Origin of the sequence: Brumimicrobium sp. (assembly GCF_048268645.1) — a bacterium.
Classification (GTDB): domain Bacteria; phylum Bacteroidota; class Bacteroidia; order Flavobacteriales_D; family Crocinitomicaceae; genus Brumimicrobium; species Brumimicrobium ulvae.
The window spans coordinates 57,672-115,342 of record NZ_JBLWVE010000010.1 but is presented as its reverse complement, the minus strand read 5'-3'; the positions used below and the strand labels follow the sequence as shown (position 1 = coordinate 115,342).

Annotated in this window: 56 protein-coding genes and 2 tRNA genes (1 of these 58 only partly in view); 39 read left to right on the top strand and 19 right to left on the bottom strand. The window is 36.6% G+C overall.

Annotation, left to right across the window (positions count from 1 at the left end; translation table 11 throughout):
• Nucleotides 1-53: 53 nt before the first annotated feature.
• The 3 genes from ACN0U3_RS09685 (at nucleotide 54) to ACN0U3_RS09675 (ending at nucleotide 3,940) form a co-directional block, all read left to right on the top strand.
• Nucleotides 54-1,106: a hypothetical protein gene (locus ACN0U3_RS09685; RefSeq protein ID WP_417266055.1), complete on the top strand. Its 1,053-nt coding sequence runs from the start codon at nucleotides 54-56 to the stop codon at nucleotides 1,104-1,106.
• An 87-nt stretch (nucleotides 1,107-1,193) separates the two neighbouring features.
• Nucleotides 1,194-2,138, top strand: a complete 945-nt coding sequence (locus ACN0U3_RS09680) for a glucosaminidase domain-containing protein (RefSeq protein ID WP_417266054.1) — start codon at nucleotides 1,194-1,196, stop codon at nucleotides 2,136-2,138.
• A gap of 263 nt (nucleotides 2,139-2,401) precedes the next feature.
• Nucleotides 2,402-3,940, top strand: coding sequence for a hypothetical protein (locus tag ACN0U3_RS09675; protein WP_417266053.1), 1,539 nt, complete (start codon nucleotides 2,402-2,404; stop codon nucleotides 3,938-3,940).
• Here the strand turns inward: ACN0U3_RS09675 and ACN0U3_RS09670 are convergent.
• A complete protein-coding gene (locus tag ACN0U3_RS09670) occupies nucleotides 3,930-5,408 on the bottom strand; it encodes an OmpP1/FadL family transporter (protein WP_417266052.1) in 1,479 nt (492 codons plus the stop codon). The two genes, ACN0U3_RS09675 and ACN0U3_RS09670, sit on opposite strands and share 11 nt — an antisense overlap.
• 18 nt (nucleotides 5,409-5,426) lie before the next feature.
• Nucleotides 5,427-6,515, bottom strand: coding sequence for a hypothetical protein (locus tag ACN0U3_RS09665; protein WP_417266051.1), 1,089 nt, complete (start codon nucleotides 6,513-6,515; stop codon nucleotides 5,427-5,429).
• A 144-nt stretch (nucleotides 6,516-6,659) separates the two neighbouring features.
• Here ACN0U3_RS09665 and proS point away from each other — a divergent pair, with 144 nt between their 5' ends.
• The 7 genes from proS (at nucleotide 6,660) to ACN0U3_RS09630 (ending at nucleotide 11,696) form a co-directional block, all read left to right on the top strand.
• Entirely contained in the window at nucleotides 6,660-8,129 is a 1,470-nt protein-coding gene (gene proS / locus ACN0U3_RS09660) for a proline--tRNA ligase (protein ID WP_417266050.1), read from the top strand.
• A gap of 3 nt (nucleotides 8,130-8,132) precedes the next feature.
• The gene (locus ACN0U3_RS09655) at nucleotides 8,133-8,813 is read left to right on the top strand and encodes a hypothetical protein (RefSeq protein WP_417266049.1); all 681 of its coding nucleotides are present in this window, start codon (nucleotides 8,133-8,135) and stop codon (nucleotides 8,811-8,813) included.
• Nucleotides 8,814-8,887: 74 nt separating this feature from the next.
• A tRNA-Glu gene (locus ACN0U3_RS09650) sits at nucleotides 8,888-8,959 on the top strand.
• Nucleotides 8,960-9,013: 54 nt separating this feature from the next.
• Nucleotides 9,014-9,085 (top strand) — tRNA-Glu (locus ACN0U3_RS09645).
• 28 nt (nucleotides 9,086-9,113) lie between these two features.
• The gene (gene rpsT, locus ACN0U3_RS09640) at nucleotides 9,114-9,365 is read left to right on the top strand and encodes a 30S ribosomal protein S20 (protein WP_299201262.1); all 252 of its coding nucleotides are present in this window, start codon (nucleotides 9,114-9,116) and stop codon (nucleotides 9,363-9,365) included.
• 116 nt (nucleotides 9,366-9,481) lie between these two features.
• Complete coding sequence (gene hemE, locus ACN0U3_RS09635; protein WP_417266048.1) at nucleotides 9,482-10,516, top strand: uroporphyrinogen decarboxylase; 1,035 nt, start codon at nucleotides 9,482-9,484, stop codon at nucleotides 10,514-10,516.
• Nucleotides 10,506-11,696 (top strand): OmpA family protein, encoded by a 1,191-nt coding sequence (locus ACN0U3_RS09630; protein WP_417266047.1) that lies wholly within the window; start codon nucleotides 10,506-10,508, stop codon nucleotides 11,694-11,696. The genes hemE and ACN0U3_RS09630 overlap by 11 nt, the downstream gene beginning before the upstream one ends.
• A 161-nt stretch (nucleotides 11,697-11,857) precedes the next feature.
• Here ACN0U3_RS09630 and ACN0U3_RS09625 read toward each other — a convergent pair whose 3' ends face one another.
• Nucleotides 11,858-12,520 (bottom strand): HD domain-containing protein, encoded by a 663-nt coding sequence (locus ACN0U3_RS09625; protein WP_417266064.1) that lies wholly within the window; start codon nucleotides 12,518-12,520, stop codon nucleotides 11,858-11,860.
• A gap of 71 nt (nucleotides 12,521-12,591) precedes the next feature.
• Here ACN0U3_RS09625 and acs point away from each other — a divergent pair, with 71 nt between their 5' ends.
• Both acs and ACN0U3_RS09615 read left to right on the top strand, forming a co-directional pair.
• Nucleotides 12,592-14,496, top strand: coding sequence for an acetate--CoA ligase (acs, locus tag ACN0U3_RS09620; protein ID WP_417266046.1), 1,905 nt, complete (start codon nucleotides 12,592-12,594; stop codon nucleotides 14,494-14,496).
• Nucleotide 14,497: 1 nt separating this feature from the next.
• Nucleotides 14,498-14,752, top strand: a complete 255-nt coding sequence (locus tag ACN0U3_RS09615; RefSeq protein WP_417266045.1) for a hypothetical protein — start codon at nucleotides 14,498-14,500, stop codon at nucleotides 14,750-14,752.
• Here ACN0U3_RS09615 and ACN0U3_RS09610 read toward each other — a convergent pair.
• Nucleotides 14,746-15,483, bottom strand: coding sequence for a biotin--[acetyl-CoA-carboxylase] ligase (locus tag ACN0U3_RS09610; protein WP_417266044.1), 738 nt, complete (start codon nucleotides 15,481-15,483; stop codon nucleotides 14,746-14,748). The genes ACN0U3_RS09615 and ACN0U3_RS09610 overlap by 7 nt on opposite strands.
• Before the next feature lie 65 nt (nucleotides 15,484-15,548).
• Here ACN0U3_RS09610 and rsfS point away from each other — a divergent pair, with 65 nt between their 5' ends.
• The 6 genes from rsfS (at nucleotide 15,549) to ACN0U3_RS09580 (ending at nucleotide 20,171) form a co-directional block, all read left to right on the top strand.
• Entirely contained in the window at nucleotides 15,549-15,923 is a 375-nt protein-coding gene (rsfS, locus tag ACN0U3_RS09605) for a ribosome silencing factor (protein WP_299201242.1), read from the top strand.
• A 9-nt stretch (nucleotides 15,924-15,932) separates the two neighbouring features.
• Entirely contained in the window at nucleotides 15,933-18,086 is a 2,154-nt protein-coding gene (gene ftsH, locus ACN0U3_RS09600) for an ATP-dependent zinc metalloprotease FtsH (RefSeq protein WP_417266043.1), read from the top strand.
• Nucleotides 18,040-18,297 (top strand): putative signal transducing protein, encoded by a 258-nt coding sequence (locus ACN0U3_RS09595; protein WP_367182421.1) that lies wholly within the window; start codon nucleotides 18,040-18,042, stop codon nucleotides 18,295-18,297. Before ftsH ends, ACN0U3_RS09595 begins: the two co-directional genes overlap by 47 nt.
• Nucleotides 18,290-19,105, top strand: coding sequence for a phosphatidate cytidylyltransferase (locus ACN0U3_RS09590; RefSeq protein ID WP_417266042.1), 816 nt, complete (start codon nucleotides 18,290-18,292; stop codon nucleotides 19,103-19,105). The genes ACN0U3_RS09595 and ACN0U3_RS09590 overlap by 8 nt, the downstream gene beginning before the upstream one ends.
• 105 nt (nucleotides 19,106-19,210) lie before the next feature.
• Nucleotides 19,211-19,876, top strand: a complete 666-nt coding sequence (locus tag ACN0U3_RS09585; protein WP_417266041.1) for a phosphatidylserine decarboxylase family protein — start codon at nucleotides 19,211-19,213, stop codon at nucleotides 19,874-19,876.
• A gap of 37 nt (nucleotides 19,877-19,913) precedes the next feature.
• Nucleotides 19,914-20,171, top strand: coding sequence for a hypothetical protein (locus tag ACN0U3_RS09580; RefSeq protein WP_417266040.1), 258 nt, complete (start codon nucleotides 19,914-19,916; stop codon nucleotides 20,169-20,171).
• An 83-nt stretch (nucleotides 20,172-20,254) separates the two neighbouring features.
• Here the strand turns inward: ACN0U3_RS09580 and ACN0U3_RS09575 are convergent, their stop codons facing one another.
• Nucleotides 20,255-20,809: a 1-acyl-sn-glycerol-3-phosphate acyltransferase gene (locus ACN0U3_RS09575; protein ID WP_417266039.1), complete on the bottom strand. Its 555-nt coding sequence runs from the start codon at nucleotides 20,807-20,809 to the stop codon at nucleotides 20,255-20,257.
• 136 nt (nucleotides 20,810-20,945) lie between these two features.
• On the opposite strand from ACN0U3_RS09575, the gene ACN0U3_RS09570 reads away from it, so the two are divergent.
• Nucleotides 20,946-22,271 carry a hypothetical protein gene (locus ACN0U3_RS09570; protein ID WP_417266038.1) on the top strand — a complete coding sequence of 442 codons (1,326 nt, stop codon included), beginning with the start codon at nucleotides 20,946-20,948 and terminating at the stop codon, nucleotides 22,269-22,271.
• Here the strand turns inward: ACN0U3_RS09570 and ACN0U3_RS09565 are convergent, their stop codons facing one another.
• The 7 genes from ACN0U3_RS09565 to ACN0U3_RS09535 form a co-directional block, all read right to left on the bottom strand.
• Nucleotides 22,272-22,997 carry an ABC transporter substrate-binding protein gene (locus ACN0U3_RS09565; RefSeq protein WP_417266037.1) on the bottom strand — a complete coding sequence of 242 codons (726 nt, stop codon included), beginning with the start codon at nucleotides 22,995-22,997 and terminating at the stop codon, nucleotides 22,272-22,274. It abuts the gene before it with no gap.
• A gap of 55 nt (nucleotides 22,998-23,052) precedes the next feature.
• A complete protein-coding gene (locus tag ACN0U3_RS09560; protein WP_417266036.1) occupies nucleotides 23,053-24,414 on the bottom strand; it encodes a pyridoxal-phosphate dependent enzyme in 1,362 nt (453 codons plus the stop codon).
• A 101-nt stretch (nucleotides 24,415-24,515) separates the two neighbouring features.
• Nucleotides 24,516-26,360, bottom strand: coding sequence for a T9SS type A sorting domain-containing protein (locus ACN0U3_RS09555; RefSeq protein WP_417266035.1), 1,845 nt, complete (start codon nucleotides 26,358-26,360; stop codon nucleotides 24,516-24,518).
• A gap of 318 nt (nucleotides 26,361-26,678) precedes the next feature.
• Nucleotides 26,679-28,211 carry a ribonuclease Y gene (gene rny / locus ACN0U3_RS09550; RefSeq protein WP_299201214.1) on the bottom strand — a complete coding sequence of 511 codons (1,533 nt, stop codon included), beginning with the start codon at nucleotides 28,209-28,211 and terminating at the stop codon, nucleotides 26,679-26,681.
• A gap of 90 nt (nucleotides 28,212-28,301) precedes the next feature.
• Nucleotides 28,302-28,586, bottom strand: coding sequence for a cell division protein ZapA (locus ACN0U3_RS09545; protein ID WP_417266034.1), 285 nt, complete (start codon nucleotides 28,584-28,586; stop codon nucleotides 28,302-28,304).
• An 8-nt stretch (nucleotides 28,587-28,594) separates the two neighbouring features.
• Nucleotides 28,595-28,888: a hypothetical protein gene (locus ACN0U3_RS09540; RefSeq protein WP_417266033.1), complete on the bottom strand. Its 294-nt coding sequence runs from the start codon at nucleotides 28,886-28,888 to the stop codon at nucleotides 28,595-28,597.
• 316 nt (nucleotides 28,889-29,204) lie between these two features.
• Entirely contained in the window at nucleotides 29,205-32,585 is a 3,381-nt protein-coding gene (locus ACN0U3_RS09535) for a methylmalonyl-CoA mutase family protein (RefSeq protein WP_417266032.1), read from the bottom strand.
• 318 nt (nucleotides 32,586-32,903) lie between these two features.
• Between ACN0U3_RS09535 and ACN0U3_RS09530 the strand changes: the two genes are divergently transcribed.
• Nucleotides 32,904-33,257 carry a CCC motif membrane protein gene (locus ACN0U3_RS09530; protein ID WP_417266031.1) on the top strand — a complete coding sequence of 118 codons (354 nt, stop codon included), beginning with the start codon at nucleotides 32,904-32,906 and terminating at the stop codon, nucleotides 33,255-33,257.
• A 12-nt stretch (nucleotides 33,258-33,269) separates the two neighbouring features.
• A complete protein-coding gene (locus tag ACN0U3_RS09525) occupies nucleotides 33,270-33,551 on the top strand; it encodes a DUF2752 domain-containing protein (protein ID WP_417266030.1) in 282 nt (93 codons plus the stop codon).
• On the opposite strand, the gene ACN0U3_RS09520 is transcribed toward ACN0U3_RS09525, so the two are convergent.
• From ACN0U3_RS09520 to ACN0U3_RS09510, 3 genes are all read right to left on the bottom strand, one after another.
• Nucleotides 33,552-34,631, bottom strand: coding sequence for a chorismate mutase (locus ACN0U3_RS09520; RefSeq protein ID WP_417266029.1), 1,080 nt, complete (start codon nucleotides 34,629-34,631; stop codon nucleotides 33,552-33,554).
• An 83-nt stretch (nucleotides 34,632-34,714) separates the two neighbouring features.
• Complete coding sequence (locus tag ACN0U3_RS09515; protein ID WP_299201194.1) at nucleotides 34,715-34,861, bottom strand: hypothetical protein; 147 nt, start codon at nucleotides 34,859-34,861, stop codon at nucleotides 34,715-34,717.
• A gap of 5 nt (nucleotides 34,862-34,866) precedes the next feature.
• The gene (locus ACN0U3_RS09510) at nucleotides 34,867-35,379 is read right to left on the bottom strand and encodes a hypothetical protein (protein ID WP_417266028.1); all 513 of its coding nucleotides are present in this window, start codon (nucleotides 35,377-35,379) and stop codon (nucleotides 34,867-34,869) included.
• Nucleotides 35,380-35,422: 43 nt separating this feature from the next.
• On the opposite strand from ACN0U3_RS09510, the gene ACN0U3_RS09505 reads away from it, so the two are divergent.
• The 4 genes from ACN0U3_RS09505 to ACN0U3_RS09490 all read left to right on the top strand — a co-directional run bounded on the left by ACN0U3_RS09505 (nucleotide 35,423) and on the right by ACN0U3_RS09490 (nucleotide 39,014).
• A complete protein-coding gene (locus ACN0U3_RS09505) occupies nucleotides 35,423-36,040 on the top strand; it encodes an IMPACT family protein (RefSeq protein WP_367182425.1) in 618 nt (205 codons plus the stop codon).
• Nucleotides 36,027-36,968, top strand: coding sequence for a M20/M25/M40 family metallo-hydrolase (locus ACN0U3_RS09500; protein ID WP_417266027.1), 942 nt, complete (start codon nucleotides 36,027-36,029; stop codon nucleotides 36,966-36,968). The genes ACN0U3_RS09505 and ACN0U3_RS09500 overlap by 14 nt, the downstream gene beginning before the upstream one ends.
• Before the next feature lie 103 nt (nucleotides 36,969-37,071).
• The gene (locus ACN0U3_RS09495) at nucleotides 37,072-37,956 is read left to right on the top strand and encodes a lysophospholipid acyltransferase family protein (RefSeq protein WP_299201185.1); all 885 of its coding nucleotides are present in this window, start codon (nucleotides 37,072-37,074) and stop codon (nucleotides 37,954-37,956) included.
• Between the two features lie 74 nt (nucleotides 37,957-38,030).
• Nucleotides 38,031-39,014, top strand: coding sequence for an OmpA/MotB family protein (locus ACN0U3_RS09490; RefSeq protein WP_299201182.1), 984 nt, complete (start codon nucleotides 38,031-38,033; stop codon nucleotides 39,012-39,014).
• Between the two features lie 104 nt (nucleotides 39,015-39,118).
• Here ACN0U3_RS09490 and ACN0U3_RS09485 read toward each other — a convergent pair whose 3' ends face one another.
• Nucleotides 39,119-39,577, bottom strand: coding sequence for a type I restriction enzyme HsdR N-terminal domain-containing protein (locus ACN0U3_RS09485; RefSeq protein WP_417266026.1), 459 nt, complete (start codon nucleotides 39,575-39,577; stop codon nucleotides 39,119-39,121).
• 85 nt (nucleotides 39,578-39,662) lie between these two features.
• A complete protein-coding gene (locus tag ACN0U3_RS09480) occupies nucleotides 39,663-40,550 on the bottom strand; it encodes a formylglycine-generating enzyme family protein (protein WP_417266025.1) in 888 nt (295 codons plus the stop codon).
• A gap of 300 nt (nucleotides 40,551-40,850) precedes the next feature.
• On the opposite strand from ACN0U3_RS09480, the gene clpB reads away from it, so the two are divergent.
• Entirely contained in the window at nucleotides 40,851-43,472 is a 2,622-nt protein-coding gene (clpB, locus tag ACN0U3_RS09475; protein ID WP_417266024.1) for an ATP-dependent chaperone ClpB, read from the top strand.
• A gap of 375 nt (nucleotides 43,473-43,847) precedes the next feature.
• Here clpB and ACN0U3_RS09470 read toward each other — a convergent pair whose 3' ends face one another.
• Nucleotides 43,848-44,327 carry a YkgJ family cysteine cluster protein gene (locus ACN0U3_RS09470; protein WP_299201173.1) on the bottom strand — a complete coding sequence of 160 codons (480 nt, stop codon included), beginning with the start codon at nucleotides 44,325-44,327 and terminating at the stop codon, nucleotides 43,848-43,850.
• 158 nt (nucleotides 44,328-44,485) lie between these two features.
• On the opposite strand from ACN0U3_RS09470, the gene ACN0U3_RS09465 reads away from it, so the two are divergent.
• On the top strand, nucleotides 44,486-44,950 hold the full coding sequence (locus ACN0U3_RS09465; protein ID WP_417266023.1) for a hypothetical protein: 465 nt from the start codon (nucleotides 44,486-44,488) through the stop codon (nucleotides 44,948-44,950).
• A 317-nt stretch (nucleotides 44,951-45,267) separates the two neighbouring features.
• On the opposite strand, the gene ACN0U3_RS09460 is transcribed toward ACN0U3_RS09465, so the two are convergent.
• Nucleotides 45,268-46,209, bottom strand: coding sequence for a YihY/virulence factor BrkB family protein (locus ACN0U3_RS09460; protein WP_417266022.1), 942 nt, complete (start codon nucleotides 46,207-46,209; stop codon nucleotides 45,268-45,270).
• A 173-nt stretch (nucleotides 46,210-46,382) separates the two neighbouring features.
• On the opposite strand from ACN0U3_RS09460, the gene ACN0U3_RS09455 reads away from it, so the two are divergent.
• The 12 genes from ACN0U3_RS09455 to ACN0U3_RS09400 all read left to right on the top strand — a co-directional run.
• Nucleotides 46,383-46,811, top strand: a complete 429-nt coding sequence (locus ACN0U3_RS09455; RefSeq protein WP_417266021.1) for a hypothetical protein — start codon at nucleotides 46,383-46,385, stop codon at nucleotides 46,809-46,811.
• Complete coding sequence (locus ACN0U3_RS09450) at nucleotides 46,811-47,263, top strand: MarR family winged helix-turn-helix transcriptional regulator (RefSeq protein WP_417266020.1); 453 nt, start codon at nucleotides 46,811-46,813, stop codon at nucleotides 47,261-47,263. The genes ACN0U3_RS09455 and ACN0U3_RS09450 overlap by 1 nt, the downstream gene beginning before the upstream one ends.
• Before the next feature lie 15 nt (nucleotides 47,264-47,278).
• The gene (locus tag ACN0U3_RS09445) at nucleotides 47,279-47,911 is read left to right on the top strand and encodes an NAD(P)H-dependent oxidoreductase (protein WP_417266019.1); all 633 of its coding nucleotides are present in this window, start codon (nucleotides 47,279-47,281) and stop codon (nucleotides 47,909-47,911) included.
• Nucleotides 47,912-48,078: 167 nt separating this feature from the next.
• On the top strand, nucleotides 48,079-48,942 hold the full coding sequence (locus tag ACN0U3_RS09440) for a neutral zinc metallopeptidase (RefSeq protein ID WP_417266018.1): 864 nt from the start codon (nucleotides 48,079-48,081) through the stop codon (nucleotides 48,940-48,942).
• 231 nt (nucleotides 48,943-49,173) lie between these two features.
• On the top strand, nucleotides 49,174-50,646 hold the full coding sequence (locus tag ACN0U3_RS09435) for a T9SS type A sorting domain-containing protein (RefSeq protein ID WP_417266017.1): 1,473 nt from the start codon (nucleotides 49,174-49,176) through the stop codon (nucleotides 50,644-50,646).
• A gap of 183 nt (nucleotides 50,647-50,829) precedes the next feature.
• The gene (locus ACN0U3_RS09430) at nucleotides 50,830-51,843 is read left to right on the top strand and encodes an endonuclease/exonuclease/phosphatase family protein (protein WP_417266016.1); all 1,014 of its coding nucleotides are present in this window, start codon (nucleotides 50,830-50,832) and stop codon (nucleotides 51,841-51,843) included.
• A gap of 180 nt (nucleotides 51,844-52,023) precedes the next feature.
• A complete protein-coding gene (locus ACN0U3_RS09425) occupies nucleotides 52,024-52,770 on the top strand; it encodes a sulfite exporter TauE/SafE family protein (protein ID WP_299201152.1) in 747 nt (248 codons plus the stop codon).
• Nucleotides 52,771-53,125: 355 nt separating this feature from the next.
• Nucleotides 53,126-54,349: a T9SS type A sorting domain-containing protein gene (locus ACN0U3_RS09420; RefSeq protein ID WP_417266015.1), complete on the top strand. Its 1,224-nt coding sequence runs from the start codon at nucleotides 53,126-53,128 to the stop codon at nucleotides 54,347-54,349.
• Between the two features lie 130 nt (nucleotides 54,350-54,479).
• Nucleotides 54,480-55,091 carry a hypothetical protein gene (locus ACN0U3_RS09415; protein WP_417266014.1) on the top strand — a complete coding sequence of 204 codons (612 nt, stop codon included), beginning with the start codon at nucleotides 54,480-54,482 and terminating at the stop codon, nucleotides 55,089-55,091.
• 32 nt (nucleotides 55,092-55,123) lie between these two features.
• The gene (locus ACN0U3_RS09410; RefSeq protein ID WP_417266013.1) at nucleotides 55,124-55,915 is read left to right on the top strand and encodes a tetratricopeptide repeat protein; all 792 of its coding nucleotides are present in this window, start codon (nucleotides 55,124-55,126) and stop codon (nucleotides 55,913-55,915) included.
• Between the two features lie 120 nt (nucleotides 55,916-56,035).
• On the top strand, nucleotides 56,036-56,677 hold the full coding sequence (locus tag ACN0U3_RS09405; protein ID WP_299201144.1) for an ATP-binding cassette domain-containing protein: 642 nt from the start codon (nucleotides 56,036-56,038) through the stop codon (nucleotides 56,675-56,677).
• A gap of 3 nt (nucleotides 56,678-56,680) precedes the next feature.
• A protein-coding gene (locus tag ACN0U3_RS09400) for a hypothetical protein (RefSeq protein WP_417266012.1) crosses the window boundary here: on the top strand, nucleotides 56,681-57,671 show its 5' portion. 185 nt of this gene lie beyond the right edge of the window; the window shows 991 of its 1,176 coding nt (coding positions 1-991); the start codon lies at nucleotides 56,681-56,683; the stop codon falls past the right edge of the window.

The window sequence follows — 57,671 nt, the reverse complement described above, 5'->3', positions numbered from 1 at the left end:
ATTTCGTCGGTAAGAAGGAACTATTTTAACTTATCCTATTTAAAACACTTGTAATGAACAGAATAATTTTAGTCATTTTCGTTTCCTTTAGCTTCTTTTCTTGCAGAAGTGATAAAGGAATGACCTTATCGGACTTTGCAGATCTTGAACAGTTGGAAGCGGTACAATTGGAAGATGACATCAGCAAATACTATTTGAGTAATGAGCAGATGCTAGACTTTATTGCTGACATCGGTCAATTAAGCCCTGCCCTTTCAGAGAAAATCGACACCGCTCAGGTGATTGGAAGTGTAAAGTTCAATGGTAAAAGCTACCCAATAAAGACCTCTAGTAATGGAGCGTTAATCGAAATACCTTCCGCATGGATAACGAAAAATCAAGACACATTAAATACCGCTGTATTCAAATTAGCAGGATTATTTGACGAATACGCTGCGGAAAAGAGGGTGAAAATATATGCCATTAGTGGGTTAGGTGCAGACTCACGAGTATTTAAGGAATTGGACTTAGTAGGTGAAATTATTCCTTTAGAATGGATAACGCCAAAAGAAAATGAAGCCATAGAAGAATACGCTGTGCGGTTAGCAAAAAAAATTGATACCGACGAAGAGTTTGCTATTATGGGTGTGAGCTTTGGTGGTTTAGTAGCGACTGAAATCAGTAAGTTCATCCATCCAAAATACACCATTTTACTCTCAACAGTTGAAACAAAAGATGAGATGCGTCCGTTTTTTAAGTTGGTTGGAAAACACAATTTAGACAGAAAACTTCCAGCAGAAATGTTCGACCCGCCTAAGGCCCTTGCAAATTTTATGTTTGGCGCTGAAAAGAAAGAACACTTAAATGCAATTTTAGAAGATTCTGATCCACACTTCTCCAAATGGGCCATCCATGAAATGATGAACTGGAAGAATGAAACCCATGTAGAACCTGTATTAAAGATCAGCGGTACAAAAGACATGGTTATTCCTGCACCTGACGTGCCAAACATTCACCTCATCGAAGGAACAGGTCATTTTATGGTGGTTGATCGCGCAAACGAAGTGAGCCGCATCATCAATGACTACATTTTGAAGCAGCAAAACACAGAAAAGCCTAACATTTAGAGTTTTCAACATAAAAAAAAGAAGTTTTCAACAATTTATGTAACCATTGTTAACAACTTGCGTAATACTAGTCAAAGCAAGTTCGACATGAAAAATTTATTGGCCCTTTTATTTCTTATCACATTTAGCTTTTCAGCAGCGGGTAACACTCCAAAGATTTCTCTTGAGAAATACATTGAAACATGGAAAGATGTTGCCATCAGTCAAATGCATTCGCATGGAGTTCCTGCAAGTATAACACTGGCTCAAGGTATATTAGAAAGTGGATTTGGAAATTCTGACCTTGCAGTAAAAGCCAATAATCATTTCGGTATAAAATGTCACGATTGGAAAGGCGAATCTTTCCTTAAAGATGATGACAAGCGTAACGAGTGTTTTAGAAAATACAAAAATGCAGCGCAATCTTTTGAAGACCATAGTCATTTCTTAACAGGACGTTCGCGCTATGCTTTTCTTTTTGATTTAGACGTAACAGATTACAAAGGCTGGGCTAAAGGTTTAAAACAAGCCGGTTATGCTACAAATCCTTCATACGACAAAAGGTTAATTGACTTAATTGAACGTTACGATTTAGATCAGTACGACAAATATTCTTTTGATGATTTAATTGTTAATCAAGAACCAGAACTTCAAAATAAAAAGGACACCAAAGCTCCAAAACTCAATGCGCCTAGTAAAAACACGCATACGCAAGCTGTTAAAAACAAGCGACAGGTTCACACCAATAAGAACCGAACGATGTATGTAATTGCAGGAAACCATGATACTTTCTACCAGATTTCAAAAGAATTTGGCGTGAGTCTTCGTCAATTGAACAGATGGAATGATTTTCCAGCGGATAAGGAAGTACTGAAGAAAGGCGATAAGGTTTACATCATGCGTAAAAGAAAAAGAATAGCTGCTGAATTGACGAATTTAAAAGTAACAGACTTGCAAGAGTTATGGGAAATTTCACAGGAACATGGTGTACAACTAAAGTCATTGGCTGAGCGCAACAACATTACTCCTCCAAACTTCGCTTTAAACAAATAAAACACTTATAATATTTAGGAAAAGTAATTATTCACTCTAATTTACAGGGGTTCAACTAAAACTCAACCGAAATAGAATAACTTAAAACCTAATGTTTTTTTTATAGTTTCCGCAACTTAAAAGCGGTAGTAAGTTAATTGTTGGAAAGTAAATACTGTCATTTTATGGCAGTATTTTACATTTTAGGAAAACAAGATTGCCCTTATTTTTGTTAATCTTTAAAAAGTCGTAAATTCGTAGCATAAATAAACTCATGTTTTCTCATGAAACCAAGTAATGAATTATTTCATTTAATTAAATCGCTGACCAAGTCAGAAAAACGATTTTTCAAACTCTCTTCGTCTATTCAGTCGGGAGAAAAAAATTACTTTAAATTATTTGACTTTATCGACAGTCAATCTGTTTACGACGAAGCCAAAGTAAAGGAGCACTTCAAAAAAGAACGCTTCATCAAGCACTTGCCTTCGGAGAAAAATCACTTGTACAAGCTGATCCTTAAAAGTTTAAGACAGTTTCACGGAGAACAATCTACTTCAAGTATCTTAAAGCAAGAGATTAAAAACATTGAGTTACTATATGACAAAGCCCTTCACAAAGAAGCCAAAAAGTTTTTGAAGCGCGCCAAAAAAATTGCACACGAACACGAAGAGTTTTATTTCCTCATCGAATTAATTTCATGGGAAAAGGTACTCACTGAAGAATCTTATGAATCTGGTGATTTTGATATCGATTTAAACAACATCATTGCGGAAGAAAGTTTAGTCATTGATAAGTTAAGAAATTTGGCTGCCTACCACATACTTTATTCTCGTATTAACGCGGTTTTTAGAAGTGATGGATTCGCTAAAAACGAAGAACAGAGGAGAACGGTGGATGAAATCGCCAATCATGAATTAATCAAAGGAAAAAACACTGCGCTTTCAAAAAGAGCAGCGTCAATTTGTTACTATATCCAAGGTTTATGTGCTGCTACCAGCAGAGATTTTGAATTAAGCTACACCAAATTTAACCGTGTTCGCTTGATTTTAGACCAAAATCCGAAAATCAAAGTAGACTTAGCTCAGAGGTATGTGCTTACGCTCTTCCATTTAATGCAGAGCTATACCAATGAGAAGAACTTTGAAATGGCTCACGAAATGATTCAGCAAATCAAAGGGCTCAAAGGAAAGAAAGGGTTTAAATCCTTACATCTGACATTGCGCATCAACAACATCTTATTGACAGATCAGATGCACCTTTACAACTTACAAGGACAATTCGACAAATCTTTAGCGGTATTTGAAAATGGATACCAAGAAAACAAGGAGTTGATTGAACGTTCAAGCAAAGAGCACCAAATAAAGTTCTACTTTAATGCAGCCTACACTTTGTTTGCAATGAGCGACTATAAAAATGCCCTACAGTTTATCAACCTCATCCTCAACGACAATGAACAACAATTACGTCAGGACATTTACAGTTTCTCACGTATTTTAAATTTATTATTGCATTTCGAGTTAACTAACTATGATTATTTGGAATACTCTTCAAACTCAGCGATCAGGTATTTAAACAAGACCAAAAGAGATCATCAAATCGAAAAGGTCTTCATCAGGCAAATTAAGAAGATTGCGAAAACGGCAACACAATTAGAAACGATTCCTATATATAAGGAAACGTTGAAACAAATCAACACTCTTCTAGAAGATGAAAATGAAAGGGTCATCTTAGACTACATCGATGTGAAGTCTTGGTTAGAATCTAAAATCACTGGAGAGTTATTTACCGACTTGGTTAAACAAAAGGTAGATCCTAAAACTTAAAACCTGCAGTAATTACGATATTATGCACATTCGTATTGAACTCTGCTCTGTTTTCTATTTTAGAAGGATCGAAAGCATAATAATCGCTACTTAAACTCAGCACTCGGTAACTCAAATCAACAGCGAACCTCTTGCTTTCCCACCCTATTCCACCTGAATAGGTCATATTCGGAGTATTAATATTCCCAATTTCTTTTTTGTAGGGTTGCGGCAAAATTGCAATTCCGCCACGTAAGAAAAAATCAGGGAATATCATGTATTCCATTCCAATTCGGGTGTTTAAGATAGTGCGGAACTGAGCTTCAACTTCATTGTTTTCATATTCAAAAGTATATGCACTGGCTGAAGACTGTAAATCATTCGATGGCCTAAGCATTCCTCCTGGTAGTCTCGCCATTTCCAAATCCACATTAATCGCTCCACGCAATCCCAAGATATAAGCAAAAGATGCACGTAACTTCATTGGTGTCTTCACACGGTAGTCAAATCTTCCTACCGGAACATATTCTGGAAGCACCGATTTCAAACCATCATCGTGCATTGCCGTCATATTTGCCGACCATTCTTCTTTCATCCCTACTACTGTTGGAGATTCAAAAGCCAAGCCTAATCGAATCTGCTCTGATGGTAAAAATAGCACACCTAATTTAAGATTCAGTCCTGTCCCAGTTGAATATTGTTCGTACCTATAATCGAAAGAACGCAATGTTGTCCCTACGGTGTCGAGCAGACGTTCGCTATGTGTATAGTTTTCGTCGTATTTTACTCTTCTAATTCCTATACTTCCACCATAATAGAATACATTCCCATAGTTTTCGGAATAACCAATATGAAATTCACCTATTCCTCCACCTGTATTGATTTCACGGTCGTGGTACATATCTCCCATGGTTAAACGGGAAATATAATTTCCATTCATATCATAATCCAGCGCAAAAACATCATAGGCTAATCCAGTTGTAAAAGGACGTTCATCATAAATATACTCAGGGTCTATTCCCCTTCCATCATTTGCAAAAACGTCCAGCAAAGAATAAAAGTTCTGGCCTTCATATCGAATGGAATTGCTGAAGTTCTTCAATCGTGTATAACCTAGGGTCACTTGACTATACCTTCTTCCAATATTTTTCTCTGAAAGATCAGTAGTAAAAACTACACCAGCACTACTTAAGGTAAACTTATTATGATTTGAAGCGCTTTCACGACCATTGTAAGTTGTTTGATTGCTCATCACGCTGTTATTAAAACTCACCGCTACACGTGAAGAGGAGAATCGCCCCATTCCAGCAGGGTTAATTTGCATTGCACTGATATCTGCTCCTAGCCCACCAAATGAACCTGCCATGGCTTCAAACCTGGCAGATCCAAAAACATCTGTGGTACTGTAACGCAACACATCCATTTCATTTTGGGCAAAAGAAAACTGATACAACAGGACCAAAAAGGCTGTTTTTACGACTTTTCTCATGTTCATTTTTTAGTGTTCTTATCTTCTTCTTCCTGAACTTGAATTTGTTGATCCAGAAGATCTGTTCGATGATGGTGCAACCGTCCCTCTTGTACTTCCGCTTGTTGAAAAAGAGCTACGTGACTGAGGTCTAGACTGAACTGGACTTGCACTCGTACGTTGAGAAGGTGAAGAGCTCACACCTCTATGGCTTGAAGAACTACTAACCCTAACACTTCTTTGCGTCTGAACAGCTCCAGAGCGTCTTGCAGACTCACTCGGAGAATAGCTGCGATTTGCAGTACTGCGGTGAACAGAACCTGCTCTAGATGTAGTGTTTTTAATTTGAGTTGAACTGTACGAGCTTTTATTTACACCTGTACTTCCTGCGTAAGCATTGCTACTTGCGTAACTTTTCTTTACCCCTCTTCTTGAAGTCCCTAAAGTTTGGTCATTGACATTATAACTTGTGTTCGAGGATACTTCTGTAAAACTTTTCGTCTTTGGGTAACTACTAGAACGGTTCGAAGAAGAACTTAAAGCATTACGCTTTCCAGAATATACTGGCTGACTGTTTGTTACACCACCTTGATTTTGATTTCCGTAGTATGGATGTCCACCTGCGTAGTAATAAGGATTATAACCATAGCCATGAACACCATAGCCATATCCGTATGCATAAGGATTATATCCGTAACCATACCCATAAGGACTGTATCCAAATCCATAGTGGTTATAAAAACCATCGAATATACCTTGATGTCCAACCGTATAGTTTCCGTACATTCCTATTCCATGGAAGCCAATTGGTCCATTTCTATAAGTACCATACGGAGAGAAGTACGGACTAAAGCCCATTCCAAAAGGTGTGTAGGCATTCATAATCATTAATTGATTCATTCTTACACGTTCGTTTACACGTGGGTCTCGGTACTCATCTTTATAAATCCCTTTCTCACGTGCCTTAAAAGCATTGAATGAAGTAAGATCATTTTCATCCTCCTCTAAATTAATTTCTGTTGGCGCTTGCATATAAACGTCATTCTCAGAAATATATTCATAATTTGAACAAGACGATAAAATCGCCACTGCTCCTATTAACATCGAAAATTGTCCTTTTAATTTCATAATCATTCTGCTTTAAGTTAAACTTACAACATTTTGGATGGTTTTCCAAATTGTGTTCTTATTTTTGTAAACTAGAAATGTTGGTTTGAAAATAAACGAACATTAATAATTTAAGAGAAAATTAACAAAAACTGTTCCACAATTATGGCAAAGTACACAAAAAGATCTGAAGACTATTCTAAATGGTATAATGAAGTTATCGAAAGAGCTGATTTAGCAGAGCATTCAGACGTTCGTGGTTGCATGGTCATCAAACCTTATGGTTATGCAATATGGGAAAATATGAAATCCGTTTTAGACGCTGAGTTTAAAGAAACAGGTCACTCAAATGCTTATTTCCCTTTATTTATCCCCAAGTCTTACCTCAATAAGGAAGCCCAACATGTGGAAGGTTTTGCAAAAGAATGTGCAGTTGTTACTCACTATAGATTAAAAAACACAGACGAAGGACAGTTAATTGTTGATCCAGAAGCAAAACTTGAGGAGGAATTAATTGTACGTCCAACTTCTGAAACAATTATATGGAATTCATTTAAAAACTGGATTCAATCTTACCGTGACCTTCCCTTGAAGATCAACCAATGGGCCAATGTTGTCCGTTGGGAAATGAGGACCCGTTTATTCTTGAGAACCTCTGAATTCTTATGGCAAGAAGGTCACACTGCCCACACCACAAAAGCAGAAGCCATTGAAGAGGCTGAACAAATGCTAAAGGTTTATGCGGACTTCACAGAAAACTACATGGCAATGCCAGTGGTTAAAGGATTCAAAACAGAATCGGAAAGGTTTGCAGGTGCTGATGAAACTTACTGTATTGAGGCATTGATGCAAGATGGTAAAGCGCTTCAAGCAGGGACTTCACACTTTTTAGGACAAAACTTCGCGAAAGCATTTGATGTTAAATTTGCCGACAAAGAAGGAAAGTTAGAGCATGTTTGGGCAACTTCATGGGGAGTTTCTACGCGACTAATCGGTGGATTAATCATGACTCACTCTGATGACGAAGGATTGGTTTTACCTCCAAAACTAGCCCCGATTCAAGTTGCTATTGTACCTATATATAAGACAGAAGAACAATTGGCTGCTATTTCTGAAAAAGTAAACGCATTGTCTGCAGTTCTTAAATCAAAAGGTATTTCTGTTAAATACGACGATGATGACAACCGACGTCCAGGATGGAAATTTGCTGAATACGAAGCAAAAGGAGTTCCAGTACGAGTAGCGATTGGACCGCGTGATTTAGAAAACAACAAAGCAGAAGTGGCAAGAAGAGACACGAAAGAGAAAAATGTTGTTGACTGGGACGGAATAGAGAACTACATTGCCGAGCTGCTTGAGTCAATCCAAGAAAATCTTTTCAATAGAGCAAAAGATTTCAGGACTGCGAATACAACATCAGTGGATACTTACGAAGAATTTAAAAAAGCTTTAGAAGAAAAAGGAGGATTCATATCAGCCCACTGGGATGGTACTGTAGAGACAGAAAGCAAAATCAAAGAAGAAACCAAAGCGACAATTCGTTGTATTCCTTTAGATGCAAAAGAGGAAGAAGGTAAATGTATCCTTACAGGAAAACCTTCAACAAAAAGAGTTTTGTTTGCTAAAGCCTATTAAAAAATGAAAGTTCAAAATAAAAACATTGTTGAGCTGCTTAAAAGCCGTTCAATATTAAAACAGGAAGTCTACAAGAAGACCCTGAAACAGTATTGCAAGTTCAGGAAAATCATTGAAGCAGAATTAGAAGCCTTTAAAGAGGAAATCAATGACGAAAGAGTACGTTTAAAGTACGATGACAATGGAGATTTCGAAACACATGCGTACGTAGGAAGCGACGTTCTTGTCTTTAATATGCACAGCAACGTATTTACCTTTCCTGATAATTCTAGCATTTGGAAGAACTCCTATATAGAAGAAGATAAAGAACGCGGTTATTTCGGAGTAATCAACGTTTACAATTTCCTTGCAGATTCTTTTCTCCAAAAGCGTATGAATGATGCAGGGTATTTAATAGGAAGAATCTTCATCAACAAAGATGGCCACTTTATGGTTGAAGGTAAAGGAGAATTAGGCTATCTCTTTAGAAACATTCGTTCAAATCAATTCAACGAAGAAGCAATGAAAATGATTTTTGAAATCTCGGTTAAACATGCTGCTGAGTTCGATTTACACACTCCTCCCTATCAAAACGTGAGTATCGTTAACGTAATGCAAATAAAATCTTCAACTTCCGCCCAAGAATTAAAAACAGGTAAAAGACTGGGATTCAAGTTTCAATACGAAGAAGAAAAAAATATTTAATTTTTTCTTGAAAATAGTTTTGTTTTATTAGAAATTGCACATATATTTGCACTCCGATTTTTGAAAGAAACAATGGCCCATTCGTCTAGTGGTTAGGACATCAGGTTTTCATCCTGAAAACAGGAGTTCGATTCTCCTATGGGCTACTCAAAATATTCAAGCGTGAATATTTTCTATAAACAAAAATTGATTGATTTAATGGCCCATTCGTCTAGTGGTTAGGACATCAGGTTTTCATCCTGAAAACAGGAGTTCGATTCTCCTATGGGCTACTTTTTAAATATTATAACAAAATAAATTATGGCGAATCATAAGTCAGCACTTAAAAGAGTAAGATCAGATAAAGCGAAAACTCTTCGCAACAAATATCAGCATAAAACAACACGTAATGCGATTCGTGTTTTACGTGCAACAACAGATAAAAAGGAAGCTGAAAAGCTTTTACCTTCTGTTTCAAGCATGCTTGATAAATTAGCTAAGAAAAATATCATTCACAAGAAAAAAGCAGCTAACCTTAAATCTGGTTTAGCAGCACACGTAGCGAAATTGTAATTGATATTCCACAATATTTAATGGGAGTCTATTTTTAGGCTCCCATTTTTGTTATATCTATACTTTTTATCGACCGACTGGTCTAATATCAATAACGATTCATTATCTTTGTTACTATGGATTTTAAAAATGATTTACTCTTAAGAGCGGCACGTGGAGAAAACATCGAAAGATATCCCGTTTGGTTAATGCGCCAAGCAGGTAGGATACTACCTGAGTACAGAGCCGTGAGAAATTCTTTAAGTGGTTTTAAAGAATTAGTTGAAACTCCTGCACTAGCAGCGGAGGTAACAATTCAACCCGTAGACCACCTTGGTGTGGATGCAGCAATTATTTTTTCAGACATTTTGGTAATTCCCGAAGCAATGGGATTAGAATATCAAATGGTTGAAAAAGTTGGTCCTTATTTCGAAAAGACCATAAAGAGTGAAGCTGACCTTATTCAACATGGACAAACTGACTTCAATGTTGAAGATCGCTTGGGATATGTTAAAGAAGCTCTAGAAATCACAAAGAAAGAGTTAAACGGACGTGTTCCTTTAATCGGTTTTGCTGGAGCGCCTTGGACAATCTTTTGTTATATGGTAGAAGGTGGAGGATCCAAAACCTTCTCGGAAGCTAGAAAGATGCTTTATCAAAATCCTACTTTGGCACACGAGTTGCTTAACCGTATCACTGAAGTGACGATTAGGTATTTAAAAATGCAAGTTACTGCAGGTGCAGACCTTATTCAAGTATTCGATTCATGGGCTGGAATTCTAGGACAAAAGCAATATGAAGAATTTGGATTAAAGTACATGAACAAGATCGCTGATGCAATTAAAGGTGTTCCTGTAACCCTTTTTGCAAAAGGTGCGTATGCTGCATTACCCAACTTAGCACAATCTAACTGTAATACTTTAGGGTTAGATTGGAATATGAATGCTGCAGAGGTAAGAAAACTTGTAGGTGAAAACAAAACTCTACAAGGTAACTTAGACCCTTGCGCTTTATACACTAGTCACAAAGAGATAGAACAACTAACTATTAATATGTTAGATAGTTTTGAAAGTAAAAGACATATTGTAAATTTGGGACATGGAGTTTATCCAGATATTGACCCAAACAAAGTCAAAACATTTATTAAAACCGTTAAAGACTATGAAATTTAAAAGCAGAAAATTAAACCGATTATTTTTTACCCTACCTGCATTGATGCTTACCTTTTCAATTGCAGCTCAAGAAGGTGAAAATTTAGTCAACAACCCGAGCTTTGAAGATGCACAAAGTAGAAAGCTAAGAAGACTTGGTGATATCGAACGTGCAGATGGTTGGGTTTCAGCAACTGGAAGTAGAGCAGATTTATTCTCCGCTGATGCTGGAATGCCAGACATCCAAACACCAAACAATGTTTACGGTAGAGAAGAGCCCAAAGATGGAATCAACTACGCAGGAATTATTGCGTATTCTTACCGTGAAAAAGAAAACAGAACTTATTTGACTGCACAACTAAAATCACCAATGATTAAAGGGATGCGTTATAAGGTTCAATTCTATGCTTCATTGGCTGAGCTTTCTAAATATTCAGCAAATAGACTGGGGGTTCACTTTTCAAGAAAACCTATCGGGACTGATAACAAAATACCAGCAATCATTTTGAAAAATGAAGAAATCCATGTTGAACACCCAAAGCAAGAAGCTTTTGATGGAATGTATGGTTGGGATTTAGTGTGTGGTGAATATATAGCAACTGGTAAAGAGAAATTTATTACCATTGGTAACTTTTCGTTAGATGCTGATATTAAAACCGAACGTGTTCGTAAACCAAGAGATGTTAAAGGAACTCAAATTATCGCAGCATACTATTATATCGACGATATTTCTGTTCAATCTTTAGGCGCAAACGAAAAATGTGATTGTAACTATGCAGATGAAGCGAATGTTAGAACTTCTACTGTTTACCAACGCGCTCCAGAAATCACACCCAACATGTCTGTGAAAGATAAAATCCAACAACATGGAATTTACTATGCTTTCGGAAGATATGATGTGCAGATGGATGGAAATAAAACACTTGACAAACTGGCGTCATTAATGAAAGAAAACCCAGATATTAAGGTGCAATTAACAGGACACTCTGATGCTGAAGAAGCGGAAAATCCTGCTGAAAAGATTGTTTCTTTAAGAAGAGCTGAGTATGTCCGTACTTTAATGGAAGAAAAAGGAATTAGTCCTGATCGTTTCGTTATTGAAGACGCTAAAAACTCAAAACCTTCTCCTTATCTTACAGAAACTGATGATGAAAAATTAAAGGCTGCTAAAAACAGACGTGTATCGTTTAGAGTTCTTTAGTCCTTATAAAATTTACGTAAAAACACGCTTCCTTCCAGAAGCGTGTTTTTTTTTGCTCCATTTAATCTTGTAACTTTTGGCTGAATCACTGCATGCCTATACAAAGTTTGTTCAAGGAATATTTATGTCGAAGAATTTTCAAGCATAAAGCACAGCTATTCTTACCCCCATTCTTTATAAAATTGATCTAAAAAAGCCTCCATAAATCTGGTACGTTCTTCTGCGATTGACTTTCCTTTTCGTGTATGCATCCTGTCTTTTAGCAACAGTAACTTTTCATAAAAATGATTGATGGTATGACTTCGTTCATTCACATAACTTTCCATTGATTGATTTTCCTTCGGCGAAATATTTGGGTCGTAAATCGCTTGTTCTACAGCACCTCCATAAGCAAAAGTTCTAGCTATACCAATTGCCCCAATGGCATCGATCCGATCAGCATCCTGTACTACCCTACCTTCTATCGATTTCATTTGGTCTTCAACTCCACTGCCTTTGAAAGAAACATTTTTTACAATATCAGCAACATGCTCTCTAATTTGCCCTTCAACATTGTATTTTTGCATCAGTTGATCGGCAATATTTGCCCCTAAATCAAAATCTCCACCATTAAATTTATGGTCTGAAACATCGTGTAATAATGCAGCTAGTTCAACAACGTATGGGTCCCCTCCCTCTTCTTTTTGAATCTCCAAAGCAATTCTTCTAACACGATCAATATGGTACCAATCATGACCTGTTCCTTCGTGTTCAAATTGCGATCGAATCTCTTCTACGATAGATTGAATCACCTTTTTTCTGTCTTTTTTAGATAATTTCTGCATCAAAAACTAGGGATTTGAATAAATTTCAAACAATATTAGTAAATTTAAGTCCTACTGTAAAAGATTAAACCATGAAATATATAGTCAAGAACTTACCCGAATATTTTAAATTTCAAGAAAAGGCCCTCAAAGACCCCGAACGTTTCTGGGGAGCGATTGCAGAAAGTTTTCAATGGAAGAAAAAATGGGATAAGGTGATGAATGCCGACATGCACAAAGCCGACATCAAATGGTTTGAAGGTGCGGAACTCAACATTACTGAAAACTGTATAGACAGGCACCTTGATGAGCGCGGGGATCAAACAGCGATTATTTTCGAAGCCAATTCACCAGAAGAAAAAGCCCAACACATCACTTATCGTAAACTCTATGAGGAAGTCAATAAAGTGGCGAATGTTTTAAAAGAACAAGGTATTCAAAAGGGTGACAGGGTTTGTATTTATCTGCCCATGATTCCAGAATTGGCATATACCATGTTAGCATGTGCTAGAATTGGGGCTATTCATTCTGTGATTTTCGCAGGTTATTCTTCGACTGCCATTGCTTCGCGTGTAAATGACGCAAGCTGCAAAATGATTATTTGTGCCGATGGCTCTTACCGAGGTGCGAAAGAAATTAATCTAAAAGGAATTGTAGATAAAGCACTAGAGGACTCACCTTCTGTGAAGACCGTTCTTGTTGTCAAGAGAACACATTGCAAAGTAAAAATGAAAGAAGGTCGGGATGTATACTTGGAAGATTTAACCCAAAATGTAAGTGTACATTGTCCTGCCGAAACAGTTCAAGCCGAAGATCCTTTATTTATTCTTTACACTTCAGGTTCAACAGGAAAACCTAAAGGAATGGTCCATACCACTGCAGGATACATGATTTATACTGCACATACTTTCGCCAATGTATTCCAGTATGAAAAAGATGATGTTTACTGGTGTACTGCAGATATTGGATGGATAACAGGCCACTCCTATATTTTATATGGTCCATTATTGAACGGCGCCACAACCCTTATATTCGAAGGTGTACCATCCTACCCAGATCACAATAGATTTTGGGCAGTTATCGAAAAACATAAGGTCAATCAGTTTTACACTGCCCCCACTGCAATTCGATCTTTGGCCAAGCAAGACATCAAACATGTCGAGAAACATGATTTATCATCATTAAAAGTTTTAGGTTCAGTAGGAGAACCCATCAATGTCGAAGCATGGAACTGGTATTATCACCACATTGGTAAAGAACGCTGTCCGATTGTGGATACTTGGTGGCAAACAGAAACTGGGGGAATATTGATTTCTCCCATTCCGTTTTCCACCCCAACGAAAGCAACCTTTGCTACCTTTCCTTTACTAGGAATTCAACCTGTATTAATGAGTGATGATGGAGTAGAACAAGAAGGGAACCTAACCAACGGTAAACTTTGCATCAAAACTCCATGGCCAGGAATAGCGCGAACTATTTGGAACGACCATAAGCGATATTTTGACACTTACTTCTCAGCTTACCCTGGGTATTATTTTTCAGGTGATGCCGCCTTACGTGATCCAGCAGGATACTATAGAATTACTGGTCGTGTAGATGATGTGGTTATCGTTTCAGGTCATAATTTAGGAACAGCCCCTATTGAAAACACCATAAACGAGCAAGAAATTGTTGCAGAATCGGCCATTGTTGGTTATCCTCATGACGTCAAAGGAAATGCCCTTTACGGATTTATCACATTAAAACGTGAAATCAGTGAGCAAGAAAAAGAACAATTGAAAATAGCCATCAACAACTCCATTGCCGACCAAATAGGTCCCATTGCAAAACTTTCTAAAATTCAATTTACTGTAAGTCTTCCGAAAACGAGATCAGGAAAAATTATGCGTCGAATTTTGAGAAAAATAGCTGCTAATGAAATGGAGAATCTGGGCGATACTTCAACTTTATTGAATCCAGAAGCAGTTCAGGACATTATTGACAATAAAAAAGATTAAAATGAAATCAACACAAAAAATGATCCTTATTTCAATGGCTGTTTTAATGCTATCATTGTTTTCATGGAACATTTATTTACACAATACAAACGTGAAGTTAAATGAACAAATCGACCAGGTAGAGGAGAAATTTCAATATTTAGAAAGTTTTACAGAAGTCCTTCAATATGATTTAACAACAGCACAAGACAGTGTGCGAATTTTAGAAGAAAAAATAAATGCTTTTGAAGCACAAGAAAAGCGTATCGATCAATAAATCACTTCACCGTTAGAAAAGTTTTTCACCTCTTCTTCAAAATCAATAACCAATTGTCCTTCCATGGTTGAAGAAACAATTTTCCCAGCTTTTTCTTGTTCATTGAAATGAAATAAGTGCTGCTCTTCTCGTTTCCACAAGTGCTCATTATACTGCTCAAAAAGGTAAAACTCTCCATGTTCATGATACAAGTCGATAAAGTAATTTAAGGCATCAATGGCTTCAAAAAGCAAGGCTTTTGGTTGGTGTAACTTTGAAGATTCCAAAAACAAAGACGTAGCTCTTGGCGCTTCGAAAGAGGTCTGGTTAATATTCACGCCAAAACCAATTACAGATTTCCGTTGAACTGAAGTCATTTGGGTTTCAATAAGAATTCCAGCGACTTTTCTCCCCTTGATCATGATATCGTTGGGCCATTTAATTTTTACATCAGAAGCATGTTTGCTTAAAAATTCGCGTAGCGCCAAAGCAACGATGTGATTCAAAGAAATAATATTGTTAATTTTCCATAAATTCAGGTCTGCCGCAACACTCACCAACAAGTTAGAAAATGCGTCAGATTGCCACGCTTTTTCACGTTGCCCCCTGCCATTTGTTTGTATATCTGTCAGAATTACAGTACCCGAGTCAATCGCACCTGATTTGAACACATTGGCAGTATAGTTGTTAGTACTGTCGACGCACTCAAGATGTATGATTTTTTGTCCAACATAAGCTTTATGCATAATCATTAAACTACTTAAAAGTGAGGGCTCAAAATTAAAATTTAATTAGCTTTGTGCGCAAGTAAAAAGGAATGATAAAAATAGTAAAAGAAATAAACTCGGAAAAACTTTGTGAAGTTATCGTTGAAGGAATGCAAGATAACAAGGCAGAGGATATAGTTGTAATTGATTTAAGAGAGGTAGAAAATGCGGTAACAGATTTTTTTGTTATTGGTAGTGGAACTTCTTCGACTCAAATCGATGGAATTGCGGACGCTATAGTGCGTTCTACACGTAAAACACTTAAAGAAAAGCCGTGGCACCAAGAAGGTAAGAACAATGCGCAATGGGTATTGTTAGATTATGTAAATGTTGTGGCTCACATTTTCCATGAAGATGTACGTGATTATTATGAATTAGAAGATTTATGGGCTGATGGAAAAAAACGTCAGATAGCGAATCAATAAACCTAAGAAATGGCAAAAGAAAATAAAAATAAACAAAACAAACCCGGCAAAAAGAATCCTTATTCTATTTACTGGATTTATGCAGCAATTGGTATTGCAATCATTGGAATCCAACTTTTTATGGGTTCTTCAACAAGCAAAACATTACAATCCAAACAGACCTTCTTAACCTTAATGGAAGAAGGATATGTTGAAAACACAATTCTATGGAGAAATGTAGGTCGTGTTGATTTCAGAATCACTGAATCTGGACGAACAGCAGTTACTCAAGGAGATTTTACAGGAGCGGATTTTGAAGTCATGAAACGTGCCCTCAACAACTCAGGAAAAACCATGGGATCTGCATCCCCTCAGTTTTCATTTGATATTGCTTCAACCGAGGCATTCATTAAGGAATTTGAGGCCATCAATGACCTGCGTAAAGCAGAAGGTTTTGACGTTATTTCTTATAAAGTAGATGAAGAACACAACTATGTTGGACAGATTTTCAGCTTCTTATTGCCCATTATCATCATCATTGCGATATGGATGTTCATCATGCGAAGAATGTCTGGAGGTGCTGGTGGTGGTGCCGGTGGTCAAATTTTCAACATTGGAAAGTCTAAAGCCAAAGTTTTTGAAAAAGGAAAAGGAACAGACGTTTCATTTAAAGATGTAGCAGGATTAGTAGGTGCAAAAGAAGAAGTTGAAGAAATTGTTAATTTCCTGAAAAACCCGAAGAAATACACTGAATTGGGGGCTAAAATTCCGAAAGGAGCTATTTTGGTTGGTCCTCCAGGAACAGGTAAAACATTGTTGGCGAAAGCTGTTGCTGGTGAAGCTGACGTTCCTTTCTTCTCATTGTCAGGTTCTGACTTTGTTGAGATGTTTGTTGGAGTTGGTGCATCACGTGTTAGAGATTTATTCAAACAAGCCAAAGAGAAATCTCCTTCAATTATTTTTATTGATGAGATTGATGCCATTGGACGAGCGCGTGGAAAGAACAACAATATGGGATCTAACGATGAGCGTGAAAACACATTGAATCAATTACTCACAGAGATGGATGGTTTTGGAACCAATTCAGGAGTAATTATTCTTGCTGCAACTAACCGTGCAGACGTTTTGGATAAAGCATTGATGCGTGCAGGTCGTTTTGACCGTCAGATTTATGTTGACATGCCAGACATCAATGAAAGAAAGGAAATCTTTAACGTTCATTTAAAACCCATTAAATTGGCCAAGGAGATGGATGTTGATTTCTTAGCCAAACAAACCCCAGGATTCTCAGGAGCAGATATCGCTAATCTTTGTAACGAAGCTGCATTAATTGCTGCTCGTAAAGACAAGCCTGCAGTAGAAAAACAAGATTTCTTAGATGCTGTGGACAGAATTGTTGGTGGTTTAGAAAAGAAAAACAAAATCATCACTAAAGATGAAAAACGTGCTATTGCCTTCCACGAAGCAGGTCACGCAGCTGTATCTTGGTTGGCGGAACATGCACATCCATTAGTAAAAGTGACCATTGTACCACGAGGTCAATCACTAGGTGCTGCATGGTACTTACCTGAAGAACGAAGCATTACAACAACCGAACAATTATTGGATGAAATGTGTGCCGCGCTGGGTGGACGAGCTGCTGAAGAAATTACTTTTGGTAAAATATCAACTGGAGCGTTAAGCGACCTCGAAAAGGTAACTAAGCAGGCTTATGCAATGGTTTCAATATACGGTTTAAATAAAGTTGTGGGTAATATTTCTTTCTACGACTCACAAGGTCAAAGTCAGTTTACAAAACCATACTCTGAGGAAACCAACAGAATCATTGACCAAGAGGTAAGTAAATTGATTGAAGAGCAATACGCCAGAGCCAAAGAGATTTTAACAACTAATCAAGACAAGTTAAACCTCTTAGCAGAAAAGCTATTAGAAAAAGAAGTGATCTTTAAGGAAGACTTAATAGCCATTTTTGGTGAGCGTCCATGGGACAAACTTACCCCTGCTGAGAAAATCAAGGTGGCTGACCAAGAGGCTAGAGATTCTGCTGAAGACGCGACAATTGTAGAGGTTCAAGACACAGGAGCTACATCTATAGACCAAGTCAACAAGGGAGAAGGTCAAAAGAAAGAAAACAATTATGTGGAAGAAGATAAAAAGCTGGATTCAGAAGATCCTTCCCAATAATACTGAATTTGATCAAAATAAATTAGTCTTTCGTACTTCCGAATTGTATTTGGCGCAGATCATAAAACTCAAGTTAGAAGAAGAAGGTGTCCATGTTATTTTAATTAATAAGATGGACACTTCTTATAATAATTTTGGCCAAATTGAACTCTATGTGAACCAAAATGACGTTATTCGTGCTAAGTATATTATAGATAAACCGAATGAATAACATAGTAACACGTGCTATTTGGGGCGCTCTTTTTGTATCTATCATCATTAGTTCCTTTCTTGTAGGCAGTAATGCTACTGCAATCGTCTTAGGCTTTTTTATGGCTGTTGGACTTTTTGAATTCTATCGATTCTTTGCAAAATCTACCCTTGTAACTCCTAAATCTGGAGCAGGTGTACTTGGAGGAATAATCCTTTACGTCAGTCTAGTATTAAAAGAAATGAACCTTATTGAATTTGACCTTCAACTGGTTTATATCCCATTAATTTTCTTGCCTTTTCTCGCTGTAGTTTTCAGCAAAGCAAAGAACCCCCTACTCGATTTAACCATCACATTTTTCCCTTGGATATACGTGATGATTCCATTCTATTTAATGTTTAAAATCTTCAATTTTGAAGTTATTGACCAAGCACAATGGGTATTCGTATTGGGATTATTCATCATGGTGTGGACCAATGATACTTTTGCTTATTTAACTGGCCGTTCTTTTGGGAAAACCCGATTAATTGAACGAATTTCTCCAAAAAAATCGTGGGAAGGAGCAGTTGGAGGATTTTTGTTTACCATTATCGCAGGAGGAATCTATGCTTATTTCACTACCGAGAACTACTTATTCTGGATGATTTCAGCCGCGATTGTTTCTCCAGCAGGAATTTTGGGTGACCTCATTGAATCGAGATTCAAACGTTTAGTCGATGTCAAAGACTCTGGGACAATACTTCCAGGTCATGGAGGAATACTCGACCGATTTGACGCTGTTATCTATGCTACGCCATTTTTCTATTTATTATTGATCATATTCTTTTAGTCACTCTACTAAAAAATCAACACTTTATACATTTCTCATTAGAAAAAAGTTCCTATTCTCCGAATTAGGTTAATTTTACGAACAGATTTATATAAATTTGATTCAATGAAATTACACAGAGAAGGATATCTCATCATTACGATAGGCTTAATTATCTTGATTGCAATACAAGGATTAAACTATTATTTATGGACCATTTTGGGATATTGGTGGTTATACGCGATACTTACCATAGGGGTTTTGGTTATGGCGTATTTGATTATTCAATTCTTTAGAGTACCCAACATCAAGTATATTGAAAAGGAAAATGAAATTATTTGTCCTGCAGACGGAAAAATTGTTGTCATCGAAGAAGTTGAAGAAACCGAATATTTCAAAGACAAAAGAATACAAATTTCAATATTTATGTCACCGCTCAACGTACATGCTAACTTTAATCCTATTTCAGGATTAGTGAAATATGCAAAATATCATGCGGGGTTATTTTTAGTTGCTTGGCACCCGAAAAGTTCAACAGATAATGAGCGAACTACCTTCGTAATAGAGCATAAAAACGGCAAAGAAGTTTTGTTTAGACAGATTGCAGGAGCATTAGCCAGAAGGATTTGTTATTATGTTGAACCAGGAGATCAAGCCAAAGCAGGAGAAGAATTTGGATTTATTAAATTTGGTTCGAGAATCGACTTATTATTGCCACTAGATACCCAGATTGATGTTAAGATTGGGGATGTTGTTAAAGGAAGAATAACTAAAATTGGTGAATTAAAATAATTATTCTATTTTTGATACGATTATAAAACTATATAAGATGAAAAAGACACTAATGATTTTAACAATGGGATTGTTTTTAGGAACGATCGGACTCACTTCTACTGCAATGGCTAACGGAATCCAATCGACTGAGATTGCTGATTGCGAAGACAAAAAGAATTGTAAAAAAGAAGACTGTTGCAAGAAAAAAGCAGAAGCAACTTCTAAAGAAGGTAAAGCTGAAGCGAAAAAATCATGTGGTTCGAAAGAAGCCAAAAAAGCATGTTGTAGCAAAGAGAAAAAGGCTGAAAAATAGTCACTTAATATGATATTAAAAAAGGGATTAACAAATGTTAATCCCTTTTTTAGTTCTCTACTGTTTCTCCTACAAAGGATTTTCTATTCATCTTCAACCGCACGAATACCTTGTTCTGGAAATTTACCTTTAAACTGACTCAATTCTTTTTTAATGAATGCAATGTCCTTATCGATATCTCCTGTCGGTTTGAACAACTCTAAAAACCCACCAGTTTTCGAAGGGTAGTCCATATACCCTATATAAATCGGGACTTTTGCTTTTAAAGCGATGTAATAAAATCCTTTTTTCCAGTTTGGATTATAACTTCTGGTTCCTTCAGGGGTGAAAACCATGTACATGGAATCATTCTCTTCAAAATACTTCACCGCTTGATCTGTAAAATTATTGTTCTTTTTACGGTTGACAGGAATACCACCAAGCGCTTTTAGAATCCAACCCATAGGAGGAAAAAACAATTCACTTTTAATTAAATAGCGGCCTTTCACACCATAATGCATAAAAGCCAGTTTACCGATAATAAAATCCCAATTGCTGGTATGAGGTCCCATCACAATCACCGCTTTATCAACACCTTCAGGATTATCATTGATCGTCCACCCCATTCTCCTTAATATCCATAATGCAAATTTTCCCATAATTGTATATTTTCAATTGAAAAAAGATAAAAAAGCGCGCACACATTCGAAATGTAAATCGAATTCACTACTTTTACCTTATACAGTAAAACACTAAACACAAAGTTAATTTTTTAATCACAATACTTCTACGATAGTGCACAAATATAATCGTCTTCTACGCATTACTGCTGTTATCATCTTTGTCGGATTCTTTTGGATCACGGCTGTGTTTCTTACTGTTTCTTTTCCAGTAAAGAATGAATCATTGAAGCAGTTTCTTCCTGATGAAGTTGAAGTAATTGTAAGTTTGAACACCGAACAGCTGATCAAAACATTTCTTTTTGATGCGCTATACAAAACAGAATTTAATTCAAAAGACATAAAGCAACTGGAAAAAGCTACGCAATCAAAGCGCAGTGAATCGAATGGCATTATGTATAACGGCGAGGTGGTTTTTTTCTACGATATCTGGAGAAATATTCCAATACAAGGATTGTTGTTCAACCTTTCAAACCACAAAGCTTTTCAAGATTTTTCTCCTGAAGGAAAGAACATCATTAAAGCCAGCAATGGTAAGCAGGGCATGATACTCACCCTGAAAAAAGATGCTGATGAAGAACTTATTCAATATGCACAATCTTTTGCTGATCGTTTTTCGAATAAAAAAGGGCATGGAGACTTGGTTCAATCTGAAATGATGCGCCTGAACTATAAGGGAAATAAGCACACTTATATCCAAGATTTAGAGCTCGACATTCAATTCAACAATGAAAAAGTCAGTTTAAATGGTGTGGGAAAGAAAAACCAAGGTCTCAATTTTTCTGTGGAAAAATACCACATGTTAAAAACACCAAACAGACCATTTCTAGAATTTCAATCAGGTAAACTTCCAGACAGTATTTATAAATTTTTCAAACTCATTTTCGACGAAGTCAACATCGACGTTCCTGAAGTAACTTCTCAACAAATGATGATTTACGGTTCTTCAATCCAAAATATTGATGGGTCGATTGCCTACTTGCCTAAATTGGATTGGATTTTACGTTTTGATACCATCGTCAACATCGATGACCAATTAAGCTCAATCGACTCTTCTACCTACAATATGCAGGTAATCAACAAGAAAGTCATCGAAATTGGAGGCATCCCATATTATTACAAACAGATTTCTGATCACGAAATTTTTATTGGAGTAACCGAATCTCCAGAAATTGAACTGCGCCAAACACAAATTCTGCCTTTTATGAAAGGAAATCCTTCTGTTGTATTAGAGGTAGAAGGGGAAGGAATAATTGCTCAAATTTTTAATGTTATGCCACAGGTAAAGTACACAAAGTTATTCATGGAAAACATCTCGTATTTTGACATTCACACCATCGATGGTAAGGATGATGACTTAATTATTGAAGGTAAAGTGAAACTAAAAGATGGTAAAATGATGACTGTTGAGCTGGTTAAGTTTGCCTTGATGTTTATGTAATTACATTTCCTTCATCAAGCTTCTAAAGTACGTTGGAGCATTAATCAATCGTGAACCATACCAAGTAAAGTATTCTCCATCAACAAGCATAATTTTAGCTTTAGGAAAGTAAGCTTGAAATTCTGCAAAATGTTTTTCTTTAAACGGATACGGTTCCGTACTTAAAAACACATAATCGAGGTCTTTTAAGTTTTCTAACTCTACAATGGGGTAACGTTCTTGGTCTCCCAAAATATTATTCATCCCTAAATGGTTATTCAATACATGATGAATAAAAGTATTTTGTCCAACTCCCATATAAGGATCTTTCCAAATAAAATAGGCGACCTTTGGAGCCTCCTCAAAAGGCACTAATGTGTTAAAATTACTTTGAATTTGCTGGACAATTTCTTCTCCTCGTTGAACAACCCTACATGCTTCACTAATCTGTTGAATCATCTCCAGACTGTCCGCTAGGTCATAAATATCACTCACCCAAACAGGGGCAATTTTGCGAAGAGCTTCAATGTCCTTTTTAGTGTTCTCTTCTTTATTTCCAATGATTAAATCAGGTTGTAGTTGAGTTACTTTTTCTAGGTTTACATCTTTGGTTCCTCCAATACGATTTTTAGAATAAAACCATTCTTCAGGGTGGATGCAAAACTTTGTGATTCCCACTACTCGATCGCCTAACCCAAGATCATAAAGCAATTCTGTTTGAGAAGGAACCAATGAGACAATTCTCATCGGTTCCTTTTCTAATCTAATTGTATTTCCTAATTGGTCTTTAAACATTGAAGTCTTAAGACATTGCGCTAATTACGTCATGTCTTGTTACAATATGGAACTTACCATTTTCTAACTCTACCAATACAGCTGGCACATCTTTGTTGATCAATTTAGAGAGCTCTTTGATGCTTGCATTAGGCTTCACCACAGGAAGTTTTGGTCCCATAATATTCCCTATAGCTTCGTCTTTGATTTGTTCGTTATCAACGATTTGATTAATCAAAGCTGTTTCATCAATCATTCCTACAAATTCTCCATCTTTAGTTACAGGAATTTGAGATATTTTAAAAGTTCTCATTTTCGCTACGGCATGAGAAACCAGTTCTTCAACACCTATAGTAACGAGAGGTTGGTCTTTATGATGTTCTAATAGATCTTCAGCTGACTGATGACCTTCTTCTAGAAATCCACGATCTCTCATCCAATCGTCATTGAACATTTTCCCAACATATCGACTTCCGTGGTCATGGAACAATACCACAACAACATCGTCTTTTTTAAACATGTCTTTCATTTGCAACAAGCCCTTAACAGCAGAACCTGCAGAGTTCCCCACAAAGATCCCTTCTTCTAAAGCGATTTTACGGGTATAAATAGCTGCATCTTTATCTGTTACTTTTTCAAAGTGATCAATAACATCAAAATCTACGTTTTTCGGTAGAATATCTTCTCCAATTCCTTCCGTGATGTAGGGATAAATTTCGTTTTCATCAAAGATTCCAGTCTCATGGTATTTTTTAAAAACTGAGCCATAAGTATCAATTCCTAAAATCTTGATGTCTGGATTTTTCTCCTTCAGGTATTTTCCAATTCCTGATACCGTTCCTCCAGTACCAACTCCAACAACAAAGTGAGTAATCTTCCCGTCTGTTTGTTCCCAAATTTCAGGACCAGTTTGTTCATAATGTGCTTGACGGTTTGATAAGTTATCGTATTGGTTAACATACCATGAATTTGGCGTTTCCTCTGCTAATCTTTTAGATACTGAATAATATGAACGTGGGTCTTCAGGCTCTACGTTGGTAGGACAAACGACAACTTCGGCACCTACTGCACGAAGAATATCCATCTTCTCTTTACTTTGCTTGTCACTCAACACACAAATTAATTTGTATCCTTTAATGATGGCTACTAAAGCAAGTCCCATTCCTGTGTTTCCAGATGTACCCTCAATGATTGTTCCTCCTGGCTTTAAAAGACCCGCTTTTTCTGCGTCCTCAACCATTTTTAAAGCCATTCTGTCTTTTACTGAGTTTCCTGGATTCGTAGTTTCAACTTTCGCCAATACAGTTGCTTCAACGTCTTTTGTGATTTTGTTCAATCTAACTAAAGGCGTATTCCCAATTGTTTCTAATATGTTGTTGTAAATTTTCATCTCATTAGTTTTTTGCAAAGATAAGAAGTCTTAGCTCAAGAAAAACTATTCTTAAGGAAATATAACAAAGTCAACACGATAAAGACTTTATAAAGAAGATTTTACTTGTACAACACAATTTTTTCAACGCGCATAAAATTTTCCTTTCCAATACGGACCATGTATACGCCATTTGAAAGTCCAGATTTATCAAATTTTGTTTTCAACTCGCCATTCACCACCGCTTTTTTGTGCGCTGAAATTTGCTTCCCGTTGATGTCAAATAAATCGACATAAAACTCTTTAGACGATGGAAGGTTCAATCCATTAACAATGATAGATTCATCATCTTGCATCAAAGTCAACGTTGGCTCCTTTACTTTATCTTTAGCATCAAGTGCTAATTGATTCTGAAGGTTAAATGAGAAAATTTTCGTCTTTCTTGATGAAGCATATCCAATATATTCTCCGGTATACCAAAATTCTTGACCATTTGGCGATAAAGACATGTGTGAATAATCTCCAAAACGATTGGCGGTTGTTTGATAACTCAAGCCTTTTTGCGCCCATGTTTCACTGAAGGTAAATTCTCCTAAAGGATCATCTGCGAATCTTCCCGTTGCTGCAAGTCCAGCATATTCTGTTGGACCTGAAACAGAGTAGCCCATTCCTATATGACCATTATAATCCATAGCTATACTTCCCAAGAATCGACTATTGCCATCATTGACTGAATAGGTTCCTTCTTGGTGAATTTCCCAATCCATATTGTCTGTATCTTGTCTCAATTCATACCAGCGAATTCCAGCGGTCATTTGTCCATCTAGATTAACGACTTTACACAGCAATACTGTGTTGTAACCTGGCCATTTTAAGTACTGTGCACGATAATTAAAAACAGAAGCTATCGCATCCAGTTTCTGACTCGTTCCTTTCTGTTCAATATCATCCCATGAATTGGTAAACACTGAATTGAATGGTGCAGTATTGATTTCTTGGTCCACCGTAATCGATGAATTGCTTGGCGTATCCCAATCGACTTCCATTTTTAATATCTTAATATGGTCGTTTTGTATTCCATTGCTCCAGGCATCATCTTGAAATAAGAACATACTGATTGGCGTACCATAAGGCGGTAAATCACCATCTGCATCAGCAGGTAAGACGCTTTTAAACCCATAACCAGAAAACAGGAAAGGTAAATCCAGAGAAATCATCGAAGCTGTTGGATCACCAACAAGCATTTTGTCACGTTCGAATGCAACTGCGGCTTTGCTACTCGTGTTTGAAGTCATGTAATATCCGTCTGACCAAACGGAGTACTTTGGGTAATCCGGAAAACTAGGGAAAGAAAATGCATACAAATGATATGCTCCTGTTGGATCGCTTGTTTCTGAAACAGCTAAAAGAATTTCATTTGAACCTGTTTGGAATTGCGTCACTACAAATCGTTCTGCATGTCTATCCCAAAGTACAATCGGATCTCCCGAATTAGAAGAACCAGGCCATAAATTACTCAACTGAATAATACCTGTTGCTGGGGTCCCGTCTAAATTGTATATTCGATAAGCAGTATTAACCGCCTGAACATAATAATCGTTACTTACTGCACCTGAAGGGTCTGGCGGAAAACCTCCATTCATTCCGTCAAAGTTTTGCAATAAATTTACTTCTCCATACATCTTGACAGCCATTCCTTTTCCTTTCATTAAAGGATCGTATTGAATGGGTAATGCTGTTGAATCCACATAACTTGGACGCACTCTATTCTTTCGTACTTTCGCCTCGTCATTGTAATAAATCATAGATGATTCATCGTGAATTTGAGGTAAATCACGCACTGGAGTTGATAAACCAAGGTATTTCCCTTGTGTTTTTTGAGCTTTTAAGGACTCACTTTCTTGTCCAAAAAGGAAAAGTGAACCCGATATAAACACTACTGTAATGATTGAATATAAGTTCTTCATTTTACAAATTTAGTGAAAAATAAGGTAAATTAAGTATGAGATTACTGGATGCATTGGAATGCTAAAACAAGTAAATACCGGCGACAAACTAATTATCAACACCTAGCATCTCAATCTGCTTTGCTGCATACGTTCCCCTCTATGAGAATCACCAAGAAAGTCGTCAACAATTGCATTAACTGTAAAAAACTGATTTCTCTTAAAGCACTAAAAAGTTTAAGCTATCAAAAAAGCCATCCTCAATGAGAATGGCCTTAAAAACATTTATTAACTAATTATGATTCAGTACTGATTGCATTCATCATTAATCACTGATAATTACTTCGCGTAGTTCACAGACCTTCTTTCACGGATCAAAGTAACTTTTACTTGACCAGGATAAGTCATTTCTGTTTGGATTTTTTGAGAGATTGCGAAGGAAAGTTCATCCGCTTTTAAATCTGATACTTTTTCACTTTCAACCATCACACGTAGCTCTCTACCTGCTTGAATAGCATAAGCTTTAATCACGCCATCGTAAGAAAGCGCATGATTTTCCAACTCTTTTATTCTATTGATATAAGATTCTACAACCTCACGACGTGCACCTGGACGAGCGCCAGAAATAGCATCTGCTATTTGAACAAGTGGCGCTATCATAGTATTCATTTCGATCTCGTCGTGGTGAGCACCAATAGCATTACAAACATCTGGTTTTTCACCAAACTTTTCGGCCATTTTCATTCCTAAAATTGCGTGTGGTAATTCTGGCTCATCTTCTGGTACTTTCCCAATATCATGCAACAGTCCCGCACGTTTCGCTAACTTCACATTCAATCCTAGCTCTGAAGCCATGATTGCACAAATGTTCGCTACCTCTCTACTGTGTTGTAGTAGGTTTTGTCCATATGAAGAACGATATTTCATTCGCCCTACCATCTTCAAAAGTTCAGGGTGTAATCCATGAATTCCTAAATCGATACAAGTACGGCGACCTGTTTCCGCGATTTCATCTTCTAAGGATTTTCTGGTTTTAGCAACAACCTCTTCAATACGTGCAGGGTGAATTCGTCCATCAGAAACCAATTGATGCATGGCCAATCTTGCGATTTCTCTTCTTACTGGGTCGAAACAAGATAACAAAATTGCCTCTGGCGTATCATCAACTACGATTTCAACACCTGTTGCAGATTCTAAAGCGCGAATATTACGTCCTTCACGTCCAATGATTCTACCCTTCACTTCATCTGAGTCGATATTGAACACAGAGACTGCATTCTCAACTGTTTGCTCGTGAGCGACACGTTGAATAGACTGAATAATGATTTTCTTAGCTTCTCTGTTGGCATTTAACTTGGCTTCATCAACAATGTCTTTAATGTGTGCCATAGCATCCGTACGTGCTTCATCCTTTAAAGCCTCCATCAATTGTTTCTTAGCTTCATCGACATCCATTCCAGATATACGAGACAACTCTAAAACACGCTTATCTTGCATTTTTTCTAACTCTTCTTGTTTGGTTAGATTCAATTGAATTTTTTCTTCTAAGGTTTTTTGTTTGGCATCGATTGCCTTTTCCTTGCGGTTTAAATCTTCAATTTTCTTAGATAAGCTCTTTTCTTTTGCTTTCGTTCTATCTTCTGCAGATTGGAGCTTACGTTCACGATCCTTAATCGTTTTCTCGTGGTTTTCTTTCAGGTTTAGGAACTTTTCCTTCGCCTGAATGATTTTGTCTTTTTTTATCGCTTCACCTTCATTTTCGGCTTCTTTGAGCATTTGCTCTTTTCTTTTTTTCAGTAGTACATTCAGTACAAAAACAGTAAGCAGAGCGCCAACGACCAACCCTATACCTACTCCTATTATTATTTCCATAGTTCTTAAAAATTAAAAATCCCACTACCTTGAGTGACGAAAGTGCCGCTCAAAATGTGGGAAACGTTTATGTAAAACAAGTTTATTAAACTATTCTTCAATACTGTGTGACAGCAACTGTAGTGCTGAAAGTACTTCACTCTTTAGTGCTTCTTCTTTATTTTCTGAAGAAGTTGTGTTTGAACGCGTTGCCAACTGTAATGAAGTCATCGCTAATAAATCTTGCATATCTTTTACGGCATAGCTCTCTTGAAGTTTCTGAACATTGGTATTGATTTCAGCAACAGCTTTGCGCACAACTTCCTCTTCACCCTCATTGATGGTGAGCGGATAATTACGACCTGCAATCACTATTTTAATTGACAATTTACCCATGTTTATACTTATGCTTTCAAGCGACCTATACAGTCATCTATTTCCCTTACTAGTGCATCTATTTGAGCTCCGTTGTCCTTTTGGCTGTTCACAACCAATTGACTTTGCTCTTGTTGATGCTTCAAAATGTCATATTTTTTCTGAAAATCTTGTACTTCTTGTTCGCGTTGACTTAATTTCTCATGCAACTGTCGAACTTCTGTCTTCAAAGAATCATTTTCAGTCCTAACATGCATCAATGCAGTACGCATTTTCGCGACTTTCATTTCAATTTCTGCTATGACTTTTTGAATCTCTTTCATTTTCTTATGACTATTTACAAATATAACACGAGAGAAGTTATAAAACAATTATTTGCTTCAATTCGTTTTTAAAAATCTTTTGTACTACTAATTTCAATACAAATAGTAGAGATATGATGACAATTCACGACAAGAGCTTAATGTTTTGGTATTTAACAGCTTGGAGTTTTAGCAGAATTATTGTCAAACGATTAATCTTACTAGAAGCGATTTGCAGCACATCGACTTTCCTTTTTAATCAAATAAAATTTAACGCAAATAAAAAAGGCAGTAGAAATCATCCTACTGCCTGATCTATTATTTTTTTTAAAAAAATCTACATGTTTCGGCGATATTGTCCACCAACATTAAACAATGCATTTGTAATCTGACCAAGAGAACAATACTTGCTCGCTTCCATCAATTTTTCAAACATATTTTCGTTGTTAATTGCTGCTTCTTGAAGAATAGCCAACCATTTTTCAGATTCTTTTGCGTGTAAGTTTTGGAGTTTCGCTAACATATCAATTTGATATTGTTTTTCCTCCTCAGTTGCACGAATTACTTCCTTAGGAACAATCGTTGGCGATCCTTTCGAACTCTTGAAAGTATTCACTCCAATGATAGGGAATTCACCAGTATGTTTCAATGTTTCATAGTGCAGTGATTCTTCTTGAATCTTAGAACGCTGATACATTGTTTCCATTGCTCCTAGCACCCCACCTCTTTCTGTAATTCTATCGAATTCTGTTAAAACAGCTTCTTCCACTAAGTCTGTTAATTCTTCAATAATGAAAGACCCTTGAATTGGATTTTCGTTTTTCGCCAATCCAAGTTCTTTATTAATAATCAACTGAATAGCCATTGCTCTACGCACAGAATCTTCTGTTGGTGTAGTAATCGCTTCGTCATAGGCATTCGTATGCAATGAATTACAATTGTCATAGATCGCATATAAAGCCTGAAGCGTTGTACGTATATCATTAAAATCAATTTCTTGAGCATGCAACGAACGTCCAGACGTTTGAATGTGGTATTTCAACATTTGAGCACGTTTATTCGCTCCATATTTTTCGCGCATTGCTTTGGCCCAAATTCTTCTGGCAACTCTTCCTATAACTGCATATTCTGGATCAATTCCGTTCGAGAAAAAGAAAGAGAGGTTAGGACCAAACTCATTAATGTCCATTCCTCGACTTAAATAATACTCAACGTATGTAAATCCATTTGAAAGCGTTAAGGCCAATTGTGTAATTGGATTGGCTCCCGCTTCAGAAATATGGTACCCTGAAATTGATACAGAATAGAAGTTACGCACTTTGTTTTCAATGAAATACTCTTGAACATCTCCCATTAAACGCAATGCAAACTCTGTCGAGAAAATACATGTGTTTTGTGCTTGGTCTTCCTTTAGAATATCTGCCTGAACAGTACCACGCACTACTGCTAATGTTTCTTTTTTGATTTTAGCATACACCTCTGCAGGTAAAACTTGATCTCCTGTTAACCCGAGTAGCATCAATCCTAATCCATCATTACCTTCTGGAAGTTCACCTTGATATTCAGGTTGCTTGGTTCCTTTAGCTTCAAAGATGGATTTGATCATTTGACGTACTTCATCCTCTAATCCGTTGGCTTTGATGTATTTTTCACATGCTTGATCAATTGCAGCATTCATAAAATACCCCAACAACATTGGCGCAGGACCATTAATGGTCATAGAAACCGATGTTTTTGGATCACTTAAGTCAAATCCAGAATACAGTTTTTTGGCATCATCTAAACAACAGATCGAAACCCCTGAGTTACCAATTTTACCATAAATATCTGGACGTGGAGCAGGGTCGTTTCCATACAAAGTTACCGAGTCAAAAGCAGTCGAAAGACGTTTTGCTGGCATTCCCAAACTTACATAGTGAAAACGTTTGTTTGTACGCTCTGGACCTCCTTCTCCAGCAAACATTCTTGTTGGATCTTCTCCTTCACGTTTGAACGGGAATAGTCCTGCTGTGTATGGAAATTCTCCAGGCACATTTTCTTGCAGCAACCACCTTAAAATATCTCCCCATGAAGAATATTTAGGCAAGGCTATTTTTGGAATTTGCAAATGTGAAAGCGACTCCGAATGGGTCTGTATCTTTAATTCTTTATCTCTTACTTTAAAAGTAAAAACAGGGTCTTTATACTTTTGTTTTTTCTCCTTCCAAGATTCAATCGCAATCCAATTGTGAGGATTCAAGTCCATTTTTATCTTTTCGAAAGATTCGGTCAGTTTTTTCACCAATCGATCTTTGTCGTCTAGCTCACTTTCTGAAATCGTTTCAATGGTTTTTTGAATTCCATAAAGTTGATCCGCAACTTTAACTTGTGCATCCACCCAGCGGTCATAATTACGGTTACTTTCCGAAATCTCAGACAAATAGCGTGTTCTTTCTGGTGGAATAACAAAAATCTTCTCAGACATTTCGTCTGTTATTTCAAAGGTCGATTCTAATTCCGTATCCGTTTTTTCCTTCAATGTTTCCAAAAGCACTTTGTACAATTGATTCATTCCTGGATCGTTAAATTGTGAAGCAATCGTTCCGAAAACAGGCATTGAGTCTACGGGTTCGTCAAAAAGAACATGATTTCTTTGGTATTGCTTACGCACATCTCTTAAGGCATCTAAGGCTCCTCTTTTATCGAATTTGTTGAGTGCTATTACATCAGCAAAATCGAGCATATCAATCTTCTCTAACTGAGTTGCAGCACCATATTCTGGTGTCATTACATATAAACTCACATCAGAATGGTCCATAATTTCAGTGTCAGACTGCCCAATCCCAGAGGTTTCCAAAATAATCAAATCATATTCTGCCGCTTTGAGCACTAAAAGTGCTTCTGAAACATACTTAGAAAGCGCTAAATTAGATTGTCTTGTGGCCAAAGAACGCATATAAACCCTATCGTTTGAGATAGAATTCATACGAATACGGTCTCCCAACAATGCTCCTCCGGTTTTTCTTTTAGAAGGGTCTACAGAAACTACCGCAATGTGTTTGTCTTCAAAATCAATCAAGAAACGACGCACCAATTCATCAACTAAGGATGATTTACCTGCACCACCTGTCCCTGTTATTCCTAAAACAGGAACATTTGATTTTTCTGCTAAAACATGCATTTCATCCAAAAGGGCTTTAGACTCTTCTGGATAATTTTCTGCAGCTGAAATCACCTTAGCGATATCTGCATTGTTTTTGTCCTTCAAGGTTTTTGGGTCAATTTTGACATCTTTCCCTACAGGAAAGTCGGATTTCTCAATTAAATCATTAATCATTCCTTGCAAGCCTAATTCACGACCATCATCTGGGTGATAAATTCGTGTAATTCCGTACTCTTGCAACTCTTTGATTTCTTCAGGTAGGATAGTTCCACCTCCTCCAGCAAATATTTTTATCTGTGGCGCCCCTCTTTCTTGGAGCAAATCGTACATATATTTCAAATATTCTGTATGCCCTCCTTGGTAGGAAGTCATTGCGATGGCTTGTACATCCTCTTGAATGGCACAATTCACTACCTCATCAACACTTCTATCGTGTCCAAGGTGAATCACTTCACAACCGGAAGCTTGAATGATTCTACGCATTACGTTAATCGCTGCATCATGGCCATCAAAAAGCGAAGCTGCAGTAACGATTCTAACTTTATTCTTTGTCTTATAAGGTATTATCTTCTCCATAATTTCAAAATGATGAATACCCGCAAATATAATGAGTTTAAGTTGAAATATAGCTGAATTTAACGGGTAATTTCATTCGTTTAGATAGGGCAAGCCCTTTCCATGAAAAGGCCGCTTAACTTAAAGTAAAAGAATTGAAAACATTTCTTGGTCCCTCAACCACACCCCCTGTATCAAACCTCATTCAAAATCAGCTTTTCTCGACTATTAAGGAAGCCACTGCTAACGATTAGAAATCATTAAACCAGCACCTTTAGAAATAAAATAATTAGATTTCAATATTAGTTGTATTTTTACCGATTATAAACAAATCACTACATGGAAGAAATCGATCAAGAGATTGACAATATTGAAGTTTTAGGAACAGAAAGAGTGCCCAACAATGTTGGTGTACTGGTTTTAGGAATACTTTCTATTATTCCGGGTTGCACATGCTATGGTTTGTTGGGGATAATATTAGCGACAATCTCTTTAGCGCTTGCCTCTGGAGCCAATAAATTAATTCGAGAAAATCCAGGGAAATACACAGAAAGCTCTATTCAATTGGTTAAAGCCGGAAAGATTTGTGCAATCATTGGACTTTCACTTTCTATCCTTTTCCTTCTGGTTATTATCGGATATATCGTTGTAGTTGGCACCCTTCTCTTTTCGATTCCTGGATTCCACGTTTAATCTAAATATAATATGGCTGTTGATGACCACTTAATGAGTTGTTCTTACAAATCCACCCTTGGAATTGAGTGTTTTGGTTGCGGAACGCAAAGGGCATTTTTAGCTTTGACCAGAGGGGATATCCTTGGCTCATTTATGTTTAATCCTGGAGTGATTTTGTTTTTACTCACCCTAATTGCATTTTTCATCGTTTATTTCCGCAAACCCAAATGGATTACACCTGTAATTACAATTGGCGCGTTGGCCACAGCATTTGGAATGATCGGAAATTTTGTATTTAAACTAATGACTTAACTACCTCATTCCAGGATTCATCACCTTGGTCTGGTGGCGAATTGATTCTTGATGAATAGCATCTAAGACAGAACGTAAAAAATCAATACTCAACTCTAACTCTTCAGCTTTAGCAAGTCTTTGTTCAATCACCTTTTTCCAATGTTCTGTTTGCAAAATAGTAATGTTTTTTTCACGTTTATAATCTCCTACTTCACGTGCAATTTGCATTCTTTGCTTCATCAATTCAAATAATTGATCATCAATTTCGGCTATTTTTTTTCTTTGTAATTCAATAAAATCGATGCCTTCTTCCTGAATTGAAGCTTTGCGGAGAATCAATTGATTCATCAATAATTTCAGTTGCTCAGGGGTTATTTGTTGTTGTGCATCCGACCAAGCCTTGTCAGGATTATTATGCGTTTCAATCATTAACCCTGCGAAATTCAAATCCATTGCTTTTTGGGCTACATTTAACAATCCATCTCTTCGACCTGAAATATGACTTGGATCGCAAATCAATGGAATTTCCGGCATTTCCTCCATTAATGCAATCGGAATCTCCCAATTGGGTACATTTCTATATTTAGGATGTTTATACACTGAAAAACCCCTATGAATAGCCACCAAATCGTTGATTCCCGCCTTTTGAAAACGTTCAAAAGCACCTACCCACAACATCAAATCTGGATTGATCGGGTTTTTAACCATTACCGTTATCTCAGTTCCCTGAATGGCATCAGCAATTTCTTGAACAGCAAAAGGATTTACTGTTGTTCTTGCGCCCAACCACAAAACATCAACTCCTGCAGACAAGGCCGCCTCAACATGTTTTGCATTGGCCACTTCAGTGGTTACAGGAATACCCACTTCTTTTCCTGCGTTGACCAACCATGGCAAACCTATAGCTCCCACCCCTTCAAAAGAATCAGGTCTTGTACGCGGTTTCCAAATTCCACCCCTCAGCAAAGCTGGTTGATGCTGTTCTGAAATAGATTTCGCTACCGCCATCACTTGGTCTTCGCTTTCAACACTGCATGGACCCGCAATTAAGAAGGGACGTCTATATTTCTTTAAGTTATTTTGTAAATCTAATTTCATATATTTCTTTCAACGCTTCCCCTTACAACAATTGCACGAAGAAAAAAGTTTACTGTTTTATTAATCCTTTGTGAACTGCTGTATCAACTTTTGCTAATTCCAGAGTAAATAGCAAGTGAAGCGATTCCTAAAAAGATGCCGTGCTTGTAATCGAACCCGGTCAGAACTACATCATAAATGGTAATACCAATCAAGCCTAGCGCGATGATAATTTGAAGTTTAGGATTCATACGGACTACCATTGAACATTTTGAAATTCACCATCTGACAACCTGAGCGTATCTGAAGTGTTGTTGTCTGAAACAAATTTAGCGTTAAAGAATCCTGACAATTCGTTCTTCACGTGGTCTACTTTTGCAAATACAGAATAACCATCCGCCAAAACAGAATGATTTTCAGCATTGTAAGTAGCTGAAGAATAAAGAACGTTCATTGGCCTACCCCCTAAAGAATCGCCTTGTCCCAGATTTACCTGAATATTGATTGAATCATTTTCAAAGCTAAGGATCCAATCGGGAGATTTAACCAAAGTAAAAGTAGCGAATGAAACAGGTTCTCCATTGACCTTCGTCGACAAAAATGAATTGACTACAGTGGGCTCAAAGTTACAAGGAGGGCAAACACCACCACAATCCATTTCTTCTTCTTTATCTGGACTAAATATTCCATCCGAACAAGATTGCTCTTCTTTTTTACAAGAAAACATCAAAAAACCAACAAAGATCAATAAGGTTAATTTTCCATTCATTATTTTCAGCGATTACTTTATTATATTTGCGTAAAACTCAAAAATACTGAAAATACCAACAACATACAAAACATTAAAAGGCACTTCCGAAGGTCAATACAAGGAAAAGGGTTCCAAATTTATAGGAATTGCAATAAACTGTGAAGACGAAGAAGAAGCGAAGCAACTTTTGGCAAAATGGAAAAATGAACACCATCAAGCCAGGCATTTATGCTGGGCCTATCGTTTCGGAATAAAAAAAGACCTTTTCCGCGCGAATGATGATGGAGAACCTAGCAACAGTGCTGGGGCACCCATTCTTGGACAAATTCAATCTTTTGACCTAACGAATGTTCTGATTGGTGTGGTGCGTTATTATGGTGGAACAAAACTCGGTGTTGGTGGATTAATCAACGCCTACAGAACCGCGGCCAAAGAAGCCATTGAAAATGGAAAAATCATTCAAGAAGTGGTGAAAGACCGTTTTGAATTGTTCTTTGATTATGCAGATATGGCTTTGATTATGGATGCCGTAAAAGAAAGTGACGCCAGTATAACAAAGCAGATTTTTGAAAACGACTGTTACTTAAAAATTGCAATAAAGATAGAATCTACAGAAGCTTTACTGGCTAAATTAGAAACCTTTGACTCATTAAAAATTAATAAAATTGGCACATTTTAATCCCGAATTATTAAAACAACTTATCGAAGTACGCGGTACTTCTGGAGATGAAGAAAATATAAAAAACTTCATTCTTGATTATATAGAAAAGAATAAGGCCAAGTGGAAAAGCGAGGTAGAAATCTATACAGGTGAGGGATTTCAAGATGCCATTGTTTTGGTCTTTGGACAGCCTAAAACTGCTGTTTTCGCCCATATCGACACAATAGGTTTTACCAGCGCTTACGAAAGTAATCTGATCAAAATAGGAGGACCTAAAACCATCGACGGAATGAAACTCGTTGGGAAAGACAGTCAAGGAGAGATAGAAACCGAATTGATGATTATCGAGGATGAAGAAGGAAACAAACAATTAAAATATGTTTTTGACAGAGACATAGACAGGGGAACAAACCTTTCATTTAAACCCAACTTTATCCTAACCGATCAATTCGTTCAAAGTCCATATTTAGACAACCGTCTCGGAGTTTTGAATGCCTTGACGATTGCAGAGGATCTCGAGAACGGAGCCATTGTATTCTCGACCTATGAAGAACATGGTGGTGGATCAGTAGGCTTCTTAGGACGTTTTTTATATGATAAATACAATTTACGTCAAGCTTTAATTTCTGACATCACTTGGGTAACCAATGGAGTGCAACATGATGGTGGCGTTGCCATCTCAATGAGGGACAAAGCCATTCCAAGAAGAAGTTACCTGAATCGCATCATTTCTATTGCCGAAAAACACAAGGTCAAATATCAATTAGAAGTTGAATCTGCAGGAGGAAGCGACGGTTCAATGTTACAAAACACAGACCTTCCATTCGATTGGTGCTTCATCGGAGCTCCTGAAGACAATGTACATTCTCCAAAAGAAAGGGTCTTTCTAAATGACATTGAGGAAATGATCAAACTCTACAAAGTTCTAATGAAGGAAATGAATTGATTATCAGCAAATCGGATTGATTTTAAAATCATTTAAAAAAACTAAGCATAGAGTTTTATCATATTTAGTATATAAAAACTATTTTTGAGAATTATTTCTGAAAATGTCGAAGATTTTTAGTCCCCTTATTTATTATGTTATTGTGATTCCAATATCGCACTTGCCTTTTGGGGTACTATACTTTATCTCTGACATTGTCTACTTTTTGCTTTATTACATTGTTGGTTACCGTAAAAAAGTCGTTCGAGAAAACCTTCAAAATTCATTTCCTGAACTTACAAGAGAAGAACGAGCAGCCATAGAAAAAAAGTTCTACAAGCACTTTGCTGACTTTTTGGTAGAAAGCACAAAATCATTAAGCATTTCAAACAAAGCCATTCAAGAAAGGTGCGCCTTAATTAACCCTGAAGAGGTTCATAAATATTATGACCAAGGAAAAGATGTCATTGTGCTTTGCGGTCATTATAACAATTGGGAATATTATGCTGTGGGTATTGCACAGCAGATGAAACACAAGACCATCGCTGCTTATCGTCCACTGAAGAATAAGTTTTTCGATCGAAAGATACTTAATTCTCGACAACGCTATGGCATGAAAATGTTGAGCATGCGCGAAATCCCTAGGTTTTTTGCTCAAAATGAAAAAACAACACCTATTTTAAGTGTTATGGTCAACGACCAATCTCCAGGCGATCCTAAATCGGCTTACTGGAACACTTTCTTAAATCAAGATACTGGCTGGATGAAAGGCGCTGAAAAGTTGGCCAAGAAATACGATCAAGTCATCTTATTTGGGGCCATCCGCAAAAAGAAAAGAGGTTTTTACGAAGTAAGCTTCTCTCCTATCAGCGAAGACATCAAAAAAGAAAGGGACGGTTTTGTATTGGATAAACACGCAGAGTATCTTGAAATGGTCATTCGCGAACATCCTCAATACTGGCTTTGGTCACACCGAAGATGGAAGCATAAAAAGCCAGACTTCTCATAAAATATTTGATATTTTATTCATACCCACTCAATTTCAGTTATATTTGAAGTTGAGACTAAAACTAAATGACTAAAATGAAAAACAAAAGTATAGCTTTCATAGCGATTGGAGCCCTTTTTTCTCTCTACTCATGTGCACCCGTATATAAATGTGGTGAAGAAAAACCTGCAGGAGGAATTCAAGGGAGTAACCGTTTATTAGACGTGGTTAACGAACGAGATGAACTTTGCGAAATCGTTGAGGTGAAAGACAAAGAAAATGCATACTTAATCAAAAACAATCAGCAACTAGGAATCACAAACGATAGTTTAGCAACAAGAAATCGTGAGCTAGTAGGCGAATACAACGAATTAGAAGGCAATTTCAATAAACTTCAAGACAAACACCAGACACTCCAAAAAGATCATTTGGAGTTAAGTGAGCGCTTCTCTGGCGCAATCACCAACAACTTAAATCAAGGTCACCTTTATGATGAACGCATAAAAGAAAAGGAACGTCGTTTAACTGAAAAAGAAAACGCCTTATTGGAACGCGAAAAAAGAATCAACGAGCTTGAAGCTGAAATAGCTAGACAAGACTCTATCGCTAAACGCTTAAATCAATTGCTAAAGGAAGCGTTGCTTGGATTTGATTCAAATGAACTTTCTATTGAAATAAAAAATGGTAAAGTTTACGTTTCAATGTCAGATAAACTCATGTTCCAATCAGGAAAAGCTGATGTACAATCTAAAGGAAAAGAAGCGCTAAAAGTATTGGCGGATGTACTAAAGAAAAATCCAGAGTTTCAAATTTTAGTAGAAGGACACACAGACAATGTGCCTATTAAAACTGCAACCTACAAAGACAACTGGGATTTAAGTGTTGCTCGTGCTACTTCCATGGTAAGGTTACTTCAAGAAACACATGATATAAGTGCGGAACGACTAACTGCATCTGGACGCGGAGAATACGAGCCAAAAGCAAGTAACTCTACAGCAACCGGAAGAGCAAAAAACAGAAGAACTGAAATTATATTATCGCCAGATTTAAGTGAAGTTATGAATTATTTAGGGAAGTAGGCTTCGTGAGCCTCAACCTGCTTTGAATTGTTATTCAAATAATATTTAAAGTAAATTTCACAAAAAATAGAGTAGTGAGAGAGCAGCAGAAATGTTGCTCTTTTTTATTTGACCATTTCTTGATAAGGGGGTATTTCTTCAAAATAGGAAATATCTCCTGTAGCTTGATCTACGAACGCAACAACTGTTTGTAAACCATTGGTCAAAATCAACCAATTTACACGGAGTTTGAAGTTATATTGAGCAATTTGGTGCAAGACAGTTTCTGTGAGTTTGATTTTAGGTGCTTTGCATTCAATTATTGCTACAGCCTTTCCTGTTCGATCGAAAACAACACCATCACACCTGCGCGTCATTTTGTTTACCTCAATGGCATATTCTGCAGCAATTAAAGGCTCAGGAACTGCTTTGTGCTGAATCAAAAAATGCAATACATGTTGTCGTACCCACTCTTCTGGAGTAAGCATCAACTTCTTCTTTCTAAAAATATCCCATACATAGATTTCCTCACCTTTTCTCGAAAGTTTTAATGGTGTCTTGGGGAAGTTTAGCGGCGTTAACATAAAACAAAAATACTACTAAAAATGAATTTTCAGTAGTATTTTGGAGTATTGCGTATGAGCAAACAAGTGGTCGGGATAAAACTTTCTAGTTGACTAAAGTTGCCACGACCCTAAACCCTACCATTGGAGATGCGCCTTTATATTCTTTTGTGCTTCTATTTCGAATATCATAGCCTCCGTCATACCACGACCCTCCAATTACCTCATTTTTATCTGCTAACATTTCAGCAACATTCCCATTCAAATTATACAATCCAAATTCGTTTGGCCAATAAGAATGTGCTGGTGCTAAAACATCTGTGTTAGTGGCGTTATTTGGAAATTGAGTTACGTCTTTTACAATCATTAATTCTCCTTGATCATTTCTTGAAGTTAAAGATTCAGGCACCCTTGAAAAATTCGCTAAAAACTCACCTTGGTCATTTCTTAAAAAAGGACCATCCCACGTATAGTTCTTTTGCGCATTCGTTCCTTCCGCTGCTCTTAACCATTCAGCTTTCATTGGAATTCTAAATTTTAAATGATTTTCTTTTGGAAGAGCTGCATTTGTTTTTTCTGTTAACCACTCACAATACAGTTGTGCTCCTTCCTTTGAAACGTTAACTACTGGGTAGTCTTTATACGCTGGATGATTAAAATAATCCTTGACAAAACTTTGCATATTTGCATTGGGGAGGTTTTTCCAACCCATAGAATCAACTTTAGCCAATTCATATTTATCAAGTGCGCCACTTACTTTAAGATCATCCAAGAACGCCTTATACTCTCTATTTGTCACCGTTGTTTTAGCCATGTAAAAAGCTTGTACAGAAAGGTTTTGATCTTCTAAAACCACATTCCCAGAAGGAACAAATCCAAATTCATTTTTAAGTTTCTTTAGGACCGCTTTCTTTGAAGGAGGAGCTTGCTCTGTTAAGGAACTGGTAAAAGCCAGGAAAGTAATTGCGAGAAATGTCGATAGTAGATTTTTCATAATTTATAGTTTTCATTCATTATTTATAACTCAAAAATAAATAACAAGTTACATTTTTTATTTAAAATATTTACATAACAGCCTTCTTATGGTATTATAAAAGTTGGCTCAATATGAATTATATTCTCATCTATTCCCCCTTCAGAATTGGCAGAAAAATCAATTTAATGTAACTTGCAAGTCCTTAAACAAGACAATTCGTCAGCGAAAAAAGACGCTACACGCCATATTGACACTAATCTATAGCGGTTTTTGTATTGGTGAGGAGTTTGATAACACAAGAGCAAAACAGAAAATAATATGGATACTAATAAATGGACAACAAAAACGCAACTGGCAGTGCACGAAGGGCAGAAAATTGCTCAGGAAAACGGTCAGCAAGCGATAGAAACTGGGCATGTCTTGCGCGGCATGATTCAGGTCGATGACAGTGTTCTTCCTTTTATATTTAAAGAATTAAATAGTGATTTAGCAATATTCACCAGCGCTTTGGATAGCATTATTAAATCTTATCCCAAAGTTCAAGGAGGTGGACAACCCTATTTAAGCAACACCCTACAACGTGTATTGAATTATGGAATGAACGAAATGCGCAACTTTAAGGACGAGTTTCTTTCCCTAGAAATCTTACTTTACGCTTTTATGGACGGAAATGACCAGGTAGCAAGTTTGATGAAAGACAATAAGTTCAAAAAATCAACTTTAAAAGATGCAATTATGAAATTAAGAGATGGAGAATCTGTAGATTCTCAAGGAAAAGACGGAACATATAAGTCTTTAGATAAGTTTGCCAACAACCTCAATGAAATGGCAAAAAACGGAAAACTAGACCCGATTATTGGTCGTGATGAAGAGATTCGTCGTGTGCTACAGATTTTAACACGCCGTACCAAGAACAACCCCATCATGATCGGTGAACCTGGTGTAGGTAAAACTGCAATTGCAGAAGGAATTGCACAACGAATTGTTTCGGAAGACGTCCCAGAAAACCTAAAATCTAAAATCGTTTATGCTTTAGACATGGGGGCTTTGGTTGCAGGTGCAAAATACAAAGGAGAATTCGAAGAACGACTCAAAGCAGTGGTCAACGAAGTGATTAAATCGGATGGAGAGATTATTCTTTTCATTGATGAGATCCATACACTTGTTGGGGCTGGAGCTGGCGAAGGAGCAATGGACGCTGCAAACATTCTAAAACCTGCTTTGGCACGTGGAGAATTGAGAGCTGTGGGTGCAACAACCTTAGACGAATACCAAAAACACTTTGAAAAAGACAAAGCTTTGGTGCGTCGTTTCCAAACCGTGTTGATTGATGAACCTTCTTCGGAAGATGCGATTTCAATTTTGCGTGGAATTAAAGAAAAGTATGAGAATCACCACAAGGTTTTGATCAAAGACGATGCGATTATTCAAGCTGTAGAGCTTTCGCAACGTTATATTACAGACAGACAATTGCCGGATAAAGCCATTGACTTAATCGATGAAGCGGCTTCAAAATTAAGAATGGAAATCAACTCAAAACCTGAAGAGCTGGATGAGATTGAAAGAAAAATAATGCAATTAGAGATTGAACGTGAGGCAATTAAACGCGAAAACGATCAACAAAAGTTAGCCAGTTTAAAAGCAGAATTAGCCAACCTTTCAGAACAACGTGATGAGTTTATGGCGAAATGGAAGGCTGAAAAAGATGTAATTGACACTGTTCAAAATGCAAAAGAAGAAATTGAACAAGTGAAACTACAAGCTGAACAAGCTGAACGTGCTGGTGACTATGGAAAAGTAGCAGAATTGCGTTACGGAAAAATCAAAGAGCTTGAAGAAGCTGTTGAGAAAGGAAAAGAAAAACTTGCCGAACTACAGTCTGAAAGCAAAATGATTAAAGAAGAAGTGGATGCAGAAGAAGTCGCAGATGTGGTTTCTAAATGGACGGGAATCCCTGTAAATAAAATGTTGGAAAGCGAACGTGCAAAACTCTTGAGATTAGAAGATGAACTAAGACTTCGTGTAGTAGGTCAAGAAGAAGCGATTGAAGCTGTTTCAGATGCTGTTCGAAGAAACAAAGCAGGATTACAAAACCCTGATCGTCCTATCGGTTCTTTCCTTTTCATGGGAACAACTGGAGTAGGAAAAACAGAGTTGGCCAAAACACTAGCTTCATATCTATTCAACGATGAAAACGCAATGACGCGAATCGATATGAGTGAATACCAAGAGAAACACAGTGTGAGCCGATTGGTTGGAGCACCTCCAGGGTATGTTGGTTACGATGAAGGTGGACAATTGACCGAAGCCGTGAGAAGACGCCCTTACTCAATCGTTCTTTTGGATGAGATTGAAAAAGCGCATCCAGATGTGTTTAACATCCTGCTCCAAGTACTCGATGATGGTCGATTGACAGACAACAAAGGTCGATTGGTGAACTTTAAAAACACCATTATCATCATGACAACGAACATGGGGTCAAGTATTATTCAAGACAACTTTGACGGTATAACAAAAGCTGAAATTCCAGCAGTTACGGCCCGAACAAAGATGGAAATGAGTGAACACTTAAAACAGCACATTCGTCCTGAGTTTCTGAATAGAATTGATGAACAAATTTTGTTCACTCCATTGACCAAAGAGAACACACGTCAGATTGTTGAAATTCAATTGAACAACTTAAAGCAACAATTGGAGAAAAACGACATCCGACTTGTGGTGAAAGAAGACGCTTTAAACTGGATTGCCGAAACAGGTTACGATCCACATTTCGGAGCGAGACCAGTGAAAAGAGTAATTCAAAAGAGCATTCTGAATGAGTTGTCGAAAGACCTCCTCGCACAAAAGATCGACAAATCACAAAACGTGGTCGTTGATTTATTCGATGGAAAAATCGTCTTCAGAAAACCCATCTCAAAAGAGGAAGAAGAAATTGTGTAACAATTTCTAGGGAGAGGAGCGCTAAAGCGCAGAGAGAGATGCCGATAAATCGGTAGGGAGAGAGGTGAAATCTTCGCTTTGATTTTAGAGTAAGAGGATAAAAGAGCAAGATTATATGCCCAACTGAGTTAAACTTGGTTGGGCTTTTTTATACGCTATCGGAAATCCCCTAAAAACTGTGTAAATTATTTTTTCTGGATATTTTGGATAGACTCATTGGGTGTAATCTAACCCACTCTCAAAAAGAGTTTAAAGTTGATTCAAAACAACACCTAACAACCTCTGCATAAATCAAATAAATTGAAGCAACAAATAGGATCGCTCTCACCTCTCTACTCAGTACTCTTGCTCAATACTGATCTATAAATCGAAGATTTATAGATTTCTCATCGCTTCCACTATTCTGCTTGCTGCCGGACAAATCTCTGTATTCTTTAAGGTCAATGGAATAATTTGAAACATCTTTTTGCGGTCGGTATGCGGATATTCTTTACATGCTAAAGGTCGGTCTTCATAAACACTACAAGTATTGTCATCAAATAGAAAAGGACATGGAGAAGATTTTAAAACATAATCGTCGTCTTCATCCACCCTTAGATACTCTTCAATAAACTGAATAGGTTTCATTCTGAAGCGTTTGGCCAATCGTTTTACATCAACATCCCTAAAGATAGGACTAGTTGTTTTACAACAATTTGCACATTCTAAACAATCGATTTCTTGAAAAACTTTTTCATGGTGATTGTGAAACAGCTCATCCAGTTTTCTTTCTGGTGTGCGCCTCATTTGTTTTCCTAGCCTTTTATTGTCAGCTTTATTTTCTTTGGCAATATCTAAATCCTCTTGGTACTTCATTGGTGCAAAATTACGAGAATATTTTTTAGTCAATAGAAAAAAACATCCTTTAATAATTAAATTTCGCCTTATTCACCGCACGATTAATGTTAAAGAAATAATCCTTAATTTAGAGATTCTCTTTGGCTTCAAACTTGTATAAAAACAAAAAAACAATTATGAAAAACTTACTTTTACTCATTGCATTGACCTTTCTGACTTTCAACATCAACGCCCAAACCAAAATATACAAAGAAAGGTCAAGCAGTTTTACAGATGTGCTCTACACCATTAAAGAAGACAAAGTTTACCGCGGAAACTCAACAAGTTTTACCGATGTTCAATATACCTTCACCGGAAACAAAGTATACAAGGATAGATCTACAAGCTTTACAGATGTTCTCTATACCATTAAAGACAACAAAGTCTACCGTGGGAATTCAACTAGCTTTACTAATGTACTTTACACCATTAGTAATGGAAAAGTGTACAAAGGTGATTCTAGAAGTTTTACAGATTGTCTACTCACCATTCAAGACAATAAAGTGTATCATGGTGATTCAACAAGTTTCACCAATGTATTGGCCTCTTTCGATCACGATGTAGACATTGCCCTATTGGCGATTTTATTTGGGCCTTACTAATCTTCAATTAATCAATGGTTTTACTTTTCCATTGCCCAACACATGATTGTTGAAACTTGAGGATTAGTGATGTAAATTCCTTACTTTTGAACAAGTAGTATTTAAAATAAATGAAACTAAAAAAACCAACTTCGCTTTTAATTTCAGGACTGTTCTTAACAATCTTCAGCTTGAGCGATTTAGAGAATTTTAATTACTTTTTGCATGGCTTCTTTCTCGTCATTGGTGTTCTTGCTATTGTTATGTCTTTTATAGCCTATCGTAAGTCCAAGGACAACGATTGAAGAACTATTATAGTAGAGTTCGAAAAGAAGTAATTATGAATTCAGGTTCGACTTATAAGTTTCATAATCCACTTGTTGAATAGCAACCTTTGTCGCATGTTCCGAAGGACGAATAGGATTTCCTCTGTAAATCATTATTGCACGCATTATTTCAGCTCCAACCAGAATAACCACCGTTGAATAATACACCCATATTAATAAAATCACGATAGAACCAGCTGCCTGATAGGTTTCTGCAAAATTGCTTGTCGACAAATAATACTGTATTCCATATTTACCCAGGATAAAAAGACCAGAAGTAATTAAAGCCGCTAAACTAACATCTCTCCAACGTAGAATAACATCAGGCAAAAACTTAAAGATCATTCCGATGATAATAAACACAATCATGAAAGAAACAACACTACTTGTTAAATTCAACAACATGCTAGGCTCCTCCCCTATTATGCTTTGAATTTTTCCAAAAAACAACTCCAGGAGAGTATCACTGATTAAAGAAACGATCAAAATAAACCCCATTCCTACAATCATACCTAAAGACAACACCCTGTTGACTAAAAATTTGACAATTCCTCTTTTTGGAGTCGCTTTCACATCCCATATCTTATTCAGGCCTTCTTGCAAGCTCATAAAAATTGTTGTGGCAGAAAAAACCAATGTTCCTACACCAAATATCGTTTGAAGCGTACTTTCACCAGATAAATCGACTTGAACAATAATGTCTGAAATTGATTTAGCGATATCTGGACCAATAAATTCACTTAGCTGAACTGTTAATTCACCCGTTGCTGCTTCACGCCCCAAAAAAACTCCTGCTACAACAACAATGGTAATAATTAAACCTGGGAGTGAAAATATTGTATAGAATGCAATTGCCGCCGCAAAGGTCATTAAACTATGGTCACCGATACCATTTATTATTGTTTTAACTAATTCAATTATAGGATTGAAAAACCTGATTACTTTTTTGAACATTGCGTTTCTTTTATTAGCTATATGGTCATTACGTCTTGAAAATAAAACATCTCCAGTTCTTTCCTTGGTAAAATATTAGAAAAAATTTAAAATATCTGAAGAAACTATAGTTAAATAGAAAATAATAAAGTAATTTTGTGTCGCGCACGATATAAACTTAAGCGATATAAAATATGAGGAATTACATTAAAACATCAACAACACAAAACATATTTAGAATACTCCTGGCCTTATTTATGGTTTTTGCAGGATTCAGTCACCTAACTTTTAACAGAGTTGAATTTCAAGCGCAAGTTCCGGAATGGTTACCAATGAGCAAAGACTTGGTGGTTATTTTATCGGGAATTGTTGAAATGATTTTGGGACTTGGATTACTTTTTTGGAAAAATCAAAGGGTTAATTTTGGTTGGGCGCTGGCTATTTTCTATGTTCTAATATTCCCTGGAAACATTTCACAATATGTTGAAGGAAAAGACTTTGCATCATTGGATTCCGACACTGCTCGTTTAATACGTTTATTTTTCCAACCTGTTCTTATTGCATGGGCACTGTGGTCTTCAGGTGCATGGAAGGCTTGGAGGATCAGAAAAACGAATACATAATGGAAGAAGATCAATTATTACTCGAAAATCAAGTTTGTTTCCCGATTTACTCAGTATCTCGACTCATTACAAAAGCTTACCAACCACATTTAGACAAAATGGGCATAACTTACCCCCAATATTTAGTCTTAATGGTGTTGTGGGAAAAGGACAAACTACCCGTCAATTCAATATCAGAGCAACTTATGCTTAAAACCAACACCCTATCTCCGCTGCTAAAACGCATGGAAAAAATGGAGTTATTGGAACGTCACAGATCTCCACAAGACGAAAGAAGCGTTATCGTGGAGCTAACAAAAAAAGGTTTGGAGTTAAAAAATATGGCCAAACCTATTCCGGGTGAATTAGTCAACATTTTGTTGAAAGAAAACATCCAACTTTCGGAGGTGGTACAGCTCAAAAATATGCTCAACGAATGGATAGAAATCCTTTCTAAAAACAATAAAGATTAGATTAAAATATAAACAATGGAATTAATAGATAAATTAAACTGGAGGTATGCCGCTAAAGCAATGAATGGCAAGAAAGTTCCTCAAGAAAAAATAGACACTATAATAGAAGCAATTTCGCTTTCTCCGACCTCTAGTGGATTACAACCTTTTGAAATTATTGTAATCACCAACCAAGAAATGAAAGAAATGATTCGACCAGCAGCATGGAACCAATCCGTAATTACAGACTGTTCTCATTTATTCATTTTTGCTGCTTGGGATACTTACACACCAGAGCGCATTAATAAAATGTTTGATCTTACTAATGAAATTAGGGGTTTCAAAAATGAAGGTTGGGAGAATTATAGACAGATGCTGTTGGATAATTACCCACAAAGAGATGCAGAAGTCAACTTTAATCATGCCGCAAAACAAGCCTACATCGCTTTTTCTCAAGCCATATCAGCAGCTGCTTTTCAAGGGTTAGACAGCACGCCACTAGAAGGATTCGATCCTGAGGCTATTGATAAAATATTAGGTTTAAAAGAAAGAGGATTAAGAAGCTGTGTTATGCTTCCTGTTGGTTACAGAAACGAATCGGAAGATTGGTTAGTAAACCTTCCTAAGGTCCGAAAAAGCAAAGATGACTTAGTCACCTTAATTGATTAGTCATCAAACAACAAATATAAAGTAGCGGCTTGGGTAACTCACCTAAGCCGTTCTTGTTTTTATTTATCATCATTGACTTAAAAGCTTAATCCCACAAAAAAATGCTTACAATCAAGAATTAAACCACCACATTCCATATTTTTGCATAAAACATTATACCTGAAAGCATGAAATGGAAAGGACGTAGAAAAAGTTCTAACGTAGAGGACAGAAGAGGAATGAGCATGGGAAAAAAAGCCGCTGGAGGAGGTGGAATCATTGCCATTATTATTCTTTTAATTAGCATTTTCGGTGGAGAGACAGGAAAACAAATCGCGCCTATTCTGGATCAATTCACACAGTCTTCCTCTTTAACTACCGAAACTTCTTCAGCACGTGAGTTAACCGCCAAAGAAAAAGAACTCGGTGATTTTGTTGCAACAGTTTTTGCTGATACCGAAGAGGTTTGGACGAAAATATTCGAAGAAAACGGAATGACTTACGAGCAACCAGGCATGGTCCTCTTCACTGGGCAAGTATCTACTGCTTGCGGAAATGCTTCTTCAGCATCGGGTCCTTTCTACTGTCCTGGAGATAAGAAAGTGTATATGGACCTTGATTTTTTCAAAGAATTAGAAACACGTTTCGGCGCAAAAGGAGGTAATTTTGCAATGGCTTATGTTATTGCCCACGAAGTTGGACATCATGTGCAAACCATACTTGGGATTACCCGAAAAGTGAGACAGATCCAGAGCGGAATGTCGAAAGTAGAGGCCAACAAAATGACAGTGAAGCAAGAACTACAAGCTGACTTTTACGCTGGAGTTTGGGCCCATCACATAAAACAGTATTTGGAAGAAGGAGATATTGACGAAGCATTAAGTGCTGCTCATGCAGTAGGTGATGATGCAATTCAAAAGCGAATGCAAGGCCATGTAACTCCAGATTCATTTACCCATGGGACCTCCGCTCAACGAAAGCGTTGGTTTACAAAAGGATTTAAAACAGGAGACATTAAACAAGGAGATACTTATACTGCTGAAGATCTATAACTTCTACAAATGAATACATCTTCTAATTGTTAGTGAATTACCAATTTTTAGTCTTCCCAACTTCTTTGTCATACTTCCGACCATATCGATAGTTAACTGTTTATTTTATCTTCAAAACTATTAAAAGCCCTATCTTTGCGGCTACAAGGGACAAGTGAACATTATTCTTTTAGCAAACGTTGTTCAAAGCATAAATTTCAATTGTCGTCAATTCAAACAAATTAAATAAACATGAAAAAAATTACATTATTCCTTTTAGGAACCCTGATGGGAGCAAGCAGTTTTGCTCAAATAACCACTCCTGGAAATGGTGAAAACTATGACTTATCTGAATTATCAACGATGCATCCAACAGCATTAAGTTTTGATGGAACAACATACACTTTGAGTGAAAACTTGACGATTGCTGTAGATGACACTTTAGAAATTACAACTTCGGAGAGCCTATTCATGGATACTGATATCCTCATCACTGTAGAAGGCGCTTTGATAACAGATGCGGGTCAGGGTAACCAAAAGTTGATCATTCGTTCAACAGACACATTGATGCCAGCAGATGGAATTCGATTCGAAGAATTTTCTGTAGGATCCATCAAAAACACAGAAATCACCTACACAGGTGGTGTTCGTGTATTAACAGCAGACTTCATTATTGAAGATTGCTACTTAGCACATAACGTTTCAGGGGCATCAACAGGAGCAGTGGTTTCTATCTCTAGAGGACCAGCAGTGGTGAAGAACAATACCTTTTACAAGAATGATTTACCTGCAGTAGGTTCTGGTGCAAACCAAGAGGTTCCTGCATTAATCATTGGGAATTTGCTAGATAAAAATAGTCAAACCAATCAAAACCGTCCGCAAATTAATATGGGACCTACAGGTGCTGATACTCTAAGAATTATCGACAATACGATTATTGGAGATCCATCCTTAACAAAGGTTGGCGGAATTGCCATTTCGAACTTTGTTGGTGCCAACATCAACACCATTATAGAAAACAATGTGATTCAAAACAACAGGTATGGATTGACCATTGCTGGTCCAAATGCCAATGCACTGATTAAAGGAAACATTATCGAAGATAACAATACACAAAATGATCCTACCCAAGGAGGAAGTGGAATTTCTGTAAACAGCAATACTGATTCTCAAAATTTAGTTTTGCGTGAAAATAAAATCCGCAGAAACCTATGGGGAATTACTGTTATCGGACAAGCTTCTGTAGATTTAGGAACAAGCAATGATTTAGGAAATAACCTATTCTCAGAAAACGGAAATAACGGAGTAACATATGCCTTGTACAACAATACAGCCCTTGACATTAATGCATTGGGAAATTGTTGGATTGAAACAGACGAAAATGCTGATGCTACAGCCATCGAAGAAGTAATCTTTCACAAAGTTGATGATGCTAGCCTAGGGAATGTTGACTTCAGTAACTGGTCATGTGGAATTCTTTCTGTCGATCAATTAGCATTAACAGAAGTAAACCTTTACCCAAATCCCGCTCATGACAAGATTAACATTAATAATACAATGAATTTTGAGGTAGTGACTTTCTTCAATGTAAATGGTCAATTGATCAAAACAGTAGCATTAACAGCTGGTCAAAATCAAATTGATTTAGACCTTCCTCAAGGACTATACATGCTACAGTTCAGAAATAATAATCAAAGAATGACAAAGAAATTAATGGTGAAATAATTTTACCGTAAACTTTTCAGAAGGCTGTTCAGTACTTAATCACAGAAGGAGTTAAGTACTTGGGCAGCTTTTTTTATTTCAGAAACTTACCTTTTAACAAGAAACTATTTTACTATCTTTAGAGAAAGTAACTCAATGGGCCTATTTTTTCTAATCTTCGCTATACTTTTTATACTGGTCAGTATGTTGCCATTTATTCAACATCAACATTGGATATTTCGTGTGCCCGAATTTCTGAGTTTACAATTACTTTATCTACATTCCTTCTCCATCATAGGATTGCTAATATTTACTGAAAGGAATATAGTTTTCTGGATTGTATTGCTTATCCAAATCGCCTTACTAACTTATCATTTATCTGTTTTTTATTACTATACCAAGTTATATAAAATCAAAAACCAAGAAAATAAAAACTTACAGGAAATAAGAATTATCTCCACCAATATTTACCAGTTCAACAAAGACTTTGATCGTTTTAAACAATTTATTCGCAGGGAGATACCAGACATTTTTATCACCATTGAAAGCAACAGAGATTGGGAAAAAGCCATGCGTGAACTCGAGAATGATTATCCTCACGCCCAAAAAATCACGCTAGAAAACACCTATGGCATGCATGTCTATTCGCAATTCCCATTCGAAAAGGTGCAATCTCATTTTTTTGTTGCCGAGGATGTACCAAGTGTTGAGGCTCATTTTAAAACTCAAGATGGTCGGGAGTTTATGCTTTTTGTTGTTCACCCACCTCCACCTAGTCCGACAGAAGAGGCCAACTCAAAAGAACGTGATGGAGACTTACTTTGCATTGCCAAACGCATTAAAAAAGTAAACAAACCAACCCTCGTCATCGGAGATTTCAATACTGTTTCTTGGTCAAAAACCGCTCGGTTATTCCGTAAAAAAAGTGGATTAATTGATGGAAGACATGGTCGTGGAGTTCTGGCTTCCTTCCATGCAAAATACTGGTTTTTTAGAGCTCCGTTAGATTTAGTTTATCACAGTGAATCCGTTTTTATAAAATCGTTAAAGGTTTTAGAACATGTTGGTTCCGACCATTTCCCCATAGGCTGTGTGTTTGGAATTGACCCCGACAACCCAAAACAAAAGGAAGAAATAGAAAACATTTCTCAAGAAGAGATAGCAGAAACAGAAGTCCTTATTGATCGAGGGATAAAAGAAGAAAGTGACAATAGATGACTCGATTGTTATGAAAATCAATTCGAATCCCCCACAATACATTCATCATCAGCATAAAGTTTTCATCAAGAATTAAATTTCTTTTACTATTTTTGAACTTTATAATTAAGCAACTCTTAAATTCAGAACAAACTAACACTCACTTTATTAGTGAATAAAATAACTATTTAAACGAAAACTATGTCAGAACAAAAAGTATTTAAAGCTAGTGACGAAGCCAAAGGAAAAGCGAAACAATTACGAATGTTTGCCATTTTGGCTTGGATACTAGGAATTGGGGGACAAATATTTGCTATCTTAAAGTTAATCAGCAATGAGACATTGGTTTGGTTGATTGTGGTGATTGTTCTCATTTTGGCTTTATCGATCACAGGTTCATTACTTTGGAAAAAAGCTAATCGATTGGATCCCGCTTCAGAGAAACAAAAATTTAAGTTTTTCATGCAAAACCAATTGGGTGCAATCATGGGGGTACTTTCATTTTTACCTTTGGTTATTCTCATTTTTATGAATAAAAACATAGATGGAAAAACGAAAGGAATTGCAGGAACAATTGCTGCCGTAGCAATGGTTGCAGCAGGTATAACAGGAATCGACTTCAATCCGCCTTCAGTAGAAAAGTACACTGAACAAATCAATGAACAAACGGATGTCGTAAAATCGATCAACAACAACCTCGATGAAGTATATTGGACTGAATCGGGAAATAGATACCACATTTATAAAGATTGTCACCACATAAAGAACAGAGATGTGATTAACGATGGTACAGTAAAAGCATCTTGGGAAGACAAAGGTATTTCTGAGCTTTGTAAAACATGTAAAGCGAGAGCAGAAAAAGAAAACGATGCTGGAGTAGACATTTCAGACCTCAACGATTTCCTTCCTTCAGGAGATGAGGAAGTAACAGAAGAAGCCGCTGAATAAGTAACTCTAGATGTAATTCTATACATTATTTAGACCTTCAACTCAAACTTATTTTCAAGACCAGTCAATCTTCATATTGACTGGTCTTTTTTAATGGGTGTTTGTTATATTGTCTTTCTAAACGATTATAAAGTCTAACATTAATAAATTAGAGCTTCTACTTATTATAGACTTCCATTAAATTCGTAGTAGAACCATTTTTTTTAGGTTTACCATCTTGTTTTTCACCTAGAAAATAGCGGAATGATGATTTTATTTCATGAAATTTAATCACCGAAATAGCACTTAAATATTAATTTATTAAATTAGTACAGATAAACACACTACAAATTAGTCAAAATGAACCCTTTTTTAAATGAATAAAGCCCCAATTTTATTCGCCATACTTTTTTCACTCTTTACCCTCCAGCTCCACGCACAAATATACGGATGTACTGATTCAGAAGCGGAAAACTTTAATGAGAGTGCTACAATCAATGATGGCAGTTGCCAATATATCATTGATACCATAGCACCTAACTCGTCGGCAATGCTGAGCAATACAATTTCAGAAACATCAGGCTTAATCATGTGGAACAAACAATTATGGACACATAACGACAGCAATGGTGACGCAATACTCTATGCTATAGATTCAGTAAACGGAACCATTACAAACACCCTTTCAATTCCTGGAGAAATCAATGTTGACTGGGAGGATCTTTCCCAAGACGACGATTATATTTACATCGGTGATTTTGGAAACAACATCAGTGGAAACCGAGAAGATTTGAAAATCCTAAAAATTTCAAAAAGCTCAATGCTCAACAATTCACCAGCTGTTGAGTCTATCAACTTTTCCTACTCAGATCAAATTGATTTCACACCTCAAGAAACAAACGCTACAGATTTCGACTGTGAAGCTTTTATTGTAACAACAGATAGTATCTTCTTATTTACAAAACAGTGGAATGAACAAAAAACCAGCATATACGCCCTTCCAAAGTCTCCTGGAACTTATGTAGCACAACACAAAATCACAATAGAAGTGGAAGGATTGATTACCGGTGCAAATTTTATTGAGTCCAAAAACACCTTAACACTTTGTGGATATTCTACAGCATTACAGCCTTTTATCTACTTGATTTATGACTTCCAAAATTTTGATTTATCCACTGCCAATAAGCGAAAAATAGTTCTTTCCATGCCTTTTCACCAAGTTGAAGCAATCACCTCCACCAACGGATTAAAATATTTTATTACCAACGAAAACTTTTCAACTTTTAATCTCAAACAACAGCTCCACAGCATTGACTTAACTCCGTTTTTAGAAAAACACCCCCCTTATTCATTAGGCGTATCAGACCTTGAAACAAATATAGAGTTTAGCGTTTATCCTGTTCCCTCTAGCCACTACATCAATATAAAAGCTAAAGAAGACATTAACTTTAATGATTACCTTATATTGAATTATTTAGGTCAAATGGTCTTATCAGGAACATGGGATTCGAATCAAAAGCGCATTGATATTTCAGAATTACCGACTGGAGTATATCAACTTAAAATAGGCCGCTTTACTCAGAAAATTGTCAAGCACTAAGCTTTAAAATATCAACTTAATTTTATTTGCCCCTAAAATGTTTACCTTTACTTTCATAAACGAGTCTTTTAACAAGGCGAAAATAGATTTAAAAACTTATTTCCTCCGTACATCTTAAACCCAAAAAAAAATGATAAAATCAATTTTAACAATAACCACAGTTCTATTAAGCACAATTGCCTTCGCACAAGAACAAGGGAATTATATTATTGTGATTAACAATGATACACTCCAGCTTGATTTGGACAGTGAGCGTCAATACAAAACAAAATCAGGTGAACGTTTATCGATTCAACTTTCACAGTCTGATATTCTCACTTATTCTGATGACATGATTTCCTTTAAACACGATAAATCCATCAGTGTTTCTAATACAGTCATTGAAGAGGGAATTGAACAATGTGTGGCCCTCGAGTCAACTGGAAATGGTTTTATTGTTCAAAAATACTCCTCTTTTAATCCTTCTATGTTAACACAGATGATGATGAATGAAATCACAAAGGAAAGTGTTAGTTATGGATACACAAAAACTGAAAAACCGTTTAAGAAAAAGTTAGTTAGTGGAGAAACCATTGAAGGTATTCAAGCCATTATGACCTATAAAGGTGAAAACGAATACTATACTGTTGCTACATATGGCGGTAAAGATGAAGGGATAATTGTTGTAACCATACTTGTATCCGAAGGATTTAAAGGAAGAGAAATTATCGAATTGTTTTTGGAGACTTTGAGTATACATTAGGACTATTTTTATTAATGACAACCCTCTGCAATATGAAGATACTTTCAGCTCTTTTGATTTTCTTTGCTTTTTATTCAGTCTATGGGCAAGAAAATCAAAGTTTAAAAAAGACTTTTGATTTAATCGATGAGGACCAGAAGTATTTAAAAGCATTAGCACTTCTTAACGATTTCATCCAAGATGATACAACCAACACCTCTGCATATTGGCAAAGAGGAAAATGCCTTAGAAATATTGGTGAATACCAAAAAGCAGAGGATGATTTAGTGAAATCCATTCAGCTTGATGCCAATAATTATCGAGCTTTTGCAGAACTTGGAACGGTTTACGCCATGACCTATAAAATCGATGAATCAATGAAAAACTATAATAAATCGATAGCAATCAATCCTGAATATGCTTTTTCTTACAATGGTAGAGGTGCGGTTTATTACTACCTATTAGAGGACTATGACAAAGCAATGGAGGATTACAATAAAGCCTTGCAACTCGACCCAAACTATTCTGCGGCATATTACAATAGAGGAGTAATTTACAGACTGAAAAGAGCTCCAAAAATAGCAATCATTGACTTCACCACTTCATTAGAATTGCAACCCAAGGACCATAAGTCTTATTTTGAAAGAGCGTATACCTACTACCTCATCGATGAATATAAACTTGCTATTATTGATTTCACTAAAGCTCTAAAATACAACAACAAGTCAAATCCTTATTATACAATTAACAATAAAGAGATCTATGAATTACGAGGTTTATGCTACCATGAAATCGGGAAATATAGAAAAGCTGAAAAAGATTTAAAGAAGGCGATAAAAGAATAAACACCAGAACCTAAAACCCTCGACTTTCTACTCACCATCAACAACTTACCGCTAAAAATACATTTCCATCTTCGTATGGAATGATTATTGACTATTTTTAAGCCATAAAACACAAAACACATGGATATTCATTTCAATAAAGTCATTCCAATACCACTAGCTGGAATTCAACACAGCGATAAAAGTATTTGGGGGAATTCATTTTCTTTAAAAAAGGGAGAAAAAGTAATGCTCAATGCTTCAAGTGGAAAAGGAAAAACAACTTTCACACATACATTGGCTGGCATTCGAAAAGATTTTAATGGGAGTATTCGGTTTGACCAAGTAGAAATTAACTCTATTCCCCCCGAAGATTGGGCAATCATCAGAAGGTTACAAATGAGTTTCGTATTTCAAGACCTCCAATTGTTTCCACAATTAACCGTAGAAGAAAACCTTCAACTTAAGAACCAACTGACTGACACCTTCACTTCTTCAGAACTTTTCCAAATGTTAGAAGCCTTAGAAATTGAAGATAAATGGGATGTCCCTTGTGGAATTTTATCGATGGGTCAGCAACAACGTGTGGCCATTGTTCGCGCATTAAGTCAACCCTTTGATTGGTTGCTGATGGATGAACCCTTCAGTCATTTAGACGAAGCAAACACACAACGTTCATTAGCATTAATTAATCGTCGGGCAAATCAAATAAACGCAGGATTTATTTTAACCACTTTGGGAGAAAATCACAGTTTTGATTTCGATCGAGAACTAAATCTTTAAGCCATGATTAAAAAAATATTATTCAGTTACCAGAACAAAACCCAACTCATTATTGCCATGATTGGTTCTTTTCTTGGATTTACATTTTTGGTAACTTCCATTCATTATTTAATTCGCGTAAATGAATTTGGTGAAGGAGAGGAAATTCTAGGAAACAACACCATGATCATTCAAAAGAAAGTCAGCAATTTCAACAGTCTAAAATTAGCAAAAACTGACTTCAGCGAGCGAGAAATTGAGAGCATTCGGAAAGAAAGTTTTACTGAAACATTGGAGCCTATACTTAGCAATAGTTTTGGTGTTTCCTTACAAACAGACAGTGAATTAGTTCCTTATTTTCGCTCAGATGTTTTTGTGCAATCTATAGACAATAGTTTTACACGTATTGATTCTGACCAATGGAAATGGTCTCCTGGAGATGACTTTGTACCTATAGTCTTACCTAGAGATTTCTTGGTAATGTTAAACACCTTTGCAAGCGCTAAGGGAATTCCACAAGTTTCAGATGATTTAGCAAAAACAATAGGTTTTAAATTTACATTATACAATGACGAGAAAAAAGAATGGGAAAAAGTGAAAATTGTTGGCTTCACGAATGAAGTTTCTGCAATTTTAGTTCCATCTTCCTTTATGGAATATGGTAACAAGAACTTCCCAACGAGTGTTCCTGCGAAAACAACACAGTTAATGTTAACGGTTAAAGAAGGGCAGTTTGGAGAATTCGAAAATTACCTTCAAAAACGTTCCCTTGAATCTAAAGAAAATTCAATGATCGTTGGAAAACTAAAAAGTGTAGCCGGCACCTTGTTCTCTATTCTTATTGGAATCAGTATCATCACAGTTTTCTTAGCTGGACTAGTACTTGTCCAATATGCACAACTTTTAATCTCACGAAACGAGTATGAAATTAGAACTTTATTGAGACAAGGTTACTCACCAACAAAAATTACAAAAACAATTTTACTTTACTTTCTGAAAGTATTTGCAGTCATCT

Coding starts and splice junctions, on each gene's coding strand:
- ACN0U3_RS09685 (WP_417266055.1), top strand. CDS start 54: ATGAACAGAATAATTTTAGTCATTTTCGTTTCCTTTAGCTTCTTTTCT.
- ACN0U3_RS09680 (WP_417266054.1), top strand. CDS start 1,194: ATGAAAAATTTATTGGCCCTTTTATTTCTTATCACATTTAGCTTTTCA.
- ACN0U3_RS09675 (WP_417266053.1), top strand. CDS start 2,402: ATGAAACCAAGTAATGAATTATTTCATTTAATTAAATCGCTGACCAAG.
- ACN0U3_RS09670 (WP_417266052.1), bottom strand. CDS start 5,408: ATGAGAAAAGTCGTAAAAACAGCCTTTTTGGTCCTGTTGTATCAGTTT.
- ACN0U3_RS09665 (WP_417266051.1), bottom strand. CDS start 6,515: ATGAAATTAAAAGGACAATTTTCGATGTTAATAGGAGCAGTGGCGATT.
- proS (WP_417266050.1), top strand. CDS start 6,660: ATGGCAAAGTACACAAAAAGATCTGAAGACTATTCTAAATGGTATAAT.
- ACN0U3_RS09655 (WP_417266049.1), top strand. CDS start 8,133: ATGAAAGTTCAAAATAAAAACATTGTTGAGCTGCTTAAAAGCCGTTCA.
- rpsT (WP_299201262.1), top strand. CDS start 9,114: ATGGCGAATCATAAGTCAGCACTTAAAAGAGTAAGATCAGATAAAGCG.
- hemE (WP_417266048.1), top strand. CDS start 9,482: ATGGATTTTAAAAATGATTTACTCTTAAGAGCGGCACGTGGAGAAAAC.
- ACN0U3_RS09630 (WP_417266047.1), top strand. CDS start 10,506: ATGAAATTTAAAAGCAGAAAATTAAACCGATTATTTTTTACCCTACCT.
- ACN0U3_RS09625 (WP_417266064.1), bottom strand. CDS start 12,520: ATGCAGAAATTATCTAAAAAAGACAGAAAAAAGGTGATTCAATCTATC.
- acs (WP_417266046.1), top strand. CDS start 12,592: ATGAAATATATAGTCAAGAACTTACCCGAATATTTTAAATTTCAAGAA.
- ACN0U3_RS09615 (WP_417266045.1), top strand. CDS start 14,498: ATGAAATCAACACAAAAAATGATCCTTATTTCAATGGCTGTTTTAATG.
- ACN0U3_RS09610 (WP_417266044.1), bottom strand. CDS start 15,483: ATGATTATGCATAAAGCTTATGTTGGACAAAAAATCATACATCTTGAG.
- rsfS (WP_299201242.1), top strand. CDS start 15,549: ATGATAAAAATAGTAAAAGAAATAAACTCGGAAAAACTTTGTGAAGTT.
- ftsH (WP_417266043.1), top strand. CDS start 15,933: ATGGCAAAAGAAAATAAAAATAAACAAAACAAACCCGGCAAAAAGAAT.
- ACN0U3_RS09595 (WP_367182421.1), top strand. CDS start 18,040: ATGTGGAAGAAGATAAAAAGCTGGATTCAGAAGATCCTTCCCAATAAT.
- ACN0U3_RS09590 (WP_417266042.1), top strand. CDS start 18,290: ATGAATAACATAGTAACACGTGCTATTTGGGGCGCTCTTTTTGTATCT.
- ACN0U3_RS09585 (WP_417266041.1), top strand. CDS start 19,211: ATGAAATTACACAGAGAAGGATATCTCATCATTACGATAGGCTTAATT.
- ACN0U3_RS09580 (WP_417266040.1), top strand. CDS start 19,914: ATGAAAAAGACACTAATGATTTTAACAATGGGATTGTTTTTAGGAACG.
- ACN0U3_RS09575 (WP_417266039.1), bottom strand. CDS start 20,809: ATGGGAAAATTTGCATTATGGATATTAAGGAGAATGGGGTGGACGATC.
- ACN0U3_RS09565 (WP_417266037.1), bottom strand. CDS start 22,997: ATGAGAATTGTCTCATTGGTTCCTTCTCAAACAGAATTGCTTTATGAT.
- ACN0U3_RS09560 (WP_417266036.1), bottom strand. CDS start 24,414: ATGAAAATTTACAACAACATATTAGAAACAATTGGGAATACGCCTTTA.
- ACN0U3_RS09555 (WP_417266035.1), bottom strand. CDS start 26,360: ATGAAGAACTTATATTCAATCATTACAGTAGTGTTTATATCGGGTTCA.
- rny (WP_299201214.1), bottom strand. CDS start 28,211: ATGGAAATAATAATAGGAGTAGGTATAGGGTTGGTCGTTGGCGCTCTG.
- ACN0U3_RS09545 (WP_417266034.1), bottom strand. CDS start 28,586: ATGGGTAAATTGTCAATTAAAATAGTGATTGCAGGTCGTAATTATCCG.
- ACN0U3_RS09540 (WP_417266033.1), bottom strand. CDS start 28,888: ATGAAAGAGATTCAAAAAGTCATAGCAGAAATTGAAATGAAAGTCGCG.
- ACN0U3_RS09535 (WP_417266032.1), bottom strand. CDS start 32,585: ATGGAGAAGATAATACCTTATAAGACAAAGAATAAAGTTAGAATCGTT.
- ACN0U3_RS09530 (WP_417266031.1), top strand. CDS start 32,904: ATGGAAGAAATCGATCAAGAGATTGACAATATTGAAGTTTTAGGAACA.
- ACN0U3_RS09525 (WP_417266030.1), top strand. CDS start 33,270: ATGGCTGTTGATGACCACTTAATGAGTTGTTCTTACAAATCCACCCTT.
- ACN0U3_RS09520 (WP_417266029.1), bottom strand. CDS start 34,631: ATGAAATTAGATTTACAAAATAACTTAAAGAAATATAGACGTCCCTTC.
- ACN0U3_RS09515 (WP_299201194.1), bottom strand. CDS start 34,861: ATGAATCCTAAACTTCAAATTATCATCGCGCTAGGCTTGATTGGTATT.
- ACN0U3_RS09510 (WP_417266028.1), bottom strand. CDS start 35,379: ATGAATGGAAAATTAACCTTATTGATCTTTGTTGGTTTTTTGATGTTT.
- ACN0U3_RS09495 (WP_299201185.1), top strand. CDS start 37,072: ATGTCGAAGATTTTTAGTCCCCTTATTTATTATGTTATTGTGATTCCA.
- ACN0U3_RS09490 (WP_299201182.1), top strand. CDS start 38,031: ATGAAAAACAAAAGTATAGCTTTCATAGCGATTGGAGCCCTTTTTTCT.
- ACN0U3_RS09485 (WP_417266026.1), bottom strand. CDS start 39,577: ATGTTAACGCCGCTAAACTTCCCCAAGACACCATTAAAACTTTCGAGA.
- ACN0U3_RS09480 (WP_417266025.1), bottom strand. CDS start 40,550: ATGAAAAATCTACTATCGACATTTCTCGCAATTACTTTCCTGGCTTTT.
- clpB (WP_417266024.1), top strand. CDS start 40,851: ATGGATACTAATAAATGGACAACAAAAACGCAACTGGCAGTGCACGAA.
- ACN0U3_RS09470 (WP_299201173.1), bottom strand. CDS start 44,327: ATGAAGTACCAAGAGGATTTAGATATTGCCAAAGAAAATAAAGCTGAC.
- ACN0U3_RS09465 (WP_417266023.1), top strand. CDS start 44,486: ATGAAAAACTTACTTTTACTCATTGCATTGACCTTTCTGACTTTCAAC.
- ACN0U3_RS09460 (WP_417266022.1), bottom strand. CDS start 46,209: ATGTTCAAAAAAGTAATCAGGTTTTTCAATCCTATAATTGAATTAGTT.
- ACN0U3_RS09455 (WP_417266021.1), top strand. CDS start 46,383: ATGAGGAATTACATTAAAACATCAACAACACAAAACATATTTAGAATA.
- ACN0U3_RS09450 (WP_417266020.1), top strand. CDS start 46,811: ATGGAAGAAGATCAATTATTACTCGAAAATCAAGTTTGTTTCCCGATT.
- ACN0U3_RS09445 (WP_417266019.1), top strand. CDS start 47,279: ATGGAATTAATAGATAAATTAAACTGGAGGTATGCCGCTAAAGCAATG.
- ACN0U3_RS09440 (WP_417266018.1), top strand. CDS start 48,079: ATGAAATGGAAAGGACGTAGAAAAAGTTCTAACGTAGAGGACAGAAGA.
- ACN0U3_RS09435 (WP_417266017.1), top strand. CDS start 49,174: ATGAAAAAAATTACATTATTCCTTTTAGGAACCCTGATGGGAGCAAGC.
- ACN0U3_RS09430 (WP_417266016.1), top strand. CDS start 50,830: ATGTTGCCATTTATTCAACATCAACATTGGATATTTCGTGTGCCCGAA.
- ACN0U3_RS09425 (WP_299201152.1), top strand. CDS start 52,024: ATGTCAGAACAAAAAGTATTTAAAGCTAGTGACGAAGCCAAAGGAAAA.
- ACN0U3_RS09420 (WP_417266015.1), top strand. CDS start 53,126: ATGAATAAAGCCCCAATTTTATTCGCCATACTTTTTTCACTCTTTACC.
- ACN0U3_RS09415 (WP_417266014.1), top strand. CDS start 54,480: ATGATAAAATCAATTTTAACAATAACCACAGTTCTATTAAGCACAATT.
- ACN0U3_RS09410 (WP_417266013.1), top strand. CDS start 55,124: ATGAAGATACTTTCAGCTCTTTTGATTTTCTTTGCTTTTTATTCAGTC.
- ACN0U3_RS09405 (WP_299201144.1), top strand. CDS start 56,036: ATGGATATTCATTTCAATAAAGTCATTCCAATACCACTAGCTGGAATT.